Origin of the sequence: Thalassospira profundimaris (assembly GCF_003326755.1) — a bacterium.
In the GTDB taxonomy this organism is placed as follows: Bacteria; Pseudomonadota; Alphaproteobacteria; order Rhodospirillales; family Thalassospiraceae; genus Thalassospira; species Thalassospira profundimaris_B.
Genome location: NZ_JPWH01000002.1, coordinates 1 through 57345 on the forward strand (window position 1 = coordinate 1; position 57345 = coordinate 57345).

Genomic DNA, 57345 nt, shown 5'->3' on the forward strand with positions numbered 1-57345 from the left:
CGGCGAAGCCGCGCGCAGATTGCGGGCCTTTTCTCATTTACAGCACGAAGAAGCATCCGGCTTGCTCTTAATGTACAAAGGCCTGATTTGATGAGACCAGGCCTTTGTTTTGGTGCTGTTTTTGTGCACTTGAAGGCAAATCGCTTCAGATTAAGACAGTCGATCCTTGAGACCAAACCACATGCCAACAAGGGGCAGAAACCACGGTTTTCCACTATTGAACGGAATGGCGGGCCAATCGAGATCTGCCAGCGGGTTTGTGTCATTCCGCCCCATTGCCAGATCGGCGAGAACTTGGCCGATCAGGGTGGACATTTGTGCCCCGTGGCCGGAATATCCCATGCCATAGATCATGCCATCGGCCTCACCCGCCCGCGGGAAGCGGTCCTGGGTCATGCCAACAAGGCCACCCCAGCAATAATCAATATCGACATGTGCCAGATGCGGAAAGATTTCAACCATGCTTCTACGCAGAATGTCGCCCGATTTGGCATCTGATTTCTGGTCTGATACCGCCGAAAACCGGGCACGGCCGCCAAAAATAAGCCGATTGTCGGGAGAGAGGCGAAAGTAATTGCCGATATTCATTGAATTCACATAGGTGCGGTTGCCCGGCACGGTCGCGGCAATTTCTGCATCGGTCAGCGGGCGGGTGGCAATGATAAAGGAGCCGACACTAATGATCCGTTTGCGGAAATAACCAAGCGGTGCTTTTTTTTCCCGTCGGGTATAGCCGCCTGTTGCCACGATAACCCGATCGGCCAGAATTTTACCTTTTGCTGTTGTCAGTTCCCACATGCTGCCATTTCGGGACCGGCCGGTAAGCGGGGCGTTTTCCCATATTTTGGCACCGTGGCGATGGGCGGCGTCAGCCAGGCCATTCACAAACCGGCCCATATGCATCATCGCCGATTTTTCATAAAGCATGCCGCCATGAAAAATTTGCGGGCCGATTTCGGATGCGAGATCGTTTTTGTCGATCCATTTGGTATCCGGATCGACTTCTTTGTTAATCAACTCGAAATTGGCCCTAAGCCCGGCCACATGGGAGGCCTTTGAGGCCAGTTTGAGTTTGCCCGAACGACGGAAGTCGCAGGCAATGTTTTCTTCGGCGATGAGTTCCTCGATCATGTCGATCGAGGAATCATAGGCCTTGTAAAGGGTCTTTGCGCGATCTGCGCCCAGATGTTTTTGGGCGTCGGCATAACCATGCGCAATACCGTTATTAAGGTGTCCCCCATTGCGCCCTGATCCACCCGAGCCCACCTGGCCGGCTTCAAGAACGGCAACATTTACACCTTCCTTCGCCAGTTTTCGTGCGGCATTGAGGCCGGTGAAGCCCGCACCAATGACGGCAACATCAACCTTTCCCTCAACAGGGCCGGTTTGGCCGAGCGCAAAGGGGGTGGAACTGTCATGCCAGTAGGACACATATTTCATTGCACGTTTCCTGGCTTACAGTCCGACGACGGCGGCCAGACCGGAGACATCGGCAATTTCGGTATAGCCATAATAGGGATTGGCCGGTTCATGACCGCGATTAACCCAGACTTTGTTGCGAATGCCAAGGTCATGGGCCGTCATCAGGTCATAACGGAAGCTTGAGGATACATGCAAAATATCTTCCGGCCCGCAATTGAGCTGGTCGAACATATATTCAAAGGCCTGCATTTGCGGTTTGTATGCACCGGCACTTTCGGCGGTGAAAACATGCGCAATCGGCGTGCCCAGGCGGGCAATATTATGCGGGATCTGTTCGTTCATGGAATTGGTCAGGGCAACCAGCGGAATTTTATCGCCGATTTTGGCCAGACCCGCCGGAACATCAGGATGCGGACCCCAGGTCGGGACACGGTTATAAATGTCTTCGGCAATTTTCGGGTCAAAGGCGATGTTGTTGCGTTTGCATGTCCGCTCCAGCGCATTATAGACGATTTCGGCATAGGGCTTCCAGGCACCGAGCACTTCGTCAAGGCGATAGGCCGAAAAGTTCTCGATGAAAATATCCATTTGTTCGGCCGAAAGCATATGCCCGTAATGATCACGGGCAGCACCTGCCATATCAAATTTGATCATGGTGCCGTGGCAGTCAAAAGTAATGAATTTGGGGCGGAATGTCATTTTTGTACTCCCTGAAAGATTGATGTGAATATCCTTGTCCCATTACGGCGACAGTGATTGCCGCGTTTGACGTTTCCAGAGCAGAAAATTGCGTTTGTTCACACCGGCACGGCACGCGATGCCGCAAAAGAAAAATCTTTGGTGCGCGTCACTGCCGGTGCTCGGGCAGGGTATAGGGATCGCAGATAACATATCGTGTGGCGGCATTGGCTGCCTTTTCCCGGATAGAGGATTTAAAACCGTGAGCAAACTTGTGCCGCTTGATGTTGCGCCTTCTTTTGCCCCGCGTGAAAACGCGGCTTTGCCGGAACGTCTTATAGAAGGCAATCCTCATTTTAAAACCTGGGAACTTGATGCGGCCCTGGCCGAGGTCGCCAAATGGGGGCAGATCAGAAGCGGTATCTGGGAAGCAACACAGGGTACCACTGTTTCGATCAAGGGCGATACCTTTGAGTTTTGCCATATCCTTTCGGGGGTGGTCGAAATTAGCGAGGATGGCGGGGAGAGCCACAGATTTTCAGCCGGTGAGAGCTTTGTCATGAAGCCGGGCTTTGTCGGGCAGTGGCGAACGATTGAAACCGTTCGGAAAATTTTCGTTATTGCATCCTGAGGCCGAAAATGACTGGACAGAATGTGACCCCGGTCGAGATGCTCGATCGCCTCGTTTCCTTTCCCACGGTCGTGGGGACGAGCAATCAGGATTTGATGGCATTTGTCGCGGACTATCTAAAGGCGCATGGTGTTGTCACTCACGTGCTGCCAGGGCCCGAAGGGAATCGGTCAAATCTGTTTGCCACGATCGGTGATCCGTCAAAACCCGGCTATATCCTGTCGGGGCATGTGGATGTTGTCCCGGCGGGCGAACCGGAATGGCAGGCCGATCCGTTCATCATGCGCCAGCATGAAGACGGACGGCTGATTGGCCGTGGAACCTGTGACATGAAAGGATATGTCGCGGCCATTTTGGCAGTGGTGCCAAATCTCGTCGCCATGAAGCCTGAAACGCCCATTCATCTGGCCCTGTCCTATGACGAGGAAATTGGTTGTCGCGGTGTCCCGCACATGATTTCCGCCCTGCCAGATCTGTGTGCTCCGCCCCTGGGGGCGATTATTGGCGAACCATCGGGGCTGGTGCCTGTCCTGGCCCATAAAGGCAAGGCTGCCCTGCATGTTGAGGCACAAGGCATTTCAGGACACAGTTCGCGCACCGATTTGGGCGTGAACGCCATTCACGCCATGTTGCCGGTTTTGGTTGCAGCCCGAAACCAGGCAAAATTGCTGGAACAGGGGCCGTTTGACCCGCGTTTTTCACCGTCTTGCTCCAGCCTGCAGGTTGGAACGATTGCGGGCGGGCAGGCGGTGAATATCATTCCCGACCACGCGGAAGTGCAAATGGAATGCCGGGCCATTGCCGGCATTGACCCGAAGGCCCTGTTCGCACCGATTCTGGATGTGATTGAAGCTGAAAATCTGGCGGGCCCTGCAAAGCTGGCCGCGCAATGGATTTCATCCTATCCGGCGTTGGCCCTGCCGCAGGATCATGCGCTGGCGGAGTTGATGACAGTCATTTCCGGGCATGCCCCTCTTGCTGCCGTAAGCTACGGATCGGAAGCGGGGCTTTTCCAGGCGGCCGGTATTCCGGCCATCATATGCGGGCCGGGTGACATTTCCCGGGCCCACAAACCCGAGGAATATTTGACCGTTTCGGAATTGATGGCCACGGCAGATATGATCCTGGCCCTGGGAAACAGGCTTTCGGTGTGAGAACGGCATATCATGCGGTGATCATGCCGGGCTGCAATGAATAGTGCCGCAGCAGCACCCGATCAAAGCAAACATGCTGCCTGATCGGATGTAATTTCTAAAAACAATGACGATGGAAATTTCTGGACAATGACAACAGACCGAACCCATTTGCAAAAACGTGCCGAGGGCGTCGAGATCGTTCCTTTTACCACCGATCACCTTGAAGGTGCGTGGCGTTTGTCCCAGGCGGAATCCTGGCCTCACCGGGTGGAAGACTGGGCCTTGACCCTGTCGGTCTCCCAGGGGGTTGTCGCCCTTTATGACGGTGAAATTGTGGGAACATCGCTTTGCTCGCTGTTTGGTGATGTTGCGACATTGAATATGATCGTTGTTGATGGTCGCATGCGCGGACGGGGGCTTGGCCGTTTGATGATGGAAAAAATCATCGCGATTGCCGGCGACCGTGAACAGCGCCTTGTCGCCACCCAGGACGGTATCCCGCTTTACGAGAAAATGGGCTTCGTCGGGCAGGGTCGCATTGTGCAGCATCAGGGGATTGTCGGCCCAGTGCCCGCCTTGGATGAAACGGTGCGTGAGGCAGATGCCGACACTATGGCGGCAGATCTGGAGGCAATTTGCCAGATGGATATGGCGGCATCAGGAATGTCACGCGCAAAGTTGCTGGCAGGCATCGCCCTGGCAGGCGGTACCGTTTTGATTGCCGATGGCGGTTTTGCGATGTTGCGCCGGTTTGGTCGTGGCCAGGTCGTTGGCCCGATTGTAGCCAACAGCACGGAAACGGCCAAGACCCTGATTTCCGCGGCAGCCGTCCGATGTGAAGGGGCGTTTTTGCGCCTGGATGTGCCCGCAGAATATGAATTGTCCGGCTTTATTGAAAAATTGGGCCTTGCCCATGCGGGAGGCGGGCTGTCCATGACGCGCGCCGCAAAACGACGTGATCCACAAGACGTGAAAACATATGCCCTGGTTTCCCAGGCGCTTGGCTGATCGCAAATTTGGAGTTTGCAATGTTAACCAATTCTTTGATTGAGCTGGATCGCCAGCATCTGGTCCACCCGGTTTCATCATTTCGCGGCCATGAAGCCCGCGGTGTGCGCGTTCTCAAATCGGCCAAGGGGGCGATTGTTCGCGATAGCGAAGGGCGCGAATTGATTGACGGTTTTGCCGGTTTGTGGTGTGTCAATACCGGGTATGGTCAGGACAGCATTGTCGAGGCTGCCGCGCGCCAGATGCGCGAATTGCCCTATGCGACCGGTTATTTCGACATCGGGGCCGAAGCACCGATCCGTCTGGCATCGGAACTGGCCGATCGTGCCCCGGGCGACCTTAATCATATCTATTTTACGCTCGGCGGATCGGACGCGGTTGACAGTACAATCCGCTATATCCGCTATTACTGGCATGCCAAGGGGCAGCCAAACCGGGACCAGTTCATTTCGATTGAACAGGGGTATCATGGTTCGTCAACGATGGGTGCAGGCTTGACGGCCCTTCCGGCTTTCCATGACGGATTTGGCGCGCCTTATGCGTGGCAACATAAAATTTCATCGCATTACGTTTATCGCAATCCGGTCGGCACGGACCCGCAGGCGATTATCGAAGCCTCCGTTGCGGAATTACGCGCAAAAATAGCCGAGCTTGGCGAGGATCGTGTGGCCGCATTCTATGCCGAACCGATTCAGGGTTCCGGCGGCGTGCTGGTGCCACCCACGGGCTGGGTCAAGGCGATGCGCGATGTCTGCGCTGAATACGGCATCCTGTTTGTGGCTGACGAGGTTATTACCGGCTTTGGCCGTACCGGCCCGATATTTGCCTGCCTTGAAGAGGATATTGTGCCCGATCTGATGACGGTCGCCAAAGGCCTGACCGCTGGCTATGCGCCGATGGGGGCCGTCTTCATGTCCGACAGTGTTTATGAAACGATTGCTCAGGGCGCAGGTCCCAAGGCTGTGGGACATGGCTTTACCTATTCGGCGCATCCGGTTTCGGCCGCCGTCGCTCTGGAGGTTTTAAGGCTTTATGAGGGCGGGTTGTTTGAACGTGGTATCGAGGCCGGGAAACGCCTGATGGCCGGATTGGAAGGTCTGCGTGATCATCCGCTGGTGGGGGATGTGCGTGGACGCGGGATGCTGGCGGCCGTTGAACTTGTGGTCGACAAGGAAAAGAAAACCCCGTTGCCCGCCGAAGTCCAGCCTGCCACCCGCCTGTTGGACCGGGCCTGGGAGCATGGCCTGATTGTGCGGTCATTCCCGCAGGGTGTTTTTGGCTATGCGCCGCCGTTATGCTGTACCGATGACGAAATTGACCAGATCGTCGAACGGACCCGTCGCGTGCTTGATGTAACGCTGGATGATCCGGAAATTATTGCGGCCATGCGCTGATGGCGCTGTTGTATCTATCAACACCGGAACGGGCGGTTGCCTGGCAAAAAATCTTTGCCGATGCCGGCGAGGAGATGGTGATTGGCGAGGAGGCGGTAACGGATCCTGCCGCCATCACGCATATTGCCTGTTGGTATCCACCGGCTGATATTGCCCGTTATCCCAATGTGCGGGTTGTGATCAGTATCGGGGCGGGGGTCGATCAGATCCCCGCGCTGCCCGGCGGGGTTCAGTTGTCACGAACTGTTTCTTCGCAAATTGACGGGATGGTCCGGGAATGGGTGGTGATGGCAACCCTGATGCTTCATCGCGGCATGCCAACCTATATTGAACAGTCCACCAGGGAAATATGGCAGGCGCATGCTGGTCTTGCGACGCGTCAAACCAGTATTGGCATCATGGGCACGGGGCGGGTTGGTCTGCCGGTTGCCCGAACACTGATTGATCTTGGCTTTGATGTCTGTGGCTGGAGCCGTTCGGGCCGTTCTGTTGCGGGAATGCCTGTTTACGGCGAAAGGGATCTCGACCGGTTTTTGGGCCAGAGCAATCTTTTGATTTGTCTGTTGCCCCTGACCGACCAGACACGCGGGTTAATGTCGGGCGCATTTTTTGAAAAACTGCCGATGGGAAGTCGGCTTGTCCATGCCGGGCGCGGTGCGGAGCTTGATATGGATGCCCTTCATACTGCCCTGCAAAACGGGCGGATCGAAAGCGCCATGCTGGATGTGACCAACCCGGAACCCTTGCCCAAGGGGCATTGGGCCTGGTCGGATCCACGGGTTATCATTACGCCACATATTGGTTCTGTTACCGATTATGAACAAGGCGCACGGCATGTTCTTGCGGTAATCAGGGCTGACCGGGGCGGAGAAGAGATTCCGGGACGGGTTGATCAAAATTTGGGCTACTAGGCGTCAAGATCAGCCCGCGTGGTGAAATATGCCGCTTTGACGACGAAAAAAGAACAATATTCTGCGCCTGCCCCATGTTTCGGCGTTTCGAGCAGGGCTTTTGGGTAGAAAGTTGACGATAAGAAAAAATTGCAGGGAGGCGGAAGTCGGGGTGTCCGGCGGTTGATCCATTCAGCCAAAGACATTGTAAACAGCCGGTTTGCGCCGATTTCCCCCGAAACGATCCAGTCTGACATTGCCGTCTGATACAGGTTTAACGGTGCTGGTGCGAGAGGGTTTCCCCTATGGTGAATGATGCTGCGACCAAACCTCTATCCGAATTTCGATATGTAACCTTCGATGTTGTCGGGACGCTGATCGATTTCGAGGGAGCAATCAAGGATGGCCTTGCCAAAATTGCGCGCAGGGAAGGTGTGGTCCTGGATGGCGAGGCGGTGTTGCCGGTCTATCGGGACGCCCGCTACGAACCTGATGCCGGACTGTTCCCGGACGATCTTGGTCGTTGCTATTCAAGGATCGCTCAGAAATTTTCACTTCCGGATACGGAAGAATACCGACAGTTAATGATCGATGCAGTCGGAGAAGCACAACCCTTTGCCGACAGTATTGAGGCGATGGCGATTTTGAAAAAGCATTACAAGCTGATTGCCATGACCAATGCCCGTCGCTGGGCTTTTGACAAATACGCACATAAATTGAACGCGCCCTTCTGGGCGGGTTTTACGACGGACGATACCAGGACGGAAAAGCCCGACCCCGCCTTCTTTCATCAGGTTTTTGACTATGTCGAAAAAGAGGGTGGCAGCAGGGACGACATTTTGCATACGGCGCAAAGCCAGCATCATGACATTGGAATTTCCCGGGAACTGGGGATGACAAACGTCTGGATCGAACGCCGTCACGGGCAACAGGGCTATGGGGGCACGATCGAACCCAGCGAATTTACGCAACCCGATTACCATTTTCATGCGCTGATCGAGCTGGCCAGAGCAGCCGAAGAAGCTTTTGGCGCATGAAGTTAACAGGGCTGATACGTGGCAAAAAGATCATGATGGCTCATTTATCTTTTATCAGGGAAGGTGGATATAGCGATGAGTAAACCAACAAACTGGACAAACCGCGATGATTCGATGGTTGAAGACATGCTGCGTCGTGGTGCATCACGCCGCGATTTGTTAAAATTCATGATGGTTTCGGGCGTGGGTGCTGCTGCTGGCGGGTCCATTTTACTGCGGGCTGGCAATGCGCTGGCGGCAACACCGGTTTCGGGCGGGCATATTCGCGCTGCGGGCTGGTCATCTTCGACGGCTGACACCCTTGACCCGGCAAAGGCATCGAATGCAACCGACTATGTGCGGTGTTGCGCTTTTTATAACCGGCTGACATTCCTTGATGAAAAAGGGATCGTCAGGATGGAACTGGCCGACAAAATTGATACCAAAGACGCCAAGACCTGGGAAATCAAACTCAAGTCCGGGGTTGAGTTTCATGACGGCAAAACGCTGAATGCGGATGACGTCGTTTATTCTCTGAAACGTCATCTTGATAAATCGGTCGGGTCGAAAGCCCATTCCATTGCCGAGCAGATGACTGAAATTTCAAAAGTCGATGACTTGACGGTCAAAATTGGTTTGCTTGCTGCAAATGCCGATTTGCCGACAATTCTCGCCCTGCATCATTTCATGATTCTGGCTGACGGGACGACCGATTTTACGACGGCAAACGGGACCGGACCATTTACCTGCAAAACCTTTGAACCGGGTGTGCGGTCGATTGGCGTGCGCAATGAAAACTACTTCAAACCGCAAAAAGCCTATCTTGAAAGCTTCGAGTTTTTTGCCATCACCGACAACAGCGCACGTATTAACGCTTTGCTGTCCGGGGATATTCAGCTTGCAGCCAACTTAAACCCGCGTTCGATGCGCATGCTTGACGGTAATGATTCGGTTCGGGCATCCATTTCGACCTCGGGCAACTATACGGATTTGAACATTCGCCTTGATCAGGATCCGGGCACTCATTTTGATTTTGTCGAAGGCATGAAAAACCTTGTCAACCGCGACATGATCAAGAATTCGGTCCTGCGTGGCTTGGGCGAAATCGCCAATGATCAGCCCATTCCGCCGTCAAACCGTTATTATAATCTCAATCTGGAACCGCGTGCCTACGACCCGGACAAAGCCCTTTTCCACTTTAAAAAAGCCGGGCTTGTTGGTACCGAAATTCCGATCGTTACGTCTGATGCGGCAAACTCGGCCGTGGATATGGCCACTGTCATCCAGCAGGCTGGTTCCGAGATCGGCATGAAGCTGAAAGTCGAACGGGTGCCATCGGACGGGTACTGGTCAAATTACTGGCTGAAATCTCCGATTCATTTCGGCAACATCAACCCGCGCCCGACCCCCGATATCCTCTTCTCGCTTTTCTATATGTCGAATGCGCCGTGGAATGAAAGCCGTTACAAATCGGATAAATTCGATAGCATGGTGCTCGAGGCACGCGGCGAACTGAATGAAGACAAACGTTCGACGATTTACTGGGAATTGCAGGAAATGATTTCCAAAGAGGCGGGAACGGTTATTCCTGCCTGGCTGTCGAACGTTGATGGCGTTTCCTCCAAGGTGGAAGGTCTTCGGCCCAACCCGCTTGGCGGCATGATGGGATATGCTTTTGCCGAATATGTTTGGCTGAAGTCATAAACCTTTGATTTGCTGGAATTGCCTGCCAGGTGCAAGCCGGGCAGGCAGTTCTTTTCTGGAAAGTTTTGCGACGGGGGTTCTCTTTGAGACAATCGTTTATCTCACTCTATTTACTGGTTCAGGTTTCAAAGCGACTGGCGATTGCCTTGTTGACGCTTGTCATCGTGTCATTTGCCGTTTTCTTTGCGACAGAACTGCTGCCTGGTGACGTTGCCCAGATTTTGCTGGGACAGGCGGCAACCCCCGAAGCGGTGGCTGGACTGCGTGAGGCAATGGGCCTGAATGAACCGGCATTTCACCGGTTTCTGTTCTGGCTGATCGGTCTTACTCATGGCGACCTTGGTATTTCTTATGCCAACAACATGCCTATCGCGGAACTGATTCATGGCCGTTTGACCAATTCGCTCAAACTTGCCGGTGTGACGACGCTTGTTTCTGTACCGGTTTCGCTGTTCCTGGGGATCGGGGCGGCGATGTGGCGTAACTCCCCGTTTGACAGAATGGTCTCTGTTTTGACGATCTCGGTGATTTCCGTGCCCGAATTCATGGTTGCCACCCTGTCGGTCCTTATTTTTGCCGTCTGGCTGGACTGGTTGCCCGCCCTGAGCTTTGGCGCCGATGTCGGTTCTTTTTCCGATATGCTGCGGGCATATGCGATGCCGGTTATTACCCTGTCATGTGTTGTTTCCGCGCAAATGATCCGGATGACGCGCGCGGCAGTGATTGAAACCATCAACACGCCCTATGTGGAAATGGCCCTGCTAAAGGGGGCGTCGCGCACGCGCATGGTGCTGGTTCATGCGCTGCCCAATGCCCTGGGGCCCATCGCAAATGCCGTTGCCCTGTCTTTGAGTTATCTGGTTGGCGGCGTGATCATCGTCGAGACGATTTTCAATTATCCCGGTGTGGCAAAGCTGATGGTTGATGCGGTGTCAACCCGCGACCTGCCGCTGATCCAGTCCTGTGCGATGCTATTTTGTGTCAGCTACCTCTCGCTGATTACCCTGGCGGATCTGATTGCCATTTTGTCGAACCCGAGGTTGCGCTGATGAAATCCGATATGTCGATTGCCTCTTCGTCACCCGCGCCCCGAAGCAAGGGATATTCCTTTAATATTGTCGGGCGTATTGGTCTGGGGATCATTCTGTTCTGGTTGGCTGTTGCAATTCTGGGCCCCTGGATATCGCCCCATCCCCCCGGAGAAATCGTTGACTGGGACTATTTTGGTCCGATGACGTCAAAATTCTGGCTTGGAACCGATTATCTGGGGCGCGACATGTTCTCGCGTATTCTGCTAGGCGCGCGCTATACGGTTGGCATTTCGCTTGCCGCTGTTACGATCGCCTGCACAATCGGGGTGATTCTGGGCATGATTGCTGCCGTTATTGGCGGCTGGTTTGATATGATCCTGTCGCGCCTGTTAGATGCGATTAACGGTATTCCGTCCCTGTTGTTTGGTCTGGTTGTTGTTGCGGCGGTCGGGTCCTCCATTCCGGTGCTGATTTTGACACTGGCGGCCAATTATATGCCTGGCTCCTACCGGTTTGCCCGCGCACTGGCGGTGAATGTCAATACAATGGATTTTGTTACCGTTGCCCGCGCGCGTGGCGAAAACACGCCCTATCTTATTATCCGCGAGATCTTCCCCAATATCCTGGGGCCGGTTCTGGCTGATTTGGGGTTGCGTTTTGTCTTTATCGTTCTGGTTCTTTCGGGGCTTTCCTTCCTGGGCCTTGGTGTTCAGCCACCAAATGCGGACTGGGGCGCGCTGGTTCGGGAAAATATTGGCGCGCTGAGTTTTGGGGCACCGGCGGTGATCTTTCCGTCAATTGCCATCGCCTCGCTGACGATTTCGGTGAATATGTTCATCGATAATCTGCCGACAAAAATCCGCGACAGGAGCGAATAAATGACTGAAAAACCCCATGTCTCCGTCAAGGATTTACACGTAAACGCCAGGACTGATTCCGGGCGCATGGTTGAAATCATCAAAGGGGTTTCATTTGATGTTGCCCCTGGTGAAATGGTTGCGCTGATCGGGGAATCCGGTTCGGGCAAAACAACGATCGCCTTGTCCCTGATGGGCCATACCCGCACCGGATGCCACATTGCCAGCGGTGACATTCGTGTCGGGGACAATGCCGTGACGTCCATGACATCACGTCAGCTTGCAGCGTTTCGCGGAACAGGTGTTGCCTATGTTCCACAATCTGCTGCAGCGGCCTTTAACCCGTCCAAGCGGATTATCGACCAGGTGATCGAGATTACGGTAATTCATCATTTGATGAGCCGAAGCAAGGCTGAGACAAAAGCCGTCGAGCTGTTTCGCGCCCTGGGGCTGCCCAATCCCGAAACGATTGGCAAGCGGTATCCGCATCAGGTTTCCGGGGGGCAGTTGCAGCGTCTTTCGGCGGCAATGGCGCTGATCGGCGATCCTGAACTGGTGATTTTCGATGAACCGACAACGGCACTGGATGTGACCACCCAGATCGAGGTTTTGCGGGCCTTTAAGTCCGTGATGGCGAAAAAAGGCATTTCCGGTGTTTATGTCAGCCACGATCTTGCCGTGGTGGCGCAGGTTGCCAACCGGATTGTCGTTTTGCGGGGCGGTGAAGTTCAGGAGGAAGGGGATGTTGACCAGATCTTGAATGAACCTGCGCATGACTATACCAAAGACCTGTTAAACGCCTTTAAACCCGCGACCCATGTTGCACAGGGCCAGCGCGAAGCAGATGCAGAACCCCTGCTGGAGGTTCACGAACTGTATGCCGGTTATGGTCCGACCAAGGATGGTGAACCGGTGGCAAAGGTTCTTAAGGATGTCAGCTTCAAACTAGAGCGCGGACGAAATCTGGGGGTTATTGGTGAATCCGGGTCGGGAAAATCGACACTGGCCCGGGCGGTTGCCGGCATCCTGAAACCCTATCGGGGGTATGCCCTGTTTAATGGCAAGGAACTTGGGGCGGGCATCAAGGATCGCACCAAAGAGCAACTACAAAAGAATCAAATCGTTTTCCAGCTTGCCGATACGGCGCTTAATCCGGCGCATTCGATTGAATCCATTCTGGCGCGCCCGCTGGCTTTTTATCACGGTCTGCGTGGGGCAAAAAAGGAACGGCGGGTGATCGAACTTCTGGATATGGTTCGGCTTCCGGCAAATATTCGCCATCGTTTGCCCGAAGAACTTTCGGGCGGGCAGAAACAAAGGATCAATTTGGCCCGTGCCCTTGCCGCCGAACCGGAACTCATTTTGTGTGACGAAATCACTTCGGCACTTGATACCGTGGTGGCGGCGGCGATTTTGGACCTTCTCAAGGAATTGCAGCGTGAACTGAGCCTGAGCTACATGTTCATCAGCCACGATCTTTCAACCGTCGAGGCCATTTGTGATGATGTTCTGGTGATGCTGCAAGGTGAAGTCGTTGAAGCCCTGCCTGCCAGCGAAATGTCACAAAAGGCACAGCATCCGTATTCCAAGCTTTTGATTTCATCGATCCCAAAACTGGATACCGGCTGGCTTGACAGGGTGGATGCCGATCCGGTTTTTGCGGCACAAATGGCTGATCGCTGACCTGAAACGTCTTGAGACATTGATGATAGAAGCCCGGCGAAAAATACCGGGCTTTTTTCACAGATGCTTGCCAAACAGTTTGGTTAAGGGAATCTCGCTTCTGACGATCGGGCTTTTGATCACCACATAACTGAAATACTTGTCAATTCCGACATTTTTGTCGATCAGCATTTCAATGATTTCCTGATATTCGGTGATCCCGGATGTGACGAACTTTGTCAGATAATCGTAGCCACCCGATATAAGATGACATTCAACGCAGCTTTCGATTTGTTTCAGGGCATCCTGAAAGCGGGCAAAGTCGATCTGGTGGTGGTTTGTGAGCGTGAATTCGGTAAACACCGTGAGTGTTTCACCCAGCTTTGCCACATTGATTTGTGCGGCATACCCGGAAATATAGCCGGCCTTTTGCAGTTTTTTCACACGCATAAGGCAGGGGGACGGCGATAGGTGAACGAGTTCAGCCAGCTCAACGTTCGTTATGCGACCATTCTTCTGTAGTTCAGACAGAATTTTTACATCAATCCGATCAAGCTTATAGTCGGATGTCATTTAAGGGTTCCCTGATAGTCGTCATCATTACGTCTCTGTAAAATCCAGCCCAAGATGCAAGTCAACTTTATTCGACAGGAAATGCCGTTTTTTATGGCCAATCCGGCATAGGTGACTGAAAAAGCCGGTGTATGTTTCGTCTCAGCAGAGGAGATAAATATATGCCAGCACCATTGTTGAAGATAGAGACAAGTTCAAATTTGCCTGCTGACGCGGACTGTGTGGTTATTGGTGCAGGTATCGTTGGCGTCTGTACGGCTTATTGGCTGGCGCGTAGTGGAATGCGGGTTGTGCTGCTTGAAAAGGGGCGGGTCGGCGCCGAACAGTCCAGCCGCAACTGGGGCTGGTGCCGCCAGCAAAACCGCGACGCCCGCGAATTGCCTCTGGCAACCAAAAGCCTTGCCCTGTGGGAAGAAATCATGGCCGATCTTGGCCCCGGGATAGGTTTCCAGCGGTGCGGGTTGTTATATTTGTCGAACAATCCGGCAGAGATCGAAGGCTGGGATAAATGGGGCCGCTTTGCCCGGGGCGAAGGCGTTGATACACGAATCCTGAGTTCCCAAGAAGCAACCGAGCGCGGGCAGGCCACCGGTAAAACCTGGCTGGGCGGTGTCTGGTCGCCAACCGATGGTATTGCCGATCCGGCAAGTGCCGCCCCGCTGATTGCCCAGGGTGTCGTCAAACACGGGGGCCATGTTATTCAATCCTGTGCCGCCCGTGGTATCGAAACAAGTGGCGGCAAAGTTTCGGGGGTTGTGACGGAAAAGGGTATCATCAAAACCCCGCAGGTGGTGATGGCGGGGGGAGCCTGGGCGTCGAGCTTTTTGTACCAGACCGGTATTTCCTTTCCGCAGGCAAGTGTCAGAAGCTCGATTATGTCTGTTGCACCGGGGGCAAAGGGCATCCCGCCAGCCTTGCATACAAAGGATGTTTCCATAACCCGTCGCAGTGACGGGGCATATACCCTGGCCATTTCCGGGCGCGCCAATCTTGATATTACGCCCGGTGCCATGTTCGGGGTGAAGCATTTTCTACCCATGTTTGCCAAACGCTGGCGGGTATTGTCGCCGGGGGGAGTACAGGCATGGAATGCCGGTTTTGAAACGCGTCAGAAATGGTCCCTGGATGCACAAACCCCGATGGAACGTGTCCGGATTCTTGATCCGCGTCCGTCCAAGCGCCTGATCAACGAAACCCTTGCAAATGCGCGCAAGTTGATACCCGCGTTTGAAGATATCGCGGTGCAGGCGGCGTGGGCCGGGTATATTGACAGCACGCCAGACGGTGTGCCGGTGATTGATAGCAACCTTTCCATTCCGGGCCTGACATTGGCTGCTGGCCTTTCGGGGCATGGATTTGGCATTGGTCCGGGGGTCGGGCACCTGATTGCCGATATGCTGATGGCGCGCAAGCCGATTACCGAAACCCGGCAATATAAACTTGAACGGTTTAATGATTCGCAGTGGGGAAAAGTCGCCGGGTTCTAGCGGTTTTGGGAAAGTGCATGGCCGAAAACCGGGCAGGTTGCGTCTGGCGATGCACAATCTTCTGCGGCATCGGTTGTTTTCGGGCAGTGGAATCTGCCGCACGCGCGCGGTTTTCGGCACCTTCATGTGTGACGTTGCGCCATAATTTTTCCAATCAGTTCAGCAATGAGGCGACCCGATGTCATCTGTTTTCAATCCTGCACAGCTCACGTTACCTTCGGGGCATTTCATTGGTGGCCGGTATGTCGATGCTGCCGATTCCGCCGCCGAGATCGATGTTATTTCCCCGTCGACCGGCCAGCGCATTGGCGGTATTCCCCGTGCCGGTGCCGCAATGGTGGATGATGCCGTGTGCGCTGCGCGCGCGGCACTTGCCCGATCCGGCTGGGGCGGAGTGGCCCCGCGCGACAGGCTGAAGGCATTGCATAGATGGGCCAGCCTGATGGAAGAAAATGCCGAAACCCTGGCCCGCCTGGAGGCGGTTTCTTCCTCGCGTCCGCTTGCCGATGCCAGGGTTGGCGATGTTCTGGTTACGGCAGAACAGATCCGGTTTTTTGCCGAATTTGCCGATAAGGAAGGTGGCAATCTGGTGCCGGTTTCCGATGGTCATTTCGGTTATATTGAAGATGCGCCCTATGGCGTTGTCGGGGCGATCACGCCGTGGAATTTTCCCATCTCGATGGCGGGTTGGAAACTGGGCCCTGCATTGGCCGCAGGAAATGCCGTGGTGATCAAACCCTCGGAGATGACCCCCTATTCGACGCTGTATATGGCCGAACTCTCTGTTCAGGCGGGGATTCCGGCGGGCCTGATTAACGTGGTTCTGGGCGACGGGCCCGTTACCGGGACCGCCATTACCGGTCATCCGGGAATTGACAAGGTTTCCTTTACCGGTTCAACCCGTGCGGGCGGGGCGATTATGGAAAATATTGCCCGCACCGGGATCAAACCGATGACCCTGGAACTGGGCGGGAAAAGCCCGATGGTTGTTTTTGCCGATGCCGATATTGACCTGGCGGCAGAATGCCTGGATCGCGGCATTACCCCCAATGCCGGGCAGTTTTGCGTGGCAGGATCACGCATAATCGTTGCGCGTGAAATTGCCGATGAACTGGCTGAAAAACTTGCCGAACGCTTCAAATGCTATCAGCCTGCGGATACCCTGGCGGAAAAGCCGGGTTTTTCGCCGATCATTTCCGAAACGCAATTGTCGCGCATTGACAGTATCGTCAAGGCATCTGTGGATCAGGGGGCCCATATTTTGTGCGGCGGCGCGCGGTTTGAGCGCGAGGGGAGTTATTATCAGCCCACCCTGATTGGCGGCGTGGATGAAAGCAACCCGGCCGTGCGGGAAGAAATCTTTGGTCCGGTTGCCACCTTTCAAACCTTCGAGACCGAAGAAGAGGCAATGGCGCTTGCCCGTCATGCGACATACGGGCTGTGTGCCGGCCTGTTTACCCGCGATTTGTCCCGCGCCCTGCGTCTGACCCGCCAGTTGGAAGCCGGTACCGTCTGGGTCAACCGGTATGGACGCTCGCGCGATCACATTTTGCCAACCGGTGGCTGGAAGGCATCGGGCATGGGCAAGGATCTGGGGCGCGAAGCCTATCGGGCCAATCGCCGCACGAAATCGGTACTGATTGATTTGTAATGTCGCTTGGAGCGGATATTAAGATGAAAAATTACGCGCTTGCCGTGATCCCCGGTGACGGAATTGGGGTTGATGTGACCGATGCTGCCATGAAAGTGCTGAATACGGTCGCATCGCGTTTCGGCTTTGGTTTATCGCCGCAAACGTTTCCCTGGTCTTGCGAATATTATCATGAAACCGGGGCCATGATGCCCGAAGACGGGATTGAAACCCTGCGGGGGTTTGATGCCATTTTGCTGGGCGCGGTGGGATGGCCGAAAACGGTGCCGGATTCCGTATCCCTGCATGGTTTGCTGTTACCCATTCGCAAGGCATTTAATCAATATGCCAATATTCGCCCGCATCGCCTGCTTGACAGGGTTGAAGGGCCGCTAAAGGCATCGGCATTTGATATTTTGTGCATTCGCGAAAATACCGAAGGCGAATATTCGGGCGCTGGCGGGCGTGTCCATCAGGGTAAAAGCAACGAAGTCGCCATTGAAACCACCATTTTCACCCGCGAAGGGGTTGAACGCATTTTGCGTTTCGGGTTCGAGCAGGCGCGCAAACGGCGCAAACACCTTACATCCGTGACCAAATCCAACGCCCAGAAACATGCGATGGTGTTTTGGGATGACGTCACCCGCGAACTGGCTGCCGAATATGACGATGTTACCGTCAGCCAGATGCACATTGATGCAATGGCGGCCAAAATGGTGATGGCACCCGAACAGCTTGATGTCGTTGTTGCCTCCAACCTGTTTGGCGACATCCTGACCGACCTGGGGGCCGCCATTCAGGGCGGGCTTGGATTTGCCGCATCGGCCAATATCAACCCGGACCGTTCCAGCCCGTCGATGTTCGAGCCGGTTCATGGCTCCGCCCCGGATATTGCGGGTCAGAATATTGCCAACCCGATTGCCGCAATCTGGTCGGCGGCGATGATGCTGGATCATCTTGGCGAGGCCGAGGCCGCAAAGGCGGTTTTGGCCGCCATTGAAGATGCTACCCGGCAGGGCGTGGGTATTCGCCCCGGATCACACACGACGGACGAAATTACAGCAAAAATTCTGGGCGTATTGGAGAACTGAGATGAAACTTAACGATACCGAACTGTTTCGTCAGGCCGCGTATATCAATGGGGAATGGCTGACGCGTGACGACATGGAGGTTCTTAATCCGGCAACAGGCCTGGTGCTGGGCCATATGCCCGATTGCACGGCCGCCGAAACCGAAATGGCGATTGCCGCGGCAGAAGAAGCCATGAAGGGCTGGCGGGCGCTGACCCATTTGCAACGCGCCGATTTGCTGATGGCCTGGCATGATCTGATGCTGGAAAATGCCGATGATCTTGCCCGTCTTCTGACCGCCGAACAGGGCAAACCTCTGGCCGAGGCCAAAGGCGAAATTGCCTATGGTGCCTCCTTTGTGCGCTGGTTCGCCGAGGAAGCCCGCCGCATTGAAGGCCATATCATTCCATCCCCCGTGCCGGGCAAGAAGATTTTGGCAATGAAGGAACCGGTGGGCGTGTGTGCGATTATCACGCCCTGGAACTTCCCCAATGCCATGATCACCCGCAAGGTGGCCCCCGGTCTGGCGGCGGGCTGCACGATGGTGATCAAACCGTCGGACTTTACGCCCTATTCGGCATTGGCCCTGTGTGTGCTGGCCGAACGGGCCGGTATTCCCAAGGGGGTTTTAAACGTATTAACCGGGCGTCCCGAAGAAATCGGCGCGACGCTGACGAAAAGCCAGACCGTGCGCAAGCTGTCCTTTACCGGCTCCACCCGTGTCGGCGCGCTTTTGGCCGAACAGTGCGCCCCGACGCTTAAGAAGCTGTCGCTTGAACTGGGCGGTAATGCTCCGTTTGTGGTGTTTGATGATGCCGATATTGATGTTGCGATCGACGGCGCGATGGCATCGAAATTCCGCAATGGCGGGCAAACCTGTGTGTGTGCCAACCGTATGCTGGTTCAGGCGGGTATTTACGATGAATTTGTCGCCAAACTGGCAAAACGGGTGGATGCGCTGAAGGTTGGTGCGGGCGAGGATGCCGGTATCGACATCGGCCCCATGATCAACAGTGCTGCGATTGCCAAAATCAATTCCCATGTTGAAGATGCCCTTGCCAAGGGGGCCAAACGGGTCACAGCCAAGCGGGACCTGGATGCCCGTTTTGCCGATCCGATGGTTCTGGAAGGGGCCACCACGGATATGAAACTGGCCGCCGAGGAAACCTTTGGTCCGGTAGCACCGATTTTCAAATTCGAGACCGAAGAAGAAGCCCTCGAAATTGCCAATGGCACGCCCTTTGGCCTGGCGGCCTATTTCTTTACCACCGATCTGGCACGTGCCTTCAGGTTTAATGATGGCCTTGAATTTGGGCTGGTTGGCCTTAATACCGGTGCCCTTTCCCATGCCGAAGCCCCGTTTGGCGGGGTTAAATTCTCCGGCCTTGGCCGCGAGGGCGCGCGCGAAGGCATTCTGGAATATCTGGAAACCAAGGCCTTCCATATGGGCGGATTATAAAATCATCCCGTACGAACCCTTCCGGATGCGCTCTCCCTTGGTTAGTTCTGAAGGGTAATCTGTCGAAGAAAAACAGTGCAAGGCGGGTAACGTCGGCACTGTTTTTCTTTTTGCGTCCAAAATTTAAAATGCGTGGCTCAGGTGACAGGCATCCTGGATGGCCAAATAGATATCGCGGCTGGCGATGGCATCCGAACGCGGGCCAAGCTGGTTGTCGCCCCGTTTGCATCGCGCGATGTGACGGCAAAGTCGTCATTGCCAAATCTGGCAGGGGGCAATCTGTGTTTCATCATCCGCAAATTGGCAGGTTTCGTTAACAGGTAGATAACGCCGTCGTGAGCTTTCTGCCGGATGTTATGGCATCACCAAAATGCTGTTCATGATTTGGCGATCATGCAGGATGTGTGGTCGCACATTTGAGACGAATTTTCAGGCAAAAACGCCCTGCGAAGCAACGGCACCGAAAAGTCCTTTGGCGGGCTGGAAGTAACCGTTTTAAAACGATTATTCCAATATTTCCCATGTCTTTTTGCAACCAGATTGTCGCCGCACCCCGCGTGAAAATGGGATGCTGCGATACGTGCAGGATAAGGCAGATGCACCAATCCAGGATTGAATTTTTGTGCGGTGGTATGACTGGGTTTTATCGCGCTGCGATAAAACATGATGGCATGTTTTTGGATGTTTTCTCTCACAAAGGCGTGAATTTAAAGGGAATTATTCTCACACCGTGTTGATGCGCTGTGTGCGCTTGTTGCGATGACGGGGTGCCTTTTGGTTGCTATCACCGGGGGGTCACAGTGAATTGGAAAGACCGCTTGTGACAGGTAACTTCGGGACTTTTAAAATGAGGGAAAAGCAGATGAAGAACGCACTTGTATTGGCAGCCGCACTTTCGGCCGGGTTGACGATGGCCGCCGCCGACGCATCGGCAGCGGGGGATCAGGAAAAATGCTTTGGTGTTTCTTTGGCCGGTCAGAACGAATGTGCGGCGGGCCCGGGCACAACCTGTGCCGGAACCTCCAAGGTTGATTATCAGGGTAACTCCTGGAAACTGGTTCCAGCGGGCACCTGTGAAGAAATGACCTTCACCACGGCCGATGGCCGCACGGTTCATGGTAGCCTGACCAAGCTGGATCGCGATCTGCCGGAAATGTAAGCCACTTTCCCGGTGCGCCGGTTGTTCGGTGCACCGGGTTTTTTCTCATTCCGGGCCGGGGGCGCATTATGACGGCATTGCAGACAAATCTGAACTCTTGTAACGACCTGAACCATCCGCAGAACCGTATTTTCAAAAATGTCCCGCCATCGGCCGGTTTGCCACGGCGCGCCGGTGTTGGCTTCAAGGCTGAACATGCCAGCGACGTTTTTGAAAATGCCGACCCGGTTTCCTGGTTTGAAGTCCATCCGGAAAACTACATGGTGGCCGGTGGACCACGTCTTAAAATGCTGTCGCAATTGCGCGAGAAATTCGACATTTCCCTGCATGGGGTTGGTCTGTCGCTTGGCGGATGGGAACCGCTGGACAAAGCCCATCTTGCCGCTTTGCGCGCACTTGTTGACCGGTTCGAGCCCGCGCAGGTTTCCGAACATATCGCCTGGTCAGGCCATGAGGGCAAATATCTGGCCGATCTGTTGCCAACACCATTAACAACGGCATCCCTTCGGCATCTTGTCGATGCGATTGACCAGGTCCAAAATGCCATTGGCCAGCGGATCCTGATTGAAAATCCCACATCCTATTTGGCCCTGCCGCAAAATTCGATGCCCGAGACCGACTTTATCCTTCAGGCGGCACGGCAGTCGGGCTGTGGGCTGTTGATTGATGTGAACAATATTTTCATCAGCGCCCATAATCTGGGTTTTGATGGCCGGGATTATGTTGATGTGCTGCCTGCCGATTTGATTGGTGAAATCCACCTGGCCGGGCACGAACAGGATGCCGATACCAGCGATAACGTGCTGATCGATACCCATTCCCGTCCGGTGTCAGACCCGGTCTGGGCGCTTTACCGGCGGCTGGTGGAACGTATTGGTGCCACGCCAACCCTGATCGAATGGGACAATGACGTGCCCGACTGGCACACCCTTGCCCGCGAGGCCCGGCAGGCCAATGCGATTTTGGATGGCCTTGATGCTACTGCCGCGACCTTTTCGCAAAGGGCGGCATCATGAGGACATCGAACCCGGCGCATGTTGGTGATTTACCACAAACGGACTTTATGTCTGGTCCGGAAGATGGTTTTCATCGAACCTTTTGCGCAGCCCTGATGGATCAAGACCCCAGGGCATATCCCGCGGGTTTGGATGGCAGGGCCGCGCGCCGTTTTGCCATATACCGCAATAATGTGCATCGCGGTTTGCAGGACGCCCTGGCAGCGGCTTATCCGGTCGTCAAATCACTGGTGGGGGATACGTTTTTTTACCGGCTGGCGGGTGACTATATTCGCACCGAAAACCATCGCCCGCCCTCGCTTGCCCTTTATGGGGCGGGGTTTTCGGTCTTTCTGGCGGGCCATGCGGTGGTGGCAACTTTGCCCTATCTGCCTGATATTGCCCGTCTTGAACGCGCCTGGCTGGAGGCCCTGCACGCGGCGGATGCCTCCGCGATTACGGCCGCGTCTCTTGCCGGGTTTGAAGACCGGCTGGCCTTGCTGCGTTTTTTCGTGCATCCGGCGGTGCGCCTGGTGGCATCGCAATTTCCCATTCATGCCATTTGGCAGGCAAATCAGGCGGACCGCCAGCAGGCGGAACAGCAAAATAACGGGCCGGCGCAAATTCTCTATCGGGCCGAGGCCGTATTGCTCGCCCGCCCGTATTACACTGTAAAGCTGGTTCGCCTTGAGGGGGCCGGGGTGGAATTTGCCCGGCAATTGCTGGCGGGGCAACGCGTTGGTGCGGCCTATGAAGCCGCACTGGCCGAGGATACCCATTTTGATGTCACCCCGGTTTTCGCGCAATTGCTGGCATCAGGGATGTTTGGCGCATTTACCCTGGGGCAAGGCGGGGGTTGAACATGCAGGTGATTTCAAGGCAGGCCGCAAAAATTGCCAAATGCGGTGATACATTTCGTGTTCAGTGGGATATGTGGCTGGGAGGATTGACAGCACGTCTGGTTTTTGCCGCGGTGTTGTGGCCCTATTATTTAAACAGCGCCATGACCAAGCCCGGTATGGGGCCGCTGGGCATTTTTATGCCCGGACCGGGGGCCTTTGCCCAGATCATTCCGGCGGTGGCAGAAGCCCATTCCTATAATCCGGCTGAAATTGCCTTTTTTCCGTGGCATCTGATTGTGATTGCAGGTGCTCTGGCTGAGTTTACCCTGCCGGTGCTGATTGTGCTGGGGATATTTACCCGCCTTTCTGCCCTGGGCATGATCGGTTTTATTATTGTCCAGTCACTGGTTGATATTTACGCCCACGGGGTGATGTCGGGCGAGCTGTTCGATACGGAGGCGACGGGTATTGTGGACCAGCGGCTGTTATGGATTTTTCTGTTGATCGTTTTGCTGGCAACAGGCAGCGGCCGGTTCGCCCTTGACCGCCTGTTAAAGCGTTTTTCAACCTAGCTTTCGATCTGCCATACCATGACATGCGAATAGGTATCGCCGGGATTAAGGAACGGTGATGGAAAATCATCGCGGTTGGGGCTGTCGGGAAAGGTTTGGGGCTCCAGCGCGATGGCGCATTGTGGATGCAGGGGCGTGCCGTCCCGCGCTGTCATGTCAGCGGTAAAATGACGGGCCAGGTAAAACTGCAATCCTGCCTCGGTGCTTGAAAGGGTCAGGCGGCGATTGCTGGGAGCGTGAAACAGGCTGGCAATTTTGCGCAAGGTGCCGCGTCGCCCGCTCAGGCAGAAATTATGATCATATTCAATGATTTTACCGGCCTGTAATTCCTCGGGCGCGGCAATGGCACGCGGGGTGCGGAAATCAAACGTGGTGCCGGTCACATCGGCGCGACCGGGCAGGGGGATCAGGCTGTCATCAATGGGCAGATACTGGTCGGCATGAATTTGCAATTCATGGTCGGCCGCGCTGGCATCAAACCGGCCCGAAAGGTTCCAGTAACTGTGATTGGTCATATTGATGATGGTCGGCGCGTCACAGGTGGCGGAAATGTCGCAGCGCAGGCTGTTGCCGGCCAGTTCATAACGCACCGTGCAATGCAGGGCACCGGGAAAACCCTGGTCTCCATCGGGCGATGACAGGGCAAAGACCACATGGCGCGCCGTTTGTTCCATCACCATCCAGATGCGTGCATCAAACCCCTCTGGTCCACCATGCAACAGATTGTCGCCCTCATTGGCGGCCAGTTGCACCGGGTTGCCCTGTTGATCGCGATATTGTGCGCCTGCAATGCGGTTGGCATATCGCCCGCAGGTTGCACCAATATAGCTGTCATGGCGGGAATAATTCGCTATGGTAGAAAATCCAAGGGCAATATTTGCGCCCTTTTGGGAGCCGTCTTTTATAACGAAAGACATGATGCGGGCCCCGTACTGGCAAAATTGAACGCGAATCTTTTGATTTTCTAGGGTTACGAGCGTTTCTGGCGCGTGTTGCGAGGTCATAAGGGCATTTCCCGGTTTTTTGGGTTTGGCAAAAATCGCAGAAAACTGCGCTTTTTAATTCTCAGGTGCTGATGTCATTGTCTTCCTGATAATCATATTGTAATACTATATGGCTTTTAGAGAAAAGGCCAATTCAGGGAGGAATGAATGAAAGGGCTTAGAAAGCTTGCGATTGCCGGTGCAACCATGTGCATTGGTATGGGAATGTCGCTTGCCGCGCAGGCGGAAATGATTATCGGGTTTTCCCAGATCGGGTCGGAAAGCGGCTGGCGCACTTCCGAAACCGCGTCGATTAAGGCCGAGGCAGAGAAACGCGGCATTGATCTGAAATTTTCCGATGCGCAACAAAAACAGGAAAACCAGATCAAGGCGGTGCGCTCCTTTATCGCCCAGGGTGTGGATGGCATTTTGCTGGCCCCGGTGGTCGAAACCGGCTGGGACCAGGTTTTGAAAGAAGCCAAGGATGCCGGTATTCCCGTGGTGCTGATTGACCGCGGTGTTGACGCCGATCCGTCGCTTTATCTGACCAAGGTGGCGTCCGACTTTGTCGAGGAAGGGGCCCTTGCCGGGGCGTGGCTGGCTGCTAAAACCAGCGGCAATTGCGACGTGGTTGAATTGCAGGGGACGGTCGGGTCCTCGGCCGCGATTGACCGCAAGGAAGGCTTTGGCAACGTTATTTCCAACTTCCCCAACATGAAAATCCTGCGTTCGCAATCGGGCGATTTCACCCGTTCGGGCGGCAAGGAAGTCATGGAAAGCTTCCTGAAGGCGGAAAATGGCGGCAAAAACATTTGCGCGCTTTATGCCCATAATGACGACATGGCACTGGGTGCCGTGCAGGCGATCAAGGAAGCCGGTCTGGAACCGGGCAAGGACATCCTGATCGTGTCGATTGATGGTGTTCCCGATATTTTCAAGGCAATGGCCGATGGTGAAACCAATGCCTCGATCGAGCTAAACCCGCATCTGGGCGCGCCAGCCTTTGATGCCATCAAGGCATCGATGGATGGCAAGGAAGTGCCGAAATGGATTAAGGCCAATGGCCCGCTTTACCTGCCTGATACCGCCGCCGAAGAATACAAAAAACGCAGCGGCAAATAATGATCGTGCCGGGTGAAGAACATCCGGCCTGATGGCTGACGCATTGGCGTGTCCTTTGAAAAAACCGGGGGCACGCCTTTTGCGCAACAGTTCACAGATCTGGGAGGATCATATGGCAGATAGGGCACAACCCGTGCTGTCTGCGCGCGGTGTGGGAAAATTCTTTCCTGGCGTCAAGGCCCTTGAGAATGTTGATTTTTCGCTGATGCCCGGTGAAATTCACGCATTGCTGGGTGAAAATGGTGCGGGAAAATCAACCCTGATCAAGGTTATTACCGGGGTGCATCCGCGTGATGCGGGGACCGTCACCCTTGACGGGCGGGAAATTCACCCCGGCCATCCGGGCGAGGCCCAGCAACTGGGTATTTCAACGGTGTTTCAGGAAGTCAATCTGGTGCCGACATTGTCGGTGGCGGAAAACCTGATGCTTGAACGCCAGACCCGCAAATTCGGCCTGATTTCATGGAAGAAAACGGCCGGGGATGCGCGCGAGGCGCTGAAAACCCTGGGGCTGGATATCGATATCAACCGGGCGCTTGGTTCCTATTCGGTGGCAATCCAGCAACTGGTGGCGATTGCGCGCGCCGTTGCGCTGGATGCAAAGGTTCTGATCCTGGATGAACCGACCGCATCGCTGGATGCGGACGAGATTAAAACGCTGTTTGGCATCATGCGGTCGCTCAAGGCCAAGGGGCTGGGAATTGTATTTGTCACCCATTTCCTGGACCAGGTATATGAAATTACCGACCGCATCACGATTTTGCGCAATGGCGGGCTGGTGGGCACTTTTGACACCGCGACATTGTCGCAAATTGACCTGATCAATCACATGCTGGGTCGGGAGCTGGCCGAAGTCAGTTCGCACCGTCATCATGCCAAATCCACAGCAACCGGGCGCAAAAACCACATTCAGATCAAAAATCTCGGCAAAAAGCGTGTGCTTAAGCCCGTGTCGCTGGAGCTTTCCGGTGGCGAGATTGTCGGTCTGGCCGGTTTGCTTGGTTCGGGCCGCACAGAGCTTGCCGAACTGGTGTTCGGTGCACAGCGTGCTGACAGCGGGCTGGTTTTTATGGATGAAAAGCCGGTTATGCTGCGCACGCCGCGCCAGGCGATCCGGGCGGGCTTTGGCCTGTGCCCGGAGGACCGAAAACAGGATGGCATCGTCCCCGAACTTGGCGTGCGCGAAAACATTGCCCTGGCCCTTCAGGGGCGGCGCGGCTGGCTCAGGCCCATTCCCCGGGCAGAGCAGGACAAGTTTGCCGACGAGATGATCAAGGCGCTGGGCATTGCCACGCCGGACCGGGAAAAACCCGTTGGGCAACTTTCGGGCGGGAACCAGCAAAAGGTTATTCTGGCGCGCTGGCTGGTGTCCAAACCGGTTTTCCTGATTTTGGATGAACCCACACGCGGCATTGATGTGGGCGCGCATGCCGACATCATTAAACTGATCCGCGATTTGTGTGACGAGGGGCTGGCTTTGCTTGTTGCGTCATCAGAGCTTGAGGAAATTGTGGCCTTTGCCGACCGTGTTGCCGTATTGCGCGACCGTGAACTGGCAAGCGAGCTTTCCGGCGCGGACATTACCCAAAACAACATCATCGAGGCGATTGCACGATGACAACACTGCAAGATACCAAAAAGTCGGACGGAAAAGGTGTAAAGGGCGGCAAGGACGGACGGTCAATCGCGCTATCATCGCGTCAATGGCTCGGGCCGGTCATTGCGCTGGTACTGGTCATTATTGTGAATGGCCTGATCTCGCCGGGCTTTTTCGACATCAAGGTCGTGGACGGGCATTTATATGGTTCGCTGGTGGATATTGTGCATCGCGGGGCCTCTACCGCGCTGGTCGCGGTGGGCATGGCGATTGTGATTGGCACGCGCGGCATTGATCTTTCGGTGGGGTCGGTCATTGCCATTTCCGGTGCCGTGATGGCGGTGCTGATCCGCGATACCAGCCTGTCGCCGCTGGTGATTGTGCTCGCTGCCCTGGGGGCTGGCGTTTTGTGTGGATTGTGGAACGGCATTTTGGTGGCGTTTCTTGATATCCAGCCGATTATCGCCACCCTGATTTTGATGGTTGCCGGGCGCGGTATTGCGCAAATGATTACCGGCGGCCAAATCGTCACCTTCCACGGCCCGTTTTTCGAGGCGATTGGCAGTGGTTATCTGTTTGGCATTCCCTGGCGGGTGATTATTGCTGCCATCGTGATTGCCGGTCTGTGGGCGATCATGCGCAAAACCGCGCTGGGCCTGTTTGTCGAGGCGGTGGGTGGCAATGCGCGCGCCAGCCGCCTGGCCGGGATTGATGCACGCGGCATCAAGGTGCTGGCCTATGTTATTTCCGGGCTGTGTTCGGCGGTGGCGGGCATCATCATTGCCGCTGACATTCGCGGGGCGGATGCCAACAATGCCGGTTTGTGGCTGGAGCTCGATGCCATTCTGGCGGTTGTGATCGGCGGCGGGTCGCTGATGGGCGGCCGGTTTTTCCTGGGGCTGACGGTGATTGGTGTTTTGATTATTCAGGCACTGGGGACCGGCATTTTGCTTTCGGGTTTGCCATCGCAATATACCCTGATCGTCAAGGCGGCGGTCGTCATGGTCGTATTGCTGATGCAGGCCCCCAAGGCCCGGCAGATGATGGGCCGTTTCTGGCGCAGGAGAACCCGCAATGATTAATGAACGTTATTATCCGTTGCTGGCAACCCTGGCGGTCTGTGCGCTGCTGTATGGGTACGGCATGTTTGAATATCGCGCCTTTAGCGATACCTATGTTCTGGGCAATCTTTTAACCGACAACGCCTTTTTGATCATTACCGCGATTGGCATGACCTTCGTCATCCTCTCGGGCGGCATTGACCTTTCGGTGGGGTCCATGATTGCCTTTGTCGGGGTGCTGATGGCCGAACTTGTCACCGGTTTTGGCATTCATCCGCTGGTGGCGGTTGTCGTCTCGCTGGTGTTTGGCGGGCTGTTTGGCGCTTTCATGGGCTTTATCATCGCCCGGTTCGATATTCAGCCCTTTATCATTACGCTGGCGGGGATGTTTTTTCTGCGCGGCATGTGCTTCCTGATCAATCTGGATTCCGTGCCCATCAGCCACGATTTTGTCAGTGCCTTTGCCGGGTTTCGCATTCCGCTGCCCGGGCGGGGCTGGCTCAGTGCCTCGGCAATGGTGATGCTGGTGGCGGTTCTGGTCGGTTTGGTGATTGCCCATTACACCCGCTTTGGCCGCAATGTGTATGCCATTGGCGGCGACCGGCAGTCGGCCCAGTTGCTGGGCATTCCGGTCGAACGCACCATCATTCAGGTCTATACCCTTAGTGGCGTTTACAGTGCGCTGGCCGGTGTGGTGTTTGCCTTTTACACCGCCTCGGCCTATCCGCTGGCGGCTGTCGGGGTGGAGCTTGATGCCATTGCTGCGGTTGTCATTGGCGGTACCCTTCTGACCGGGGGCATGGGTTTTGTTGCCGGCACCTTCTTTGGCGGCATCATCATGGGGGTCATTCAAACCCTGATCGCCTTTGATGGCACGCTCAATAGCTGGTGGACCAAAATCGTCATTGGTGGCTTGCTGTTTGGCTTTATTGTGCTGCAACGCCTGATCACCCGGTCCTTTTCCGGGATGCGGGCCGGGGCGAGCTAGAATTTGCACGGCCAAAAATATCGGGCCGCCTTTGCGAGGCGGCCCGTATTGCTTGAAATATGATAATGTGGTTGGCGATCCGGCCAAATCGTTACAGGGTAATGCGTTCCCAGTCCGTCGTGCCTTTCATGCCCAGCTCGTCGCGCAACTGCATCATGGTCTGGCGCAATAACTGGCGCATGACACTGCGGGCTTCGTCGGGATCGCGATCGGCAATCGCCTGATAGACGGCCTTGTGGCTGGGCAGGGAATGCACGTGGGCCTTGGGTCCCGCGCTTGACATACGAAACGATCCGATCAGGGCACTTTCAATCAACATGCCCAGCGATTTCATGAAGTCGTTTTGCGACGCGTCCAGAATCGCCTGATGAAATTCAAGGTCGGTCAGGTAAACGGCCTCGGTGCCAGGTTCCGCCTGTTCCATGCCGATATAGGCCTTGCGAATGGTTTCAAGCTGTTCTTCACTGCGCCGTTCGGCGGCCATTGCGGCGGTATTGGGTTCAATGATCAGTCGTGTTTCAAACAGGCCATATAAAAAGGCCGGGTCCGGGTCCGGAAAGTGCCAGGACAGAACATCGGGATCCAGAAGGTTCCAGAAATGCCGGGGCTTTACACGCGTGCCGGTCTTGGGGCGGCTTTCAATCAGGCCCTTGGCCGACAGGATTTTGATCGCCTCGCGCAATGCCGTGCGCGAGACATCCAGCGTTTCGCTTAATTGGGCTTCGGTTGGCAGATTGTCGCCAGGGGTGAGCTGGCCGGTGACAATGCGCCGTCCCAGATCGTGGGCGACAATGCTGTGCAGGCTGCGCCTGGCATATGTTCTGGACATGGACGACATGTTTTCTGGTTCCCGTGCGGCCACATGCAAAGTGGTCCGGTTTTGTCCCATTGGCGTGGCATGGGTGCATTATTCATATGATATGAATATATATGACCAGCAATAACAGTTTCGGTCAACCGGCTTTACGCCCGGCAGGTGTCAAATAACCTGAATAACTGAAAATCGAACCCGGCTTATAGCCGATTGGCTGTTCCGGTAAAAGGCGTGATCTTTTGGTTTCGCCATTCTCTGGTGTCTTGACAGTTTCGGCACGATTGGCCATTACTGTTATGGTATGAAGAATAAGGGTACCACAAGGTGCCTGTCTGTCAGGAGGAAGCACAATACGTTATCTGTAAAAGCGCGAACCATCAACAGACCCCTTGCAGGTACGTGATGTGGCGCGATCACTCTTGCGTCATTTTTGATCGTCCCACCTGTCTTTCGGTTCATACGATAGTAAAGACAGGGCAATTGCATGGGGCGCGGGTAACGTGTTTTCGTCTTTCTGCTGAAATTGATAAATTTGCTGATCCGATCAAGGGAGAAACCGCCATCATGGCCGACCGTAAACCAACCCATTATACCAGCCTCAAGGATGCCTCGGTTTTTATTACCGGTGGGGCAACCGGCATTGGCATGGCCCTGGTGGAAGCCTTTTGTGACCAGGGGGCGAAGGTCGCCTTTGTTGATATTCTGCGCGAAGAGGGCGAGAAGCTGGCGGAAAATCTGGCGGCGAAATCGGCCCATGCGCCGCTTTTTATCGAATGTGACCTGACCGATATCGAGGCCCTGCGCCAGGCCGTCAAGGATGCCAGTGCAAAAAATGGCCCGATCTCGGTTTTGCTGAACAATGTTGCCAATGATACCCGCCATAAATGGCAGGATGTCACGGTTGAATATTGGGACCAGCGCCAGGCGATTAATATCCGCCCGGCCTTTTTTGCCATTCAGGCCATCGCCCCGATGATGATCGAGGCCGGTGGCGGTTCAATTGTCAATTTCGGGTCGGTCAGCTGGATGATGGGCCAGGGGGGCATGCCCGGCTATACCACGGCCAAATCGGCGGTACAGGGGTTGACACGTGGCATGGCACGTGACCTTGGCAAGGATAACATCCGCGTCAATACGCTGGTCCCGGGCTGGGTGATGACGCAGCGTCAGCTTGACCTGTGGGTCGATGAAGCCGCCGAAAAGGAAATTGCCGAACGCCAGTGCCTGAAAAACAAGGTTATGCCCGATGACATCGCCCGCATGGCGCTGTTTTTGGCATCCGATGAAAGCCGCATGATTACATCGCAGAATTTCATCGTCGATGGTGGCTGGGTTTAAGGGCGTGCGGGGCATTCCTGCCGGGATATGCCGCGCCATTCACGTTCCGCTTTTTGTACATATATTCAGGGCAAGATAATGAGACTGGTTCAATTTCTTGATACAGACGGCAAAGCATCAGTTGCCATCGTGGAAAATGCCAAAACGCTGGCACCGCTCAAGGGGGTGGCGTCGATTGTTGAGTTGGCAAAATCGGCCTTGGCAGAGGGTATTGGCCTGATTGCGGCTGCCGAAAACCACAAGGGCGATGCCCGCCTTGATTATGATGCCGTTGCGTCGGAAAACCGGCTGTTACCGCCAATCAGCCATGCCGATCCGGCGCATTTTCTGGTAACGGGTACGGGCCTTACGCATTTGGGGTCGGCATCGGCGCGGGCCAATATGCACACGGCGGCCAACAAGCAGGCCGACGAAACCGATTCCATGAAAATGTTCCGCATGGGTGTGGAAGGCGGCAAACCCGCCGCCGGCCAAAAGGGCGTGCAGCCGGAATGGTTTTATAAGGGCGATGGTTCGGTCGTGGTGGCGCCGGGGGCGGATATTCCCAGCCCGTCCTTTGCCCTTGATGGCAGCGAAGAACCGGAAATTGCCGCGATTTACCTGGTCGATGATCAGGGCACACCGGTGCGTTTGGGCTTTGCGCTCGGCAATGAATTTTCCGACCATGTGATGGAACGGCAGAATTACCTGTATCTGGCGCATTCCAAACTGCGGGCCTGTGCCCTGGGGCCGGAACTGTTGCTGGGTGATTTGCCTGCCCATGTCGAGGGCACATCGCGGATTTATCGTGATGGCAAGGTCATTTGGGAAAAACAGTTTGTCAGTGGTGAAGAGAACATGTCCCATTCACTGGAAAATCTGGAATACCATCATTTCAAATATGACCTGTTCTGCCGCCCGGGGGATGTTCACGCCCATTATTTTGGCACGGCAACCCTTAGCTTTGCCGATGGTGTCACAACACAGGATGGCGACGAATTTGAAATTTCGTCCGAAACCTTTGGCCGCCCCATTCGCAATCGTCTTAAAGTTCAGGCGGAACGCCCGGTTAAGGTGCGCACGATCTAAGCTTTGCTTTTGGCTGGCGATATCGGCCATTTTTACGCTAATCCGGCCCCTGCGACGGGGCCGGATTTTTTTTAATCCTGGCACTTATGCTTCGTTTTGTGCACTTGCCTGTGGGGCCGGGCGCAAACGCAGTGTTACCACGGCTCCCGCCACCAGCATCAGGCAGCCGCTCAGGCCAAAAACGCCAAGGGCACCACTGGCCGTGTAAATTGCCCCACCCAGTGCCGCGCCAAGGGCAATGGCAAACTGGATAGAGGCAACCAGCAGCCCGCCGCCACTTTCGGCCTCGTCGGGAACGGTCCGCGTGATCCAGGTGGACCACCCTACCGGCATGGCGGCAAAGGCCATGCCCCAAATGGCAATCAGGATGCTGTCGCCAATTGTGCTGCTGCCCTTAAGGGTCGCCAGGCTCAATCCGGCCAGACCCATGATGATGGGCATGATGCTGAGCGTCAGTTTCAGGCTGCGTTCAATCAGCGCCCCGGCAAGGTAGGTGCCAATGAAATTGGCAATGCCAAAGCCCAGTAAAATGCCGGAAATGCCCGAAACCGCAACGCCGCTGACATTTTCCAGAAAAGGCCGCACATAGGTAAACATGGCGAAATGGCCGGTAAAAATCAGCAGGGTGAGAACCATGCCAAAGCGCATGCGCGGGCGCATCATGACATTAAATAGCGTGCGCAGGCTGGCATGGCCCACCGGTGCCAGCCGGGGCAGGGTGGCAAATTGCGCGACCAGTACCACAACACCCAGCCCGGCGGTGAGCAGGAAAATATTGCGCCAGCCAATAATATCACCCAGAAAACTGCCGAGAGGGGCGGCAAAAACCGTCGCAACCGAAACGCCACTGAACAGAATGGACAGGGCACGCGGAATCAGATGTTCGGGCACCAGCCGCATGACGATGGCAGCCGCCATTGTCCAGAAACCGCCCAGCGCAATGCCCAGCAAAACACGCCCCATCAGCAAAAATGACAGGTTGGGGGCAATTGCGACCAGAATGTTCGAGGCGATCAGCAAGACCGAAAATCCCAGCAACACATGGCGGCGATCAAACCGGCGTGTGAGGGTGGCGATGAGAAGACAGGTGATCATGGCGACAATGGCGGTGGCAGATACTGCCTGTCCGGCCAAAGCTTCGGAAATGGAAAGGTCATGTGCCATCGGGGTTAGCAGGCTGGCAGGCAGGAATTCGGCCGTGACCAGGCCGAAAACACCCAGTGTCATGGAAAGAACTGCGCCCCATGCCGGGGCCTTGTGCCCCTGCGTATCCGGGGCACTTGAAGGGTGATCGTTCATGGTAATGTGTTTCCCGTCGATAAGGATATATTTGGATTGACCCTAAAATAGGCTGGAAATTCCAGACGATCTATGCCAGATAATCTTGAATGATTGATCATTCGTCCGGGAAATTACGCGCAATGGATCCGGGGCGCGGCGCAAGTGACATGATTAGCGAATTGCTGCTGGGCATGCGCCTGGTGGGGTTGCATTATCGCCGTGTGCAAATGACAGCGCCTTTTGGCGTGCGTTTTGACGCGGAACCGGGCAGTGCGCAATTTCATTTTGTGGTGCGCGGCCCGGTTTATGTGCGGTGTGACAGTGGCACGCAACGTATGCTTGAAACAGGGGATGCGGTGTTGTTGCCGCGCGCCAGCCGCCACGAAATGGTTTCGTCGCCCGAGTTGGAGGCGTTCGATATTACCCGTTTTCAGGCTGTCGAAATTTGCCGCCAGGTGGATGCCATTCATGCCTGCAAGCAGGAAGCGGCCAACGGCGATTCCAGTCTGTTTTTTAGTGGCTGCATGAAATTTGATCTTGGCAGCATGGGCATGCTGATCCCGATGATGCCCGAGATCATTCATGTTGATACATTGCTGGCCAAAAGCCCCGAAATTCTGCCGATGCTTGAAGCAATGGAACGCGAAATATCGCGCGAACGGGCGGGGTATGGTGCCATTGTGACCCGCCTGGCCGATGTGGTATCGGCCTCGATCGTGCGGGGCTGGGTCGAATGCGGCTGCGGCGATGCCAGTGGCTGGGTGGATGCCCTGCGGGACCCGCGTTTGGGGCGCGTGATCAATGCACTGCATCGTGATCCGGGGCGCAACTGGACGGTGGCGTCGATGGCGGCCGAAATGGGGGCGTCGCGGTCGGTTTTTGCCGAACGGTTTCTTGACATGACCGGGGTGACGCCGCTGCGTTATGTGGCGGATTTGCGCATGCGCCTGGCAACCCAGTGGATCCGCCAGGACAATTTATCGGTTGATGCCGTGGCCTCCCGGTTGGGGTATGCCTCTGCCGCTGCCTTTAGCCGGGCGTTCAAGCGGGTGACGGGGACGTCGCCCGGCGAAGTGCGCCGGGGCTGAGATGGCCGGTCAGGGTTTGCGGACGGCAACCTTTTCCACCCGGTGGCCTTTGCCCTTGCATAATATGGCATCGGCGCGAAACCGTGACGGGGCCACATGTTCCTCAAGAACCTTGGCATTGATATTGGCCCATATTTCGCCAGCCAGAATGCGTGCTTCGTCGTCATTCAAATGGGCATAGCGGTGGAAATAGGATTCCGGGTTTTGAAACACACTGTTTTTAAGTGTGAGGAAACGGTGGATATACCAGGTGCGAATGTCGGTTTCATCGGCATCCAGATAAAGCGTGAAATCGAAATAGTCACCCGCATGGGTGGCTGCCGCCGGGTTGCCTGTTGTGCTGATTTCCAGCACGTTTAACCCTTCGACAATCAGAATATCCGGGCTGGTGATCACCTGTTTGCGGTCCGGGTCAATATCATAGGTCACATGGGAATAGACCGGGATTTCGACATGGTCTTCCCCGTCCTTGATGCGTTCCAGGGTTTCCAGAAGGGCGCGGCGGTCATAACTTTCGGGAAATCCCTTGCGCGACAGAAGGCCGCGTTCCTCAAGGTCGGCCAGCGGCCATAAAAAACCGTCCGTACACATTAAATCCACTCGGCCATCCGGCCCAAAGGCCTGGGCCAGCATCTGGCGCAACACACGGCAAAAGGTGCTTTTGCCCACGGCGACACTGCCCGCAACGCCGATAATGTAGGGGGCTTTGCGCGGGGCGGTTCCCAGAAGGTCGCCCATACCGGTTTTAAGACTGGTCAGATGATTGCGATGGGTGCGGATCAAATGCACTAGCGGGGCAAAAATTTCGGCAAGATCGGTGGTGTCGGTCGGGTCGTTCAGGCCGCGCAGTGCATCAAGGTCGTCCGGGCTTAGGTGATAGGCGGTGCCTTCCCCCAATGTCTGCCATTTATCCCGGTCAAACAGGGCGTAACGGTCGGGATAAAGCGTTGACGGGGATGGAGTCATTACGGCCTTCTGTGTTGCGGGTCGGATCATCTTCGTTTCGCTTTATGCCGTCTGGTGCGTCTTGATGCAATGTTAACGGCGATGATTTGCGCAATAAGTTTGCTCTGCTAGGGGAAAATGCGTAGGCAGGCGGGTGTTTTGGGCGTTCGGCTTTCTTATTTATGCCGGTTCCGGTTTTTGTCAATTCGTCCTTTCGTCGGGTTGTGCGCCATAAAGGGCGGTTTGCGCGGCCTGTGCCGCATCCCGCAGATGTTCTCGCAGGCCAGCAAGGTGTTGATGTGCAATCATGCGGTTGCTGCCAAAGCTGGAAAGGGCGCTGACCATGTTGCCGTGATGGTTAAACACCGGCACGGCAATGGCATAAATATTGTTGTCGCATTCGGCATTGTTGATGGCAAAACCCTCGGCACGAATATGGTCCAGTTCCTGGATCAGGGCTGGTTTGCCGGTGATGGTATTTTCGGTTCGATGCTGCAATTGTGCGGTTTCCAGCCAGGTATCGCGTTTTTCGTTTTCCATGAAGGCCAGCCATAATTTGCCATGCGCGGTAGAATGGGCCTCCAGCCGGGTGCCAACGCGAATATCGACATAAAGCGCCCGTTCAGGGACGGACCGGGCAATGCACATGGCGCTGCCCTGATCAAAGCGCGTTGCCATGCAGGCTTCGTGTGTTGTGCGCGCCAGATCATCCAGAACGGGTTGCAGGATGGGGGCGGCACCGCCATCACGGGCCAGTTTTTCGCCCAGATCGGCAAAAACATATCCTAGCGCGAAAACCCCGCGTGCCGTCATGCGCAGGGCACCGGCATGTTCCAGGGTATGCAAAAAACGGTGCGCGGTCGTCAGGTTGACTTTCAGCTCGTGCGCAACATCGCCTGCACTCAATTCGCGGTATCCGGCTGCAAACAGGTCGAGAATGCGAAACGCGCGAAGGACCGAACCATTAAGCTGTGTGGACATGTGAGGCCTTTCGCGTTTGGGATGACGTGAGACATTTGCCGGAAACCACCTATGCGCCGGATGATGCGACAAGACGTGCAGATCAATGCCCACCGTTGCTTGACGCCCGGAAACATCACGTAATATGCTATATTATAAATTATATTTCAAATATAGCAATATCAAGCAGGGTGGTAACATGTCGGATCAGAAAACCGAAACAGGTTTAACCGCTGGCGGTGCGGTTTTGGCGCGCCTGAAGGCGGTGGGGGTGGATTATATTTTTGCCAATTCCGGCACCGATTTCCCGCCGATCATCGAAGGCCTGGCAGAGGCCAGCGCAAAGGACATTCCCCTGCCCGAAGCCTTGATCATGCCGCATGAAAATGCGGCAATGGGGATGGCTTATGGGTATTATCTGGCAACGGGCCGGGCACAGGCGGTGATGGCGCATACCAATGTCGGCCTTGCCAATTGCGCGATCGGGGCGATCAATGCCGCCACTGAACATGTGCCGATGCTGTTATTTTCCGGCCGCACCCCGGTGATGGAGCAGGGCCGGTTGGGGGCGCGGACCGTGCCGATTGGCTGGGGCCAGGAAATGCGCGACCAAACGGCCCTGGTGCGCGAGGCGGTGAAATGGGATTACGAACTGAAATTTCCCGAACAGGTGCCCGATATGGTGGACCGTGCCTATGCCATTGCCAATTCGCAGCCCAAAGGCCCGGTTTATATGAGCCTGCCGCGCGAGGTTTTGTGTGAAACCTGCCCGCAGGAGGGTATTGATGCGCGTTCGCGCATGGAGCCGGTGCGCATCGCCCCGCATCCAGAGACCTTGCAGCAGGCCGCCGAAATGCTGGCCCGTGCAAAATGCCCCGTCATCATTGCCCAGCGCGGGGCGGGCAGTGCCGATGGTTTTGCCGCCCTGTCACAACTGGCAAATGACTGGGGTATTCCGGTGGTGCAGTATTGGGCGATCCAGCTTGCCCTTGCCACCACCGACCCGATGTTTGGTGGTATGGACCCGGCGGTTTACCTGAAGGATGCGGATATTGTGGTGGTGCTGGATTGTCTGGCACCCTGGTCGCCCGATATTCATGCCCTGCCTGAGGATTGCAAAATGATCCAGATTGGGCCGGATCCGCTTTATACGCGGTTTCCCGCCCGGCATTTTGCGGCGGATGTATCGCTGGCGGGTGAGACGGCGGATGTGATTATGGCGTTGGCAGAGGCCCTGAATCCGTTATTGGAAGGGGTGCGGGATGCCTGCCAGGCACGATTTGAAAAAATTGCCGCCCAAAACCGCGTCCTGCGGCAAAAGGCGCTAGACCTCGCCGAGGATGGGGCACAGATGCCCATGAGCAAGGCTTATGTGTCGCGCTGTCTTTCACAGGTGATTGTCGGGAAAAAGGCCACCGTTTTTTCCGAATTGGGCTGCCCGCTGGAACCGATGGATCTGAAAAATTTCCAGGCCTGGTATCAGGAACCCCATTCAGGCGGGCTGGGCTGGTCGTTTCCTGCCGCAATGGGCTTTGCGCTGGCGGATCGCAAGCGCCTTGTCATCGCGACAATGGGGGATGGGTCCTATATGTTTGCCAATCCGACAGCCTGCCACCAAATTGCCGAGGCATTGCGCCTGCCGGTTTTGATTTTGGTACTAAACAACAATGAATGGGGCGCGGTGCGGCAATCGGTTACGGGCATGTACCCCGATGGTTATGCCGCCCGTGCCAACCAAATGCCGTTAACATCGTTAACCCCCAGCCCGGATTTCACCAAAGTGGCGGCGGCCAGCCGCGCCTGGAGCGCAAAGGTCGAACATCCCGCCGAACTGACGGCCACCCTGAAACGCGCCATCGCCCATATCGAGGAAACGGGTACCCATGCCCTGGTGGAAATTGCGATTGCGCCTTGAGGGGAGCAGGGCATAGGGCCGTGCCGTGAAGCACGTGCCCTATTAGGGGCAAGTCGGGGACGGGTGGGCTATGGCCGTTTTACGCAAGTGCCTGTTTTATTCAGCAGGGGGCAGGGTATGTGCGATATGCGTGTCTGTTTGCCGGGCAGCGGCAAATACCTGCTTGCATCATAGGCAGAAAAATTATTTGATTGGATTCAATAAATTGTATCGCCTGTTTTGAGGAGGTCGAATGGACCGGGTTGTTGGCACGTCTGGACGGATCGCTTTTGCAAGTGCAATGCGCAATTTGCTCGCCGATGTGTATCCACAGCATGACCCGGCCCTGCTGGTGCGCCGGGTGTTTGAAACCCTGGACCTGCCGATTGAAGGCGAAGGTCCCGAACCGGCCGAAGAATCCCTGCGCAAATGGGACCAGCGCGATGCCTTTTTGATCACCTATGGCGACAGCATTTCGCGCAATGGCTATCAGGGCCTGAAATCCCTGCGTGATTTTCATCAGAAATGGCTGAAGGATTGGCTGCCGGGCATTCACATTTTGCCGTTTCATCCCTTTACCTCGGATGATGGTTTTTCCGTTTCCGATTTTACCATGCTGCGCCCCGAACTGGGCACCTGGGAGGATGTTGAAGACCTTTCCAGACATGCCAAGGTGATGGCCGATCTGGTGGCGAACCATATTTCCGCTTCGCATGAATGGTTTGCGCAATTTCTGGCCGGGCAGGAACCCGGGGTGCATTACATCAAAACCGCCAATGAGGGCGATGACATTTCCCAGGTGGTGCGCCCGCGCAGCCATCCGCTGTTAAACACGGTGGAAACGGCGCTGGGCCGTAAAAATGTGTGGTGTACCTTCAGCTATGACCAGGTTGATCTGGATTATGGCAACCCAGATGTGTTTTTCGAGATTCTGAAAATCGTGCTGCAATATGTCAGCCACGGGGTCAGCGTTATTCGCCTTGATGCCATCGGTTTTATCTGGAAAGAGGCGGGCACCCCGTCGATCAATGCCGAACAGACCCATAAAATCATCAAGGCCCTGCGCCTGGCGGCCAATGCGGTGGCACCGGATTTGGTGTTTATTACCGAAACCAACCTGCCGATGGTTGAAAACCTGTCCTATTTCGGCCAGCAGGACGAAGCCCACCTGATTTACAATTTTTCCCTGCCGCCGGTGATTTTGCATGCCCTGCTGAGTGGGCGGTCAGATTATATCCGTAAATGTATCATGGCGATGCCGCCCGCCCCGGCAGGCTGCACCTTTTTTAATTTCACCGCCAGCCACGACGGCATTGGTCTGCGCCCGGCGGAAAATATCGTGCCCGATGACGATATTACGCAAATGACGGAACATGCCCGCAAAATGGGCGGCGAGGTCAGCTATCGTTCCGTCGCGGGCGGGGGGCAGCGCCCCTATGAGTTGAATGTGACTTTGTTTAGCATGCTGGCCGAAAGTTTTGCCGGTGATCGGAATTTCGGGCTGGAACGCTTCATCATGTCTCAGGCGATTGCCATGTCGCTGGAGGGGATACCGGCGATTTATGTGCAGTCGATTTTTGCCTCGGAAAATGATCAGAAAGGGTTTGATCAAACCGGCATTCCGCGCCGCCTGAACCGTAAAATCTGGCAATTGGCAGAGGCCGAAGCCGCCCTTGAAACCCCCGGAACGCCGCAACAGGCCTTTGCCCAGCTTCGTGCCCTTATGTCGATCCGTCAGGGGCAACCGGCCTTTCACCCCAATGCCACGCAATATACGCTTAATCTGGGCTCGGAATTGTTGGGTGTCTGGCGGCAAAGCCATTTGAATGATCAAAGCATATTCTGTGTGTTCAATCTGACGGCACAGGACCAGGATCTTGATTTATCCCGCATCAATCTGATCATGAATGAAGGCTGGCAGGACCTGATTTCGGGCAAGGTGATCCCGGATTATGATGGCATCATGACACTGGCCCCCTATCAGATCGTCTGGATTTCCAATCTGGATGGTCGCCATCGCACCGAAAGCCGGTTGTTGCAGCGTTACCGCGATGCCATGCCGGTCTGACGTTTTTTTATTCTTAATGCCAAACAGGCCGGGCGCATTTTCTGCCCGGCCTGTCTGTTTTGGGGATTGTGGGCAAATACTCAGGCGGATTTGCCAATTTCGCTGTCTTTCAGGTCATCTTCGACGGCGGCGGAAAGTTGCTCGAAAATATCGTCCATCGCGCTTTCAACGCGCTGCCAGCTTGGGATAAACGGGCTTTCCAGCGGGTTTTCCAGATAATGCTGCCCGGCATTGATGATCACCTCGGACAGAACCTCGACACATTTTTCTTCCTCGTCACGATTGATTTTCAGGCCGTTAAACAGGGCGTCGGCACGGTATTGTTCGATTAAATCCAGCGCCATGCGATAATAGGTGGCCTTGAGCGTGCGGAAGGTTTCATGCGAGAAAACGGTGCCCTGGGTTGCCAGTTTGCGAAACAGCGATTTGGCAATGTCGCTGGCCATGCGTGACAGGCCATCATCCTTTTCGGCCGGGTCAAATTCGCGATGTTTATGGTCGTAAATATCGGCAATATCGACCTGGGCAAGACGATGGACGGTATGATTGCGATACATTTCCGAGAGCATTGAAACTTCCAGCCCCCAGTCCGATGCCACCCGCAACCCATAGGCCACATCGGTACGAATGGCAATTTCACCTGACAGCGAATAACGGAAACAATCCAGATAATTCAAAAAGTCGGTTTTGCCGACCACCTGCTTAAGGGCGCGGATCAGCGGGGTAACAAACAGGCGACACACACGGCCCTTAAGCGTGCCGCCCGCGACACGGGCGTAATAGCCCTTGGCAAAGGCGAAATTAAAGGCCGGGTTGGCAATGGGATACATCAGACGCGCCGGAAGGTCGGGTGTGTAGGTGGCGATGTCGCAATCATGAATGCCAATCACCGAACTGCGCCCGGTTGCGAGCGTATAGCCCATGCAATACCACACATTGCGGCCTTTGCCCGGCTCGTAACGGGCTAGGTCATAATTTGCCAGCCGGTCATGCACCGCGCGCAGGCGCGGGCCATCGTTCCAGAGGATGCGGGTGCGTTGTGGCAGGTCCTTGAAAAAGTCGCGGGCATAGGCGTATTGGGTTTCGTTGGCCCGGTCCAGGCCCACCACGATCTGGTCGATATAGGTGGCCTTTTTCAACCCTTCGAGGATGGTGGTCATGGCCGGTGTTTCCAGTTCGGAATACAGGCACGGTAAAATAAGGGTCTGACGGCGCGACCGGGCAAAGGCCGTCATTTCATAAGCGAGTTCTTCCGGGTCACGATCAATGATGGAATGAAGGGTTGTGATGGGGCCACCCTGATGAAAATCGGCCATTTTTACCTCGCTTTTGTTATTGCTGTTGGCGTTTGCGACAAGTCGTCGAGTATTGCATTAATCGAAATATTCCAGCCCTGGGGTCCGGGTGCCGGGGCGCGGAGAGCACTTTTTCCCGCCAGATCAAGGGTCGGGACCGGACCGTGTTTGACCGGGATTTGCACGGCAATGTCGGCCTGGGCCAGCATCCCGGCATCATTGGGGGAATCCCCCAGTGCGATGCTGGTGATATCAGAACGTTGCGCCGGCAGTTTTTGTTGTTCCTGTAACAGGGCAATGGCGGTTTGCATGGCACGCCCCTTGTCTGTTTCACCACAAAGAGTGTGAAAACGCCCGCCTTTCACCAGCTTCAGACCAAATTCTCCGGCAATGTTTCGGGCCAGTGTGATGTCGTTTTCGGTTGGTTGCCATATTAACGGATCAGAGCAGTTTCGGTTCCCGGCAAGGGCGGCATCCCCGAGCGAAAGGCCGGTTGCCGTTGCAATTTGATCGGTGCTGCTGCTGCGAAAGCTGGCAACGGGCACTGACACCGCCTTGGCAATGGCGCTGCGGGCATCGTCGATGGTTTGGGTGGCTGGTCCGGGCTGGCGCAAATCGCCCCCAATTTCAAGGACGCCGCCATTTTCGCCAATCAAACCGGCAAACAGATGATGGCGGTCATTGAGGCCATGCAGTTCGGCCAGGGTTTTGGAGGAAATGGCAAGTAACGGGACGTTATTTTCACGCAACCTCTCCAGGGCAGGGCGGGCGGCCTCCCATGAATAATCATCATGATCCAGAAAGGTACCATCCAGGTCGGTGAAAACGACAAGTCCGGTCAAATGCTGCATCTATCTCGCAAAATGTTGTGAAAACAGTATGTTGTTGGCCTTGGCTGTGAATCTTAACACACCGGGCGGGTTTGGGCGACAGCGGAAAGATTAAATTTTGTGCACATTTTTATGTGACTTTGAAGTTGTTTGTAAAATGATCATTGTGAGGCCTTTGTGCACCAAGTTTGCAACAAATCACGCGGGTGAGAACTTTCCGGATCTGAGTAAAAATTGAAGTTACCAATTTTTACTATATATTGGTAACGCATGCAGATGATGGAGGATAAGGTCATGTCCAAAACAACCAGTATTTCTTTGGGTGATCATTTTACCGGTTTTGTCGAGGCGCAGGTGGCCTCTGGCCGGTTTGGGTCGGTTAGCGAAGTCGTGCGGGCGGGACTGCGTGTGCTTGAAGAACGTGAAGCAAAATTTCAGGCCCTGCAAATGGCGATTACCGAAGGCGTAAATAGCGGCATTGTTGAAAACTTTAGCATGGAAGCCTTGCAGCAGGATCTGGATCGCGAAGGGGACGTGGATTAGTGCCGGGTTTTTTGGTGAGCAAGGCTGCTTATAACGATATTCGGGATATCGCAGCCTATACGCAAAAGACCTGGGGAGTGGGGCGTCGGCGGCGGTATTTAGATGGCCTGAATGAAAAATTCTCAATTTTGGCCGGTATGCCGGAAATGGCCCCGGAAAGGAGCGAATTTGTGCCGCCAGTCCGTATTTCTCCCTATGAAAAACACCTGACTATTTATGTGCAGCAGGGGGGTGCGGGTATTTTAGTTCTGCGGGTTTTACATCGTAGCATGGATATTGATGCCCATCTTTCCGGTTAGCCAATAGCCATCAATATATTGGCCCTGTCATTGCCATTTTTATCGGGCATATCGTGCAGCCAGAGGGGTACGCGTGGTTGTAAGCCTTTGTGGTTTAAGGCAAATAACGGACGATGCAGGAACAGGAAATAGCATAGCAAGATGAAGGGTGCATGATGGGCGTGAATACGGAACGGCGCAAATTTATCGGTTATATGGGGGCGGCGGTCGCGGCGGGCTTGATCCCGGGCGGGGTATCGCGCGCCTTTGCCGCAGAGCGCAGCACCGGCCTGCCGCGCGGTGAAAAAAAGCCGTTTTCATTTGAGGGCGTAATTGGCTGGGCGCGTGAGCAGGCAAAAAAGCCTTACCAGCCGCCGGTAATTTCCGATGCCCTGAAAAATGTGCTCTCGCGTATTGATTATGATGCCTATCAAAAGATCCGGTTTGATACGGATAAGGCCTTGTGGCTGCATCAGGAGGGTGTGCCGCCAATTGCGCCCTTTCATCAAAACCGGGGTACTCAGGAAAAAGTGCGCCTTTATACAGTGGAAAACGGGCAGGCGCAGGAAGTGGAATATGACCCGTCGGCCTTTACTTATAAGGGCGATATTCAGGCGGGTGATATGCCCGGTGACGCGGGATGGGGTGGTTTTCGTGCCCTTTATGAAAAGGACCATTCGCGCGACTGGCTGGCCTTTATGGGCGCGTCCTATTTTCGTTGTGCCGGGCCGCAGGACCAATATGGTTTGTCGGCCCGTGCCGTTGCCGTCAATATCGTCCTGCATGACCAGCCAGAGGAATTTCCCCGTTTTACCGAATTCTGGCTGGAACCCGCCCAGGATGGCGGCCTGCATATTTATGCGCTGCTCGATAGCCCCAGCCTGACCGGGGCGATGAAAATTGCCTGTCAGAAGCCCAATGATACCGACATTGTGATGGATGTGACGGTGCGCTTTTTCACCCGGCAGGCCATTCGCCGGTTGGGGATTGCGCCGCTGACCAGCATGTTCTGGTTTTCGGAAACCAACCGCGACGAGGCGGTGGATTGGCGGCCGGAAATTCATGACAATGACGGGCTTGCCCTATGGACCGGAACGGGCGAGCGTTTGTGGCGACCGCTTGACAACCCCAAACACACCCGCACCAGCAGCTTTGTCGATCAGTCGCCCAAGGGTTTTGGCCTGATGCAGCGCGATCGCAGCTTTGCCAATTATCAGGATGATGGCGTGTTTTATGACCGTCGGCCATCCTTGTGGATTGAGCCCAAAGGCGACTGGAACAAGGGCATGGTTCAGCTTTTGGAAATCCCGACCGATGATGAAATCCACGATAATATCGGGGCCTATTGGACGACGGACGAGGAAATCCCCGCCGGGGAAGAACGTGCCTGGCAATACCGGATGCACTGGATGAAGGCGGACATGTTTGGGGCGGCCAATGTGGGGCATACCATTGCCACCCGGACCGGGCGCGCCGGGGTGCCGGGGCAGAAACGCCCGGATACGGGCCTGAAATATGCCATCGATTTTGCTGGCGGCGATCTTGCCAGTTACAAAACCGAGGATAAAAAGATTACCGCGGATGTATCGGCCAGCAATGCCGCGATTCAAAATGCCTATTGTCTGCGCGTGGTCGGGCAGGATTACTGGCGATTGGTGTTTGATGTCTTTCCCGATGGCAACGGCCCGGTCAATTTGCGCGCCAGCCTGAAAGACGGCGACCGGCAGTTAACCGAAAGCTGGGTGTTTGAGCATCGCGAACATCATTTTTAGGTGCTGTCGGCAGGGGTGAAGCGCGTCAGGGCGGGGTGTGTTGGGCACCTCGCCCTGATTTTATAAATATTCAAACTTCCTTTATAGCCATTTGGTTATAGATGTTCGTTTTGTGCCTGTCTTTTCCGGGTTTGTCCATTCATCCTGCCTGGGCGGCGCGGTATTCTGTGATCATAACAAAGGCCATGTTGGGCCGAATGAGAATAAGATCATCAGGAAAGCGTCATGTATGTTCCCGTTGTTATTGTCGGCAGTGGCCCGGCAGGCTTGCTGTTATCGCATCTGTTAAAACGCCGTGGTATCGAAAGCATCATTCTGGAGCGCAAAAGCCGCGAGCATGTTGAAGGCCGCATTCGCGCCGGGGTGCTGGAGATGGGGACGGTTGGCCTGATGCGCAAAATCGGCGTTGATCAACGGATGAATGCCGAGGGCATTTTGCATGATGGCATTTACATTAGCGTCGATGGCGAGCGCCATCATATCAATATGAAAGAGCTGACCGGCGGGCAAACGGTGATGATTTATGGTCAGACCGAACTGACCAAGGATTTGATTGCCGTACGGCTGGAACAGGGGGGCGAGATTGTTTTCGAGGCCGAAGACGTCAGCCTGCATGACATAGAAAGCGACCGTGCCACGGTTCGCTATGTCAAGGATGGGGCCGAGCACAGCCTGACATGTGATTATATCGCGGCCTGTGACGGGTATCATGGTGTCGGGCGGCGCACCATGCCGGAAAACCGGCTGAAAACCTTTGAACGGGTTTATCCCTTTGGCTGGTTGGGGATTTTGGCAAAGGCCAAACCGGTGGCCGATGAACTGATTTATGCCTGCCATCAACGGGGATTTGCCCTGTGTTCGATGCGATCTGAAACGGTGGTGCGCCATTATGTTCAGGTTCCCAGTGACGCAAGAATCGAAGACTGGTCCGATGACCGGTTCTGGAACGAATTGCGTCGGCGCCTTGGACCGCGGGATGCCGAGTTGGTTAATGAAGGCGAGGTATTTGAAAAAAGCATTGCGCCGCTAAGAAGTTTTGTTGCCGAGCCCATGTCGCACGGAAGACTGTTTTTGGCGGGGGACGCGGCGCATATCGTGCCGCCCACCGGGGCCAAGGGGCTTAATCTGGCGGCGAGTGACGTGCATTATCTGTCACAGGCGCTGATTGCCAGGTTTTGCTACAATGATGAACGACCCTTGGCACATTATTCGCAACAGGCGACAGCACGGGTGTGGAAATCCGAGCGTTTTTCCTGGTGGATGACGTCAATGCTGCATCGCTTTGGTGATGAGGGTACTTTTGATGGCCGGATGCGTCGGGCGGAACTGGATTATATGCTGTCATCGAAGGCTGGCAAAACCGTGCTTGCCGAAAATTATGTCGGTTTGCCGTTTTAGGCTGTTTTACAATTGAACCTCGCAGGGAGATTGCCACCAAATCATCACATTTGCGATGGAACCGGCACAGGGCTGTTGCGTTAGAGAAGTGTTGTAAAAGACAACAGGTCATAACAAAACAAGGAGGTCCCGATGGTGGCCAAGAATGAAGCCGAGACGAGCACTGACGCTTCCAAGCTGCAGGCCGAGGTTGAGACCCTTCGCAAAGATCTGGCCGAAGTGACCAAAACACTGAAAACGATGGCCCGTGAAAACGGTGAAAGCCGTGCGGCAGAAGCAGCACAGCGTGTGCGTGAAATGTCCGGTCAGGCCCGTGAACAGTTTGACCATGCCCGCGAGGTTGCCGTTGGGCAGGTACGTGAACGTCCGCTGGTTACTGTTGCAGCGACCTTTGGTATTGGCCTGTTAATTGGCCGCCTGCTGCAACGATGATTGATCAGCTCATCGAGGCAATCGGTGACATGGCGCAGGCCGCAGCCGCAAGGCTTGCGGCCATCGCCGTGATTGGTGTTGTGATGCTGGTGGGGGCCGGGTTTGTTCTGGCATCCATTTATATGGGGCTTGCCGCCCATGTTGGCCCGGTGGTGTCGGCACTTACGGTTGGTTTGGTGCTGATTGTGCTGGCACTGGTGGCGATTGCCATCTGGTTTGGCAAAAGCCCGGCCTATGAGACCGGAGAAAAGCAAAAAACACCCGGCACCGCCGCACCGCGCAGCGAAGATGACATGATCATGGATTTGCTGATCGATGCCGCCCGGACCGGCTTTGCCACCGGGCAGGGCAATAAAGCGGCGATGAATAAAGGGTTTGAAAGCCTGTTTCGCGATTTGGACGGGCTGGGTGTTTTTGACCGTCGCCAAACCGTGGCCGACGCCCTAGAGCGCGCCGAGAAGGCCCAGAAAGCCGCGATGGAGCGTGCCGCGAACATGCAGGATTCCCCGGAAACGGACGGAATTGACGATATATTGCACGACAATAATCAAACCACCCCCTTCCCGCGCGATCCCGGCCAGGACCGCATGTAACCCGGGCCAGCTTCAGGATATGAAAACAAAAAACCGGCAATCAGCCCAGGCTGTGCCGGTTTTGTTGTGTGCGGAAAATGTTGTTTATTCGCCGTGGAAATGCACCGTGCCGATAAAGGGCAGGTTGCGATTGTTCTGGGCGTAGTCAATGCCATATCCGACGACAAATTCGTCAGGGATGTCAAAACCGCAATAATGAATGGGAATGTCCACTTCGCGGCGGGATGCCTTGTTCAGCAGCGTGCAGATTTCAAGCCGGTTGGGATCGCGGGTTTGCAGCAGGCGGACGACTTCGGACAGGGTGTAGCCGGTATCGATGATGTCTTCGACCAGCAAAACATCCTTACCCCGAATTTGCCCGTCAAGATCCTTGACGATGCGCACACTGCGCGAGCTTTCGGTAGAGTCGCCATAGCTGGATGCGACCATGAAATCGACCTCGACGGGCACGGTCAGTTTGCGTGCCAGATCGGCGATAAACACGAATGATCCGCGCAGCAGGCCGACCACGATCAGTTTTTGGGTATCTTTGAAATTTTCGTTGATCTGGGCTGCCAGCGTGTCGATTTTCGCGGCAATTTCCTCAGCAGTGATCAACGGCTTGACATCATAATCGGCCATTCGTCCGGGTCCCCGAAGGTGGAATTGTTCAATGCAGGCGTTGCTACCACAGGCGTTGGGGCTTGACCAGCCTGCTTGCGGTTGAATATGTGATCAGGTTATCTCGGCAGCTTTTAAGAATACCGGTTTATCGCCGTCATGCCATTGGGCATATTTTGCCATGACACCGTTAAAAAACGGGCTTTGCAACATTGTTTCCAGCCAGCGATGCAAATGGACAAAGGGCAGGGCATCAAAGCGTGCCTGGTCGGTGCGGGCAAACTGGCGGATAAAGGGGGCGATGGCAAAATCGGCCAAGGCCGGGCGCGCTCCAAACAGATATTTGCCGACAGCAAGCCTGCCATCCAGCCGGTTCAGAATTTTTTCGCCCTGTTCACGGTGAAAGTCCGGGTCGGCCCCTTCGTAGCGGCTGGCATATTTATAGCGGTCCAGGTTGGTTTTGAACGGGCCGTCATTTTGCGCAATCAGAACCAGCATGTCGTCAAGTGTGCCGCTTTCCGGGTTCAGCCATTCATGCGGGTCGTTTTCGGCCAGCGCCCAGACCATGATTTCCAGGCTTTCGTCAATCACCGTGCTATCGGGCAAAACCAGTACGGGAACGGTGCCTTTTGGGGATGCCTCAAGCATCGCTGCCGGTTTGTCGCGCAGGACAACTTCGCGCAGTTCCACATCAATGTCGGCTGCCATCAGGCTCATACGGGCCCGCATGGCATAGGGACAGCGGCGAAAACTGTATAAAACCGGATATGAGGCATTGGACACGGATGGATCCATTGTGTCCTTGCCCGAGGCAGGGGGGTGTGTTTGCTGGGTCATGGTATCGACTTAACCATAAGGGGCGTGCTTTGCAACCAACTTTGACCGACACGGGTATCGCACGGGAAGCAAAGCCGTTATAATTAATCTGTTCTGACAGTTCTGTCGCGGGACATCGTGAGGGTTCTTCTGGAACAGGGCAAAAAAGTTGGTCATTTTGCAAGGGACGGGCTTGATTTGTTGGCCCGGTTTGTGAAAGGAACTGCACGGGATTTTTCGTTTTGCGCCCCGGGGCAGGAAAACGGCGTTTTGCTGTGCCGCCCGCGCGCATTGACGACAACAGTGGAAACAAGGAAGCCGAGTATGACACCGTCCGAAATTGCACGGGTAACAAATTATCTGCGTCGCACCTTTGATAATAACCGCATTGCCATTGATCCGCCGCGTTCAAAGGGGCAGCCGGTTGAAATGCGGATTGGTGACGAATTTCTGGGCGTTTTGCACCGTGATGAAGACGAAGGCGAAATCAGCTATTCCCTGCAGATCATGATCCTTGAAGAAGACCTGCCGCCGCTTGTTTGAGCGTGCCAAAGTTTTTGGTCTTTGACCACAGGCGCAAGCCGCAAAAAAACGCCCTGCCGAGAAGCGGGGCGTTTTTGCATTTTGACGTATTAAAACCGGCTGTTTTTAATGTGGTTTATGCGATGTCAAAGGCGGTGCTGCGGGTGATGTCCTCCCACTGGGACAGTTCATCGTCAAGGCGTGCCATTTTGGTGCGGACAAGGTCAAGCGCATCTTCCCCCAACAACAGATGAACCGGCGGGTTTGGCAGCCCGATGATATGCAAAAGCGCCTGTGCCGCCTTGGCCGGGTTCCCGGCCTGGTGGCCGTTTTTCTGGTTGCGGGCATCGCGGATGGGGTCAAACAGGCTGTCATAATCGGTGATGCTGCGACGTGTCCGGACCATTGAACGCCCGGCCCAGTCGGTGCGGAAGGACCCCGGTGCAATGGCGGTAACATGAATGCCAAACGGGGCGACTTCGCTGGCGAGGGTTTCGGAAATGCCTTCAAGGGCGAACTTTGACCCGCAATAATAGGAAATGCCCGGCATTGTGATAAAACCGCCCATCGAGGTGATATTGATGATATGCCCGGACCGGCGCTGGCGCATGGCGGGCAGGATGGCCTTGATCATGGCAACCGCCCCAAAAACATTGGCATTGAATTGCGCGATCAGTTCTTCAAGCGGGCTTTCTTCAAGAATGCCTTCGTGGCCGTAACCGGCATTATTGACCAACACATCAATCGGCCCGATGTTGGACTGCGCCGCGTCAATTGCCGGGCCAATGGCGTCGAATTGCGTAATGTCCAGCAAAATGGCGTGGGCCTTTTCGTGCATATCGGCAAACGCCTTTTGCGCGGTTTCGTTGCGGACAGTGCCAATGACTGTATGACCGTCATTCAGGGCGGCGGTGGCAAAGGCCCTGCCAAAACCGGAACTGACACCGGTGATCAGGAATGTTTTCTGGGGTGAATGTTTTGTCATTTGCGATCCTTTCAGCAGAAGGGCCAGGCTCGGGGACGCAATGTCCAGTGCTGGCCGGGAACGGATCGCAGGCTAGTGAACGGCAATTATTTGGTATATGCTGTAATATTCAAATATACTATTTGGATTTTACAGCATAATGCGGGGTAGTGAATTTTCCGATATGCGGGCCTTCGTCGCCATTGTCGAGGAAGGCAATTTTTCGCGGGCCGCTGCAAGACTGCGTATTTCGCCGTCAACTCTGAGCCAGACCATCCGCCAGTTTGAAGAGCGTATTGGTGCACAATTGCTGATCCGCACAACGCGCAGCATGTCGGTAACGCATGCCGGGCAGCGCCTGTTTGACCGTTTTCGCCCGGCCCTGCGGGAAATGGAAGCCGCCCTGGGCGAGGTGCGCAATTTGCAAGGCGCTGTTTCGGGCACGGTGCGCATGGTGCTGCCGCGACTGGCACTGGCATCCCTAGTGGAACCGCATCTGGGCGATTTTGCCCGTGCATATCCGGAAATTCATTTGGAACTGGGGATCAATGATGCGGTCATCGACATTGTGGGCGATGGCTTTGACGTTGGCATCACCCTGGGCGAGCTTTTGGAGCAGGATATGGTGGCGGTGAAAATGGGGCCGGATCTACGCCAGCTTGCCGTTGCCGCGCCCGAATATCTTGCCCGATACGGCACCCCGGAAACACCGGCAGAATTGCTGGCGCATAACTGCATTAACTGGCGCAAACCGGGCAGTGACAAAATTTATAACTGGGAATTTTTTGATGCCGGCCGGTGGTTTGGCGTTGCGGTTCAGGGATCGCTGATGGTTTCGCATCGTGATACGGCGTTGCAGGCCGCAGCCCAGGGGGCGGGCATTGCCTTTGCCTATTGGTCCTCGCAATGGATGCAACCCCTTATCGATGCCGGAAGGCTGGTGCCCTTGCTTGAAAAATATTCCCCGCAATTTCCGGGCTGGTATTTGTATTATGCGCGCCAGCATCAAACCCCGGCGGCGGTGCGCGCGGTAATCGACTTTTTCCGCGCTGCCAACCGGCCTTCGGATGGTTCGTGACAGAAATAACAACAAAGCGCCTGTTGGGATGACCTGATATAAGATATATTTCAAATATGTTTTTTGGGCTGGTTTTGTCCGGTTGGTCTTACCGGATCGCCCGCCTGCCAGGACCGCCAATATGAAGGCTTGCTCATGCGCTTAACCGTTTTTAGCGATTATACCCTGCGGACATTGCTGTATTTGGCCTTGCAACGCGACGGGCTGGCAACGATTGACGAGATCGCACAGGCCTATGGCATATCGCGCAATCATTTGATGAAGGTTGTCAATCATTTGTCCCGACGCCAGATCATCCAAACCGTGCGCGGCAAAGGCGGAGGCATGGCGCTGGCGCGGTTGCCGCGGGACATTAATGTCGGCGCGGTGGTGCGCGATACCGAAAAAGACAGCCACATTGTTGAATGTTTTGACCCCGCCCGTGCAGGGTGCTGCCGGATCGAGGCGGCGTGTGGCTTGCAGCATGTATTGCATCGGGCGAGAGAGGCATTCTACGCCGTGCTGGACGATGTTACCTTGGAGGATTTGCTGGGGACCCGCCAGGAGAAAATGGCCGAAATGCTCGGGATGATGCCGTTTTCGCCAGCGCGGGAATAGGTTTGGCTTCATCTGGTGGGCAGATGAGGCAATATGAAAGCGAACCATGCAGGAAAGGACAGCCCTGCCATGCAATTTATCTTTTAACATGTATTTTATATATATGTTAAAAGGATGCCGTTTTCGGTCACGGTCGAAAAATATCGGGCATTCTTGATGAACCTTTCTTGGCGAGGCGGCAAATGACCATTCATGGATTGCGCAACACCATTCAGGCAGAAGCTGACTCTCGTCCTGTTTCTGAATTTAACACTGACAGCCCCCTGAGGGATTTGCTGGCTTCTCGCCGGGAGCGGGAAACGGGGGAGGGCAAGACAGGCGACGTCGCGGCTGAGGTAAATAGCGGGGATGTCAGTGATGGCGGTGATCCTGGTGAGGCCGAACGATCCGTCGAGGCGGGGTTGCGTGCTCGCATTGCCGAACTGGAACAGGAACGCGATCTTTATAAAGTCATGTTTCAGAACCTGGATGGTTTTGGGCATTCGCTGGTGTCGGTGCGTGAATCTTTTGCCGAATTGTCGTCGCTTCTGGGCGATCACAGCCGGGCAAATAGTGACACACGCAGCGAAAGCGAGGCCAGTGAGGCGGGCTTGACGGACATGGTTGGACATATTGCCGCGATGAGTGACAAGGTTGATGATGCGTCAAACCGCATCTCGGAACTGAATGGTGATGCCAATCGCATCGGCAGTATTTTATCGCAGATCGATAATGTGTCGCGCCAAACACGGCTATTGGCTTTTAATGCGAGTATTGAGGCAGCCCGCGCGGGCGAGGCAGGGGCCGGTTTTGCTGTTGTCGCCACCGAAGTGCGCGCACTTGCCGGTGAAGCGTCCAATGCGACCCGTGATATTGGCGCGCTGGTCGGACAAATTAAAAGAATGGCGGGCACCACGGACGAAGATATGCAGGAAAACGCCCGCGCCGCCAGTCACTTGAAGAATGAGGCAACCTGCCTTTTGACGCGAACCGGGCGGATGGTCGCAATTTCCCGGAAATCGGCGAGCGTGCTGACCACGGCAGCAATGTTAAGTGAAATCGAACTGGCAAACCTGGAGGAGCTGGAACTGAAGCTGGAGGTATACCGGGTTTTCATGGGGTTGTCGGATGCGACCGAGGATGACTTTCCGCCAGAAACGGAGTGTCGGCTCGGGCAATGGTACTATGGCGTGCTCGGGCAGGAGCAGTTTGCCCGTTTGCCTGACTTTGCCGCAATGGAAGAACCGCATCGTCGGGTGCATGACAATGCCCGCGAGGCCGTGCGCCATTATCGTGCTGGAAACAATACTGAGGCGTTAAAGGCATTGGGAGAGATGGAAACCAGCAACCGTGACGTGATGGTTCGCCTGCGTCGCATGATCCGTGCGCAGGTTTAACCCGATCAGCCCGGCGCGGGGAGAACGGTTATTGATACCGTTTGACAGGACCAGATCATAAGGGGCCGCCCGGTTAAGGCGGCCCCTGGTCGTTTTCTTTGTTGCAGGAAAGCCCCGCAAGGATCAATCAGCCTGGGTTTCAACCATCTGTTTGTTGAAATACAGGGCGACAAGGGTGCAGATCGCCCCCGACAGCAAGTAGGCACCCACCATGATCAGGCCAAATTCCTCGCACAGGAAAAGGGCAACCAGAGGGGCGAAGCCCGCGCCGATCAGCCAGGCGAGGTCGGATGTGATGGCAGAACCGGTATAGCGGTATTGCTGGCGGAAGTTTGATGCCAGTGCCCCGGCAGCCTGACCAAAGGACAGGCCGAGAATGGCGAAGCCACCCAGAACGATAATGTCTTCACCAATGGCCCCGGCCTGATACAGGAAGGGGGCAACGAAACTGCCAGCACCGATGATGGCAGCTGCAATACCCAGCAGTTTGCGCCGACCAATGCGGTCGGCAATAATGCCCGATGCGGCAATGGTCCCCATGCTGATGACAGCGCCAAGGAGCTGGATCAGCAGGAAGCGGCCAACGGAATGATCGGTATACAGGTTGACCCAGCTTAACGGGAACACGGTGACCAGATGAAACAGCGCATAGCTGGCCAGCGGCAGGAATGCACCGAGAAGAATGGTGCGGCCGTGAATCTTGAAGGTGTCGGACACCCGAACCGCCTGGAGTTCGTTTTTATCAAGGAGCGAGCCAAATTCGGTGGTGGCAACCAGGCGCAGGCGGGCAAACAGGGCGACGACATTGATGGCAAAGGCGACAAAGAAAGCATAGCGCCAGCCCCAGTCGATAAAGTCTTTATCGTTCAGTGTGCCGAGGAAAAAGGCAAACAGCCCTGCTGCAAGAATAAAGCCGACCGGTGCGCCCAGCTGGGGCATCATCGCATACCAGCCTTTGCGGTTTTGGGGCGCATTGAGCGCAAGTAGCGAAGCCAGCCCATCCCATGCCCCGCCCAGGGCCAGCCCCTGGCAAAAACGGAAGGCACATAACAGATAAATACCCAGTGCGCCCGCACTGGCATAGCTGGGGATAAAGGCAATGGCAACGGTGGAACCACCCAGCAGGAACATGGCAACCGTGAGTTTTGCGCCGCGACCATGTTTGCGGTCAATTGCCATAAATAACAGCGACCCGGCAGGCCGCGCGATGAAAGCCAGTGAAAAAATGGCGAAGGAATACAGTGTTGCCGTGACCGGATCGTAACCCGGGAATAACAGCCGGGGGAATACAATTACTGCTGCAATGCAATATGTGAAAAAGTCGAAAAACTCCGACGTGCGACCAATAACGACGCCCAGGGCGATTTTGCCCGGATCGACCTGTCTGCGCGTGGAAAGCTGCCTGACATCCCTTTCGAGTTGTGACGAGGAGGCCGCTGCGTAAGACTGACTGGGATAATTCATATACCCCTCCCTCTTTGTTTTCTGACCGTTATGGTTGGGTCAAAGCCAGATTTGGAATTGGTCTTAAAACAACTATGAGCCTGTAAATCATGGCTGTCAAATCGCCTCTTAATTGGGAATGTGACTTATGTCGCACGATCATGGCAAATGTGGCGGAAAAGCTGGGGTGCCGGGGTTGACAAAATTGCCCGCTGGATGTAGCAATCCGGGCAACGGTTTGAATTTTTCAAGCTATATTTTCGTCAAATGTGGCGGCCTGGTGCTGTCGCATTTTAGAAACTGAATCCGGGAACGACAGGCAATAGACGTGATTGGGGCTTTCGGGGCGCAATGCGACTGTTGCTGTTTTGTTTGTAAATGGTCTCGTCCTGAGACTGATCAAAAGATCAAGCGTATGTCATTAAAACTTTCACGCGGCCTGCTCATTGCACCTCTGATGCTTCTCCTGACTGGATGCAATCTGGTTGTGATGCAGCCTTCGGGTGACGTTGCAATGCAGCAACGCGACCTGATCCTTATTTCCACTGTTCTGATGTTGCTGATCATCATTCCGGTGATGGCACTGACGGTGTTTTTCGCATGGAAATACCGTCAATCGAACAAAGACGCCGAGTATGATCCCGAATGGCATCACTCGACAAAGCTGGAAGTTATCATTTGGTCAGCGCCGTTGCTGATCATCATCGCACTGGGGGCGTTGACGTGGGTAAGCACGCACAAGCTTGATCCGTATCGTCCGCTTGACCGTATTGATGCACAGCGCCCGATCGCGGCTGACGTGAAGCCCCTGACGGTGGAAGTCGTGTCGTTGAACTGGAAATGGCTGTTCATTTATCCCGAGCAGGGTATCGCAACGGTTAACGAACTTGCCGCACCGGTGGACGTTCCGATCAATTTCAAGATCACCTCGGACTCGATCATGAACTCGTTCTACATTCCCGCACTGGCAGGCCAGATTTATTCGATGGCCGGAATGGAAACCAAGCTTCATGCCGTGATCAACAAGGAAGGCGTCTATAAGGGCTTTTCCGCCAACTATAGTGGCGATGGCTTTTCGGATATGCACTTCAAGTTTCATGGCCTGAGCCAGGCTGATTTCGATCAGTGGGTTGCCAAAGTGAAAGCGGACGGGGCGACGGAGCTTGGGCGCAGCGAATATCTTGACCTGGCAAAGCCGAGCACGGCTGTTCCGGTCGAATATTATAACAGTGTTGATCCGGAACTTTATCACGCCATTCTGAACCGTTGTGTCGAGGCTGGCACAATGTGCATGGATGAAATGATGATGATGGATCACATGCGCGACAAGAAAGGTGGAAAGTCCCATGACGAACACGCCGAACTGTTTCCTTCGCTGGAACGATCGGAAGTCGGCATTTGTTCGGTAGAGGGGTATTCCCCGGCTTCGGCATCCGAAAAGGAAATGCCGGCCGCGAAGCTCTGATCGAAACGTGATCCCGATTTTATCGGACCTTGGTGGCTGTGTCTGACACAGCCACACTGAAAAGAAGAGTAAACCGATGTCTTCAAACACGGATCTGTTAAAGTTGATCTTTGGTCGGCTTTCCCTTGATTCAATTCCGTATCACGAGCCTATCCTGATTGTGACCTTTATTGGTGTTGCATTCGGTGGTCTCGTCGTTCTCGGTGGTATCACCTATTTTGGCAAATGGGGGTATCTGTGGCGCGAATGGGTCACGTCTGTCGATCATAAAAAGATCGGCATCATGTATATGATCCTGGGTGTTATCATGCTGCTGCGCGGTTTTGCCGATGCGCTGATGATGCGTGCCCAGCAGGCGATGGCCTTTGGCGGAAACGAGGGTTTTCTGCCGCCCCATCACTATGACCAGATCTTTACCGCGCATGGCGTGATCATGATCTTTTTTGTCGCCATGCCGTTCGTCACCGGTCTGATGAACTTTGTGGTGCCGTTACAGATTGGTGCACGCGACGTTTCATTCCCGTTTCTGAACAATTTCAGCTTCTGGATGACGACCGCCGGTGCCGTTGTAATCATGATTTCGCTGTTTATCGGCGAATTTGCCCGTACCGGCTGGCTGGCATATCCGCCGGTGTCCGACATTATTCACAGTCCCGGCGTTGGTGTTGACTATTATATCTGGGGTTTGCAGATCGCGGGCCTTGGTACGCTGTTATCAGGGGTCAACCTGATTGCAACGATTGTGAAAATGCGCGCCCCGGGCATGTCGATGATGAAAATGCCGGTCTTTTCCTGGACCGCGCTTTGCACCAACATCCTGATCGTGGCTTCGTTCCCGGTTTTGACCGCCGTTCTGGCACTTCTGACACTTGATCGTTATGTCGGCACCCATTTCTTTACCAATGATATGGGCGGCAACG

Annotated in this window: 54 protein-coding genes (1 of these 54 only partly in view); 39 read left to right on the forward strand and 15 right to left on the reverse strand. The window is 55.0% G+C overall.

What is annotated here, in order from left to right; all coding sequences use genetic code 11:
• Window positions 1–150 precede the first annotated feature (150 nt).
• Together TH25_RS03035 and TH25_RS03040 are read right to left on the reverse strand one after the other, a co-directional pair.
• On the reverse strand, window positions 151–1440 hold the full coding sequence (locus tag TH25_RS03035) for an NAD(P)/FAD-dependent oxidoreductase (protein WP_114086973.1): 1290 nt from the start codon (window positions 1438–1440) through the stop codon (window positions 151–153).
• 15 nt (window positions 1441–1455) lie between these two features.
• Entirely contained in the window at window positions 1456–2121 is a 666-nt protein-coding gene (locus TH25_RS03040) for a haloacid dehalogenase type II (protein WP_114086974.1), read from the reverse strand.
• A 241-nt stretch (window positions 2122–2362) separates the two neighbouring features.
• Here TH25_RS03040 and TH25_RS03045 point away from each other — a divergent pair, with 241 nt between their 5' ends.
• The 10 genes from TH25_RS03045 (at window position 2363) to TH25_RS03095 (ending at window position 13450) form a co-directional block, all read left to right on the forward strand.
• A complete protein-coding gene (locus TH25_RS03045; RefSeq protein WP_114086975.1) occupies window positions 2363–2731 on the forward strand; it encodes a cupin domain-containing protein in 369 nt (122 codons plus the stop codon).
• Window positions 2732–2739: 8 nt separating this feature from the next.
• Window positions 2740–3885: an acetylornithine deacetylase gene (gene argE, locus TH25_RS03050; protein WP_258549011.1), complete on the forward strand. Its 1146-nt coding sequence runs from the start codon at window positions 2740–2742 to the stop codon at window positions 3883–3885.
• Window positions 3886–4014: 129 nt separating this feature from the next.
• Window positions 4015–4875: a GNAT family N-acetyltransferase gene (locus TH25_RS03055; RefSeq protein WP_114086976.1), complete on the forward strand. Its 861-nt coding sequence runs from the start codon at window positions 4015–4017 to the stop codon at window positions 4873–4875.
• A gap of 20 nt (window positions 4876–4895) precedes the next feature.
• Window positions 4896–6269, forward strand: a complete 1374-nt coding sequence (locus TH25_RS03060) for an aspartate aminotransferase family protein (protein ID WP_114086977.1) — start codon at window positions 4896–4898, stop codon at window positions 6267–6269.
• Window positions 6269–7180, forward strand: coding sequence for a 2-hydroxyacid dehydrogenase (locus tag TH25_RS03065; protein WP_114086978.1), 912 nt, complete (start codon window positions 6269–6271; stop codon window positions 7178–7180). Before TH25_RS03060 ends, TH25_RS03065 begins: the two co-directional genes overlap by 1 nt.
• Before the next feature lie 284 nt (window positions 7181–7464).
• The gene (locus tag TH25_RS03075; RefSeq protein ID WP_114086980.1) at window positions 7465–8196 is read left to right on the forward strand and encodes an HAD-IA family hydrolase; all 732 of its coding nucleotides are present in this window, start codon (window positions 7465–7467) and stop codon (window positions 8194–8196) included.
• 75 nt (window positions 8197–8271) lie between these two features.
• Window positions 8272–9879 (forward strand): ABC transporter substrate-binding protein, encoded by a 1608-nt coding sequence (locus tag TH25_RS03080; protein WP_114086981.1) that lies wholly within the window; start codon window positions 8272–8274, stop codon window positions 9877–9879.
• A gap of 83 nt (window positions 9880–9962) precedes the next feature.
• Complete coding sequence (locus tag TH25_RS03085) at window positions 9963–10928, forward strand: ABC transporter permease (RefSeq protein ID WP_258549012.1); 966 nt, start codon at window positions 9963–9965, stop codon at window positions 10926–10928.
• Window positions 10928–11788 carry an ABC transporter permease gene (locus TH25_RS03090; RefSeq protein ID WP_114086982.1) on the forward strand — a complete coding sequence of 287 codons (861 nt, stop codon included), beginning with the start codon at window positions 10928–10930 and terminating at the stop codon, window positions 11786–11788. The genes TH25_RS03085 and TH25_RS03090 overlap by 1 nt, the downstream gene beginning before the upstream one ends.
• A complete protein-coding gene (locus TH25_RS03095; protein WP_114086983.1) occupies window positions 11789–13450 on the forward strand; it encodes an ABC transporter ATP-binding protein in 1662 nt (553 codons plus the stop codon).
• A 57-nt stretch (window positions 13451–13507) separates the two neighbouring features.
• Here TH25_RS03095 and TH25_RS03100 read toward each other — a convergent pair whose 3' ends face one another.
• Entirely contained in the window at window positions 13508–14002 is a 495-nt protein-coding gene (locus tag TH25_RS03100; protein WP_114086984.1) for an Lrp/AsnC family transcriptional regulator, read from the reverse strand.
• A 161-nt stretch (window positions 14003–14163) separates the two neighbouring features.
• On the opposite strand from TH25_RS03100, the gene TH25_RS03105 reads away from it, so the two are divergent.
• The 4 genes from TH25_RS03105 (at window position 14164) to TH25_RS03120 (ending at window position 19648) form a co-directional block, all read left to right on the forward strand.
• Window positions 14164–15489, forward strand: a complete 1326-nt coding sequence (locus tag TH25_RS03105; RefSeq protein WP_114086985.1) for an NAD(P)/FAD-dependent oxidoreductase — start codon at window positions 14164–14166, stop codon at window positions 15487–15489.
• A 178-nt stretch (window positions 15490–15667) separates the two neighbouring features.
• The gene (locus TH25_RS03110; RefSeq protein ID WP_114086986.1) at window positions 15668–17140 is read left to right on the forward strand and encodes an aldehyde dehydrogenase family protein; all 1473 of its coding nucleotides are present in this window, start codon (window positions 15668–15670) and stop codon (window positions 17138–17140) included.
• Between the two features lie 23 nt (window positions 17141–17163).
• Window positions 17164–18210 carry a tartrate dehydrogenase gene (locus TH25_RS03115; protein WP_114086987.1) on the forward strand — a complete coding sequence of 349 codons (1047 nt, stop codon included), beginning with the start codon at window positions 17164–17166 and terminating at the stop codon, window positions 18208–18210.
• 1 nt (window position 18211) lies between these two features.
• Window positions 18212–19648 (forward strand): NAD-dependent succinate-semialdehyde dehydrogenase, encoded by a 1437-nt coding sequence (locus tag TH25_RS03120; RefSeq protein ID WP_114086988.1) that lies wholly within the window; start codon window positions 18212–18214, stop codon window positions 19646–19648.
• Between the two features lie 377 nt (window positions 19649–20025).
• Here TH25_RS03120 and TH25_RS24710 read toward each other — a convergent pair whose 3' ends face one another.
• Window positions 20026–20313 (reverse strand): hypothetical protein, encoded by a 288-nt coding sequence (locus TH25_RS24710; RefSeq protein WP_147252983.1) that lies wholly within the window; start codon window positions 20311–20313, stop codon window positions 20026–20028.
• Between the two features lie 197 nt (window positions 20314–20510).
• Here TH25_RS24710 and TH25_RS03130 point away from each other — a divergent pair, with 197 nt between their 5' ends.
• From TH25_RS03130 to TH25_RS03145, 4 genes are all read left to right on the forward strand, one after another.
• Complete coding sequence (locus TH25_RS03130; RefSeq protein ID WP_114086990.1) at window positions 20511–20807, forward strand: BufA1 family periplasmic bufferin-type metallophore; 297 nt, start codon at window positions 20511–20513, stop codon at window positions 20805–20807.
• 68 nt (window positions 20808–20875) lie between these two features.
• Window positions 20876–21823, forward strand: a complete 948-nt coding sequence (gene bufB, locus TH25_RS03135) for an MNIO family bufferin maturase (RefSeq protein WP_114086991.1) — start codon at window positions 20876–20878, stop codon at window positions 21821–21823.
• Complete coding sequence (locus TH25_RS03140; RefSeq protein WP_114086992.1) at window positions 21820–22662, forward strand: HvfC/BufC N-terminal domain-containing protein; 843 nt, start codon at window positions 21820–21822, stop codon at window positions 22660–22662. The genes bufB and TH25_RS03140 overlap by 4 nt, the downstream gene beginning before the upstream one ends.
• 2 nt (window positions 22663–22664) lie before the next feature.
• Window positions 22665–23216, forward strand: coding sequence for a DoxX family protein (locus tag TH25_RS03145; protein ID WP_220151334.1), 552 nt, complete (start codon window positions 22665–22667; stop codon window positions 23214–23216).
• Here TH25_RS03145 and TH25_RS03150 read toward each other — a convergent pair.
• Window positions 23213–24220 carry an aldose epimerase family protein gene (locus TH25_RS03150; protein ID WP_114086993.1) on the reverse strand — a complete coding sequence of 336 codons (1008 nt, stop codon included), beginning with the start codon at window positions 24218–24220 and terminating at the stop codon, window positions 23213–23215. The genes TH25_RS03145 and TH25_RS03150 overlap by 4 nt on opposite strands.
• Before the next feature lie 147 nt (window positions 24221–24367).
• On the opposite strand from TH25_RS03150, the gene TH25_RS03155 reads away from it, so the two are divergent.
• From TH25_RS03155 to yjfF, 4 genes are all read left to right on the forward strand, one after another.
• A complete protein-coding gene (locus TH25_RS03155) occupies window positions 24368–25321 on the forward strand; it encodes an ABC transporter substrate-binding protein (RefSeq protein ID WP_114086994.1) in 954 nt (317 codons plus the stop codon).
• 112 nt (window positions 25322–25433) lie between these two features.
• Window positions 25434–26939, forward strand: coding sequence for a sugar ABC transporter ATP-binding protein (locus tag TH25_RS03160; protein ID WP_114087238.1), 1506 nt, complete (start codon window positions 25434–25436; stop codon window positions 26937–26939).
• On the forward strand, window positions 26936–28000 hold the full coding sequence (locus tag TH25_RS03165; RefSeq protein WP_114086995.1) for an ABC transporter permease: 1065 nt from the start codon (window positions 26936–26938) through the stop codon (window positions 27998–28000). Before TH25_RS03160 ends, TH25_RS03165 begins: the two co-directional genes overlap by 4 nt.
• Entirely contained in the window at window positions 27993–28967 is a 975-nt protein-coding gene (gene yjfF / locus TH25_RS03170) for a galactofuranose ABC transporter, permease protein YjfF (RefSeq protein WP_114086996.1), read from the forward strand. The genes TH25_RS03165 and yjfF overlap by 8 nt, the downstream gene beginning before the upstream one ends.
• Window positions 28968–29058: 91 nt before the next feature.
• On the opposite strand, the gene TH25_RS03175 is transcribed toward yjfF, so the two are convergent.
• Entirely contained in the window at window positions 29059–29805 is a 747-nt protein-coding gene (locus tag TH25_RS03175) for a FadR/GntR family transcriptional regulator (protein WP_114086997.1), read from the reverse strand.
• Window positions 29806–30345: 540 nt separating this feature from the next.
• Between TH25_RS03175 and TH25_RS03180 the strand changes: the two genes are divergently transcribed.
• Window positions 30346–31119, forward strand: coding sequence for an SDR family NAD(P)-dependent oxidoreductase (locus tag TH25_RS03180; RefSeq protein WP_114087239.1), 774 nt, complete (start codon window positions 30346–30348; stop codon window positions 31117–31119).
• A gap of 78 nt (window positions 31120–31197) precedes the next feature.
• Window positions 31198–32187: an AraD1 family protein gene (gene araD1, locus TH25_RS03185; protein WP_114086998.1), complete on the forward strand. Its 990-nt coding sequence runs from the start codon at window positions 31198–31200 to the stop codon at window positions 32185–32187.
• 84 nt (window positions 32188–32271) lie between these two features.
• Here araD1 and TH25_RS03190 read toward each other — a convergent pair whose 3' ends face one another.
• Window positions 32272–33486 carry an MFS transporter gene (locus tag TH25_RS03190; protein ID WP_114086999.1) on the reverse strand — a complete coding sequence of 405 codons (1215 nt, stop codon included), beginning with the start codon at window positions 33484–33486 and terminating at the stop codon, window positions 32272–32274.
• Between the two features lie 89 nt (window positions 33487–33575).
• On the opposite strand from TH25_RS03190, the gene TH25_RS03195 reads away from it, so the two are divergent.
• Window positions 33576–34556 (forward strand): AraC family transcriptional regulator, encoded by a 981-nt coding sequence (locus tag TH25_RS03195; protein WP_114087000.1) that lies wholly within the window; start codon window positions 33576–33578, stop codon window positions 34554–34556.
• A 9-nt stretch (window positions 34557–34565) separates the two neighbouring features.
• Here TH25_RS03195 and coaA read toward each other — a convergent pair whose 3' ends face one another.
• Both coaA and TH25_RS03205 read right to left on the reverse strand, forming a co-directional pair.
• Window positions 34566–35522, reverse strand: coding sequence for a type I pantothenate kinase (gene coaA, locus TH25_RS03200; RefSeq protein ID WP_181847375.1), 957 nt, complete (start codon window positions 35520–35522; stop codon window positions 34566–34568).
• A 180-nt stretch (window positions 35523–35702) separates the two neighbouring features.
• Window positions 35703–36482 carry an IclR family transcriptional regulator gene (locus TH25_RS03205; RefSeq protein WP_114087002.1) on the reverse strand — a complete coding sequence of 260 codons (780 nt, stop codon included), beginning with the start codon at window positions 36480–36482 and terminating at the stop codon, window positions 35703–35705.
• Between the two features lie 178 nt (window positions 36483–36660).
• Between TH25_RS03205 and TH25_RS03210 the strand changes: the two genes are divergently transcribed.
• Both TH25_RS03210 and TH25_RS03215 read left to right on the forward strand, forming a co-directional pair.
• The gene (locus TH25_RS03210) at window positions 36661–38376 is read left to right on the forward strand and encodes a thiamine pyrophosphate-requiring protein (RefSeq protein ID WP_114087240.1); all 1716 of its coding nucleotides are present in this window, start codon (window positions 36661–36663) and stop codon (window positions 38374–38376) included.
• 232 nt (window positions 38377–38608) lie between these two features.
• Window positions 38609–40423, forward strand: a complete 1815-nt coding sequence (locus TH25_RS03215; RefSeq protein WP_114087003.1) for an alpha-amylase family glycosyl hydrolase — start codon at window positions 38609–38611, stop codon at window positions 40421–40423.
• Between the two features lie 80 nt (window positions 40424–40503).
• Here the strand turns inward: TH25_RS03215 and TH25_RS03220 are convergent, their stop codons facing one another.
• Both TH25_RS03220 and TH25_RS03225 read right to left on the reverse strand, forming a co-directional pair.
• Complete coding sequence (locus tag TH25_RS03220) at window positions 40504–41739, reverse strand: glycosyltransferase family protein (RefSeq protein ID WP_114087241.1); 1236 nt, start codon at window positions 41737–41739, stop codon at window positions 40504–40506.
• A gap of 2 nt (window positions 41740–41741) precedes the next feature.
• Window positions 41742–42569, reverse strand: a complete 828-nt coding sequence (locus tag TH25_RS03225) for an HAD-IIB family hydrolase (RefSeq protein ID WP_258549013.1) — start codon at window positions 42567–42569, stop codon at window positions 41742–41744.
• 273 nt (window positions 42570–42842) lie between these two features.
• Here TH25_RS03225 and TH25_RS03230 point away from each other — a divergent pair, with 273 nt between their 5' ends.
• The 6 genes from TH25_RS03230 (at window position 42843) to TH25_RS03255 (ending at window position 47564) form a co-directional block, all read left to right on the forward strand.
• The gene (locus TH25_RS03230; RefSeq protein WP_114087242.1) at window positions 42843–43091 is read left to right on the forward strand and encodes a type II toxin-antitoxin system ParD family antitoxin; all 249 of its coding nucleotides are present in this window, start codon (window positions 42843–42845) and stop codon (window positions 43089–43091) included.
• A gap of 14 nt (window positions 43092–43105) precedes the next feature.
• On the forward strand, window positions 43106–43390 hold the full coding sequence (locus TH25_RS03235) for a type II toxin-antitoxin system RelE/ParE family toxin (RefSeq protein WP_181847377.1): 285 nt from the start codon (window positions 43106–43108) through the stop codon (window positions 43388–43390).
• 152 nt (window positions 43391–43542) lie between these two features.
• Entirely contained in the window at window positions 43543–45141 is a 1599-nt protein-coding gene (locus TH25_RS03240) for an OpgD/OpgG family glucan biosynthesis protein (protein ID WP_114087005.1), read from the forward strand.
• Between the two features lie 225 nt (window positions 45142–45366).
• A complete protein-coding gene (gene pobA / locus TH25_RS03245) occupies window positions 45367–46539 on the forward strand; it encodes a 4-hydroxybenzoate 3-monooxygenase (RefSeq protein ID WP_114087006.1) in 1173 nt (390 codons plus the stop codon).
• 132 nt (window positions 46540–46671) lie between these two features.
• On the forward strand, window positions 46672–46971 hold the full coding sequence (locus TH25_RS03250; RefSeq protein ID WP_114087007.1) for an ElaB/YgaM/YqjD family protein: 300 nt from the start codon (window positions 46672–46674) through the stop codon (window positions 46969–46971).
• The gene (locus tag TH25_RS03255; protein ID WP_114087008.1) at window positions 46968–47564 is read left to right on the forward strand and encodes a phage holin family protein; all 597 of its coding nucleotides are present in this window, start codon (window positions 46968–46970) and stop codon (window positions 47562–47564) included. Before TH25_RS03250 ends, TH25_RS03255 begins: the two co-directional genes overlap by 4 nt.
• Before the next feature lie 84 nt (window positions 47565–47648).
• Here the strand turns inward: TH25_RS03255 and hpt are convergent, their stop codons facing one another.
• A complete protein-coding gene (gene hpt / locus TH25_RS03260; protein ID WP_114087009.1) occupies window positions 47649–48185 on the reverse strand; it encodes a hypoxanthine phosphoribosyltransferase in 537 nt (178 codons plus the stop codon).
• Between the two features lie 93 nt (window positions 48186–48278).
• Window positions 48279–48947 (reverse strand): glutathione S-transferase, encoded by a 669-nt coding sequence (locus tag TH25_RS03265; RefSeq protein ID WP_258549014.1) that lies wholly within the window; start codon window positions 48945–48947, stop codon window positions 48279–48281.
• A gap of 357 nt (window positions 48948–49304) precedes the next feature.
• Between TH25_RS03265 and TH25_RS03270 the strand changes: the two genes are divergently transcribed.
• Window positions 49305–49523, forward strand: a complete 219-nt coding sequence (locus tag TH25_RS03270; RefSeq protein WP_114087243.1) for a DUF3126 family protein — start codon at window positions 49305–49307, stop codon at window positions 49521–49523.
• Window positions 49524–49638: 115 nt separating this feature from the next.
• Here the strand turns inward: TH25_RS03270 and TH25_RS03275 are convergent, their stop codons facing one another.
• Entirely contained in the window at window positions 49639–50487 is an 849-nt protein-coding gene (locus TH25_RS03275) for an oxidoreductase (RefSeq protein WP_114087011.1), read from the reverse strand.
• A gap of 139 nt (window positions 50488–50626) precedes the next feature.
• Here TH25_RS03275 and TH25_RS03280 point away from each other — a divergent pair, with 139 nt between their 5' ends.
• The 3 genes from TH25_RS03280 (at window position 50627) to TH25_RS25620 (ending at window position 53517) form a co-directional block, all read left to right on the forward strand.
• A complete protein-coding gene (locus TH25_RS03280) occupies window positions 50627–51544 on the forward strand; it encodes a LysR family transcriptional regulator (protein ID WP_114087012.1) in 918 nt (305 codons plus the stop codon).
• Window positions 51545–51679: 135 nt separating this feature from the next.
• Window positions 51680–52141: an RrF2 family transcriptional regulator gene (locus TH25_RS03285; RefSeq protein WP_114087013.1), complete on the forward strand. Its 462-nt coding sequence runs from the start codon at window positions 51680–51682 to the stop codon at window positions 52139–52141.
• 182 nt (window positions 52142–52323) lie between these two features.
• Window positions 52324–53517: a methyl-accepting chemotaxis protein gene (locus TH25_RS25620; protein WP_114087014.1), complete on the forward strand. Its 1194-nt coding sequence runs from the start codon at window positions 52324–52326 to the stop codon at window positions 53515–53517.
• Window positions 53518–53640: 123 nt separating this feature from the next.
• On the opposite strand, the gene TH25_RS03295 is transcribed toward TH25_RS25620, so the two are convergent.
• Window positions 53641–54981: an MFS transporter gene (locus tag TH25_RS03295; RefSeq protein WP_114087015.1), complete on the reverse strand. Its 1341-nt coding sequence runs from the start codon at window positions 54979–54981 to the stop codon at window positions 53641–53643.
• A gap of 394 nt (window positions 54982–55375) precedes the next feature.
• Here TH25_RS03295 and cyoA point away from each other — a divergent pair, with 394 nt between their 5' ends.
• Together cyoA and cyoB are read left to right on the forward strand one after the other, a co-directional pair.
• Entirely contained in the window at window positions 55376–56425 is a 1050-nt protein-coding gene (gene cyoA / locus TH25_RS03300; RefSeq protein WP_114087016.1) for a ubiquinol oxidase subunit II, read from the forward strand.
• A gap of 76 nt (window positions 56426–56501) precedes the next feature.
• On the forward strand, window positions 56502–57345 hold the start of the coding sequence (gene cyoB, locus TH25_RS03305; protein WP_114087017.1) for a cytochrome o ubiquinol oxidase subunit I. 1160 nt of this gene lie beyond the right edge of the window; only the first 844 of its 2004 coding nucleotides appear in the window; it begins with the start codon at window positions 56502–56504; the stop codon falls past the right edge of the window.

Coding starts and splice junctions, on each gene's coding strand:
- TH25_RS03160 (WP_114087238.1), top strand. CDS start 25,434: ATGGCAGATAGGGCACAACCCGTGCTGTCTGCGCGCGGTGTGGGAAAA.
- TH25_RS03230 (WP_114087242.1), top strand. CDS start 42,843: ATGTCCAAAACAACCAGTATTTCTTTGGGTGATCATTTTACCGGTTTT.
- TH25_RS03145 (WP_220151334.1), top strand. CDS start 22,665: ATGCAGGTGATTTCAAGGCAGGCCGCAAAAATTGCCAAATGCGGTGAT.
- araD1 (WP_114086998.1), top strand. CDS start 31,198: ATGAGACTGGTTCAATTTCTTGATACAGACGGCAAAGCATCAGTTGCC.
- argE (WP_258549011.1), top strand. CDS start 2,740: ATGACTGGACAGAATGTGACCCCGGTCGAGATGCTCGATCGCCTCGTT.
- TH25_RS03100 (WP_114086984.1), bottom strand. CDS start 14,002: ATGACATCCGACTATAAGCTTGATCGGATTGATGTAAAAATTCTGTCT.
- TH25_RS24710 (WP_147252983.1), bottom strand. CDS start 20,313: ATGTTTTATCGCAGCGCGATAAAACCCAGTCATACCACCGCACAAAAA.
- TH25_RS03240 (WP_114087005.1), top strand. CDS start 43,543: ATGATGGGCGTGAATACGGAACGGCGCAAATTTATCGGTTATATGGGG.
- coaA (WP_181847375.1), bottom strand. CDS start 35,522: ATGACTCCATCCCCGTCAACGCTTTATCCCGACCGTTACGCCCTGTTT.
- TH25_RS03270 (WP_114087243.1), top strand. CDS start 49,305: ATGACACCGTCCGAAATTGCACGGGTAACAAATTATCTGCGTCGCACC.
- TH25_RS03105 (WP_114086985.1), top strand. CDS start 14,164: ATGCCAGCACCATTGTTGAAGATAGAGACAAGTTCAAATTTGCCTGCT.
- TH25_RS03075 (WP_114086980.1), top strand. CDS start 7,465: ATGGTGAATGATGCTGCGACCAAACCTCTATCCGAATTTCGATATGTA.
- TH25_RS03150 (WP_114086993.1), bottom strand. CDS start 24,220: ATGACCTCGCAACACGCGCCAGAAACGCTCGTAACCCTAGAAAATCAA.
- TH25_RS03175 (WP_114086997.1), bottom strand. CDS start 29,805: ATGTCGTCCATGTCCAGAACATATGCCAGGCGCAGCCTGCACAGCATT.
- TH25_RS03110 (WP_114086986.1), top strand. CDS start 15,668: ATGTCATCTGTTTTCAATCCTGCACAGCTCACGTTACCTTCGGGGCAT.
- cyoA (WP_114087016.1), top strand. CDS start 55,376: ATGTCATTAAAACTTTCACGCGGCCTGCTCATTGCACCTCTGATGCTT.
- TH25_RS03115 (WP_114086987.1), top strand. CDS start 17,164: ATGAAAAATTACGCGCTTGCCGTGATCCCCGGTGACGGAATTGGGGTT.
- hpt (WP_114087009.1), bottom strand. CDS start 48,185: ATGGCCGATTATGATGTCAAGCCGTTGATCACTGCTGAGGAAATTGCC.
- TH25_RS03040 (WP_114086974.1), bottom strand. CDS start 2,121: ATGACATTCCGCCCCAAATTCATTACTTTTGACTGCCACGGCACCATG.
- TH25_RS03155 (WP_114086994.1), top strand. CDS start 24,368: ATGAAAGGGCTTAGAAAGCTTGCGATTGCCGGTGCAACCATGTGCATT.
- TH25_RS03225 (WP_258549013.1), bottom strand. CDS start 42,569: ATGCAGCATTTGACCGGACTTGTCGTTTTCACCGACCTGGATGGTACC.
- bufB (WP_114086991.1), top strand. CDS start 20,876: ATGACGGCATTGCAGACAAATCTGAACTCTTGTAACGACCTGAACCAT.
- TH25_RS03035 (WP_114086973.1), bottom strand. CDS start 1,440: ATGAAATATGTGTCCTACTGGCATGACAGTTCCACCCCCTTTGCGCTC.
- TH25_RS03130 (WP_114086990.1), top strand. CDS start 20,511: ATGAAGAACGCACTTGTATTGGCAGCCGCACTTTCGGCCGGGTTGACG.
- TH25_RS03095 (WP_114086983.1), top strand. CDS start 11,789: ATGACTGAAAAACCCCATGTCTCCGTCAAGGATTTACACGTAAACGCC.
- TH25_RS03210 (WP_114087240.1), top strand. CDS start 36,661: ATGTCGGATCAGAAAACCGAAACAGGTTTAACCGCTGGCGGTGCGGTT.
- TH25_RS03180 (WP_114087239.1), top strand. CDS start 30,346: ATGGCCGACCGTAAACCAACCCATTATACCAGCCTCAAGGATGCCTCG.
- TH25_RS03120 (WP_114086988.1), top strand. CDS start 18,212: ATGAAACTTAACGATACCGAACTGTTTCGTCAGGCCGCGTATATCAAT.
- TH25_RS03255 (WP_114087008.1), top strand. CDS start 46,968: ATGATTGATCAGCTCATCGAGGCAATCGGTGACATGGCGCAGGCCGCA.
- TH25_RS03090 (WP_114086982.1), top strand. CDS start 10,928: ATGAAATCCGATATGTCGATTGCCTCTTCGTCACCCGCGCCCCGAAGC.
- TH25_RS03295 (WP_114087015.1), bottom strand. CDS start 54,981: ATGAATTATCCCAGTCAGTCTTACGCAGCGGCCTCCTCGTCACAACTC.
- yjfF (WP_114086996.1), top strand. CDS start 27,993: ATGATTAATGAACGTTATTATCCGTTGCTGGCAACCCTGGCGGTCTGT.
- TH25_RS03140 (WP_114086992.1), top strand. CDS start 21,820: ATGAGGACATCGAACCCGGCGCATGTTGGTGATTTACCACAAACGGAC.
- TH25_RS03165 (WP_114086995.1), top strand. CDS start 26,936: ATGACAACACTGCAAGATACCAAAAAGTCGGACGGAAAAGGTGTAAAG.
- TH25_RS03275 (WP_114087011.1), bottom strand. CDS start 50,487: ATGACAAAACATTCACCCCAGAAAACATTCCTGATCACCGGTGTCAGT.
- TH25_RS03055 (WP_114086976.1), top strand. CDS start 4,015: ATGACAACAGACCGAACCCATTTGCAAAAACGTGCCGAGGGCGTCGAG.
- TH25_RS03190 (WP_114086999.1), bottom strand. CDS start 33,486: ATGAACGATCACCCTTCAAGTGCCCCGGATACGCAGGGGCACAAGGCC.
- TH25_RS03220 (WP_114087241.1), bottom strand. CDS start 41,739: ATGGCCGATTTTCATCAGGGTGGCCCCATCACAACCCTTCATTCCATC.
- TH25_RS03205 (WP_114087002.1), bottom strand. CDS start 36,482: ATGTCCACACAGCTTAATGGTTCGGTCCTTCGCGCGTTTCGCATTCTC.
- TH25_RS03285 (WP_114087013.1), top strand. CDS start 51,680: ATGCGCTTAACCGTTTTTAGCGATTATACCCTGCGGACATTGCTGTAT.
- TH25_RS03060 (WP_114086977.1), top strand. CDS start 4,896: ATGTTAACCAATTCTTTGATTGAGCTGGATCGCCAGCATCTGGTCCAC.
- TH25_RS03280 (WP_114087012.1), top strand. CDS start 50,627: ATGCGGGGTAGTGAATTTTCCGATATGCGGGCCTTCGTCGCCATTGTC.
- TH25_RS03195 (WP_114087000.1), top strand. CDS start 33,576: ATGATTGATCATTCGTCCGGGAAATTACGCGCAATGGATCCGGGGCGC.
- TH25_RS03215 (WP_114087003.1), top strand. CDS start 38,609: ATGGACCGGGTTGTTGGCACGTCTGGACGGATCGCTTTTGCAAGTGCA.
- TH25_RS25620 (WP_114087014.1), top strand. CDS start 52,324: ATGACCATTCATGGATTGCGCAACACCATTCAGGCAGAAGCTGACTCT.
- TH25_RS03250 (WP_114087007.1), top strand. CDS start 46,672: ATGGTGGCCAAGAATGAAGCCGAGACGAGCACTGACGCTTCCAAGCTG.
- pobA (WP_114087006.1), top strand. CDS start 45,367: ATGTATGTTCCCGTTGTTATTGTCGGCAGTGGCCCGGCAGGCTTGCTG.
- TH25_RS03065 (WP_114086978.1), top strand. CDS start 6,269: ATGGCGCTGTTGTATCTATCAACACCGGAACGGGCGGTTGCCTGGCAA.
- TH25_RS03080 (WP_114086981.1), top strand. CDS start 8,272: ATGAGTAAACCAACAAACTGGACAAACCGCGATGATTCGATGGTTGAA.